The following is a 57,671-nucleotide window of genomic DNA, read 5'->3' on the forward strand; positions in this document are numbered from 1 at the left end:
CACTTCTTAAGGGCAAGGGACCATATGGCCCAAACCTTTTCAGGGCCATCCCCGTTTTCTAAAAGGTTGTTGATCTTAGCCTCTTCTAGATTGTTAACATCTTCAAAAGAGTTATAACGATTTACCTGATTAATTGTCATTTACAGTGATACCCAAAACAGGATTCCCACAGCTTAAAAACATGATACCCACTAACCGTTAATTTTACCCCCGAAAAGCGCCGCGGATATAGATCGCAAGTTCTTCTGCCAGGGCTTTGTTCGGGCCGTCGGCGAGGTACATGTTTATGCTGCATCGGGGGAGCGTCGGCAGTTCGCCGCGGTGGTCGATTTCTTCGATGCCGGGGTCGGTGAAGGTTGGGAGTTCAGGGCGCACCGCGAAGTCTGCGGCAACGGCGACCGAGGTGGAATCTTCGCTGTCGGTATCAACCGCGTCCAGCCAGGGAATCCCCGCCTGTTCCAGTGCCTCAATCATGGATCGCCGAAAGGCACAGCCGCGTACCATGGCAACGGGCAACGGGCGGGCCATCCATGCATGGCCATTGACCGCCCCGGTCCATAACAGGGGCTGCACGGCCAAAAGCTCTGCATTTTCGGGCAGTTTTTGATCCTTGTTATATACCTCTGTCGTCAGGATCAAATCCTGTTGACCGTGTTCTATTTCAGCAGCCAGATCGATTGATCCCGCGGTTTTCAACTTGACCTGCACGCGGGGGAAGTCCCGGTTGAACTGTTTGAGGACATGTGGAATATGCGGCCTGATCACGTCACCCGGCACGCCAAGGCAGATACTGCCCTCATACTTCGGGGCCGTTAATCTGCCCCAGATTTCATCGTTCAGGTCCAGCATGGACCGGGCGTAGCCAAGCAACTGGTCGCCCTCAGCCGTTGGCCGGATGCCACGCCCGCTGTTACGATCCAGCAAGGGCAGACCAACACTTTCTTCCAGCCGTTTGATTTGCATGCTGATGGTCGATTGCGTCATATGCAGCTTGTTCGCCGCTGCTGTCATGCCGCCTGTCTCGCTGACAGTAATAAAGCTGCGCAATGTGCCGAGGTCAAAATTTCTCAATCTACTGACTTTCTTTTATTGGTCCTGCCTTCTATTAGGCCTGTCTTCTATTAGTCATGCCCCTAAAAACAGAGCTATCAATTTTTGTGATGATATTAATCAAAACTATTCACTTCCATAATAATAAATCCATGACAATATATCAATAACATTGATCGCAACGGTCGAAACCATCACATTCTGCAATGGAGGATGAAATGCTAAAACAACCATGTCATACCTTGAACGCATGTCACACTGTGGGCACAAACGGCGCTTGCGGGGCTTCTTTTTCTCGGGACCACAAAATTTTTGCCTCCTCGACAAAAGAAGCGACAACATTCTTTTCCCGCGTCTTGGGCCTAATTATAAAAGCCTTTGAAATTCGCGAAGAACGCCGCACGCTGGCTGGTCTCAGCCTTGAACAGCGCGAAGATATCGGTGTCAATACAGAACAGGTTCATCAGGAAAGCCTGCGTGCCTATTGGGATCTCCCCGCCAATCGCCTTAGTTAAGTCTGGAAATGGGGTTAAGTCTGGAAATCGAAGCTAGCCGTGGAACCCGACAGGTCAGGCTTAATACCAGATCACATCCACACTTTTTAGCTGACAAACCTGCTGTTTGATAATGCTAAAACAAAACCCGATAGGATTAGTCCTATCGGGTTTTTCTTGAGAGATTACAGATCAACGCAGTTGATCAAAGAAGCTCTTCGACCTCTCCATCTTCGCTCGTGCCGCCTTTGAGCTTGGACGCCAATGATGCCTCGAGGAACATATCAATATCTCCGTTTAGCACAGCGCCCGAGTTGCTGGTCTCTGCCCCTGTGCGGAGATCTTTCACCATCTGATAGGGCTGCAAGACGTAAGATCTGATCTGTCGTCCCCATCCGATCTCGGTTTTTGAATCGGCTTCGGCCTGTGCTGCTTCTTCCCGCTTTTGCATTTCGTGTTCGAACAAACGGGATTTCAACATGTTCATCGCGGTCGCGCGGTTTTTATGCTGCGAGCGGTCATTCTGACACTGCACAACGATACCTGTGGGTTCGTGGACGATACGGATCGCTGAATCGGTGGTGTTCACGTGCTGCCCCCCCGCGCCGGAAGCACGGAAAGTATCAACGCGGATATCCTTGTCGAGAATTTCGATGTCAAAGCTGTCATCAATCACCGGATAGACCCACGCAGAGCTAAAGGACGTATGACGACGGGCCTGTGAATCATAGGGCGAGATACGCACAAGACGGTGAACCCCGGCTTCGGTTTTCAGCCAGCCATAGGCATTATGGCCCTTGATCATGACCGTGGCCGACTTCAGGCCGGCTTCCTCACCGCTGCTTTCTTCCAGCCACTCAACTTTATAGCCATGCTGTTCTGCCCAGCGGGTGTACATGCGCAACAACATTTCGGCCCAGTCCTGTGCCTCTGTCCCGCCAGCCCCGGCATTGACCTGTAGATAACAGTCGTTGGCATCGGCTTCACCGGACAACAGACTTTCCAGCTGTTTTTTATCCGCCAGTTCCTTCAGGGCGAAAATCTGGTTCTCACCCTCGTCCACAGAATCCTGATCGCCTTCGTCCTCACCCATCTCGATCAGCAAGGTGGCTTCTTCCACGTCGCTTTCGATCTTGCGCACAGCCGCAATCGACTGTTCCAGATGCGTACGCTCTTTCATCAGCGTCTGGGCAAGCTGTTGATCATTCCAGAGTTCCGGGTCTTCGGCACGAACGTTCAGTTCGTCCAGTCGTCTAAGTGCGGCATCCCAGTCAAAGATGCCTCCTCAGCAACGTCAGCGACTGTTCAATATCGCTAATCGCCGCTTCGATCTCGGCGCGCATGCTTACACGGCCTCCTCGTCAGCTAAATTTAAAAAATTAGTAATTCGGTTTTTACCAGTTCCGTCTTCTACCCGTTTCAGGCGGGTTAATACAAGCCCTCGGTTGTCAATCCATCGGTTACAGACAAAAGCGGATTGTCATTCTCTTCCCCGTCACCCGAAAAATTCGGCGATGGAACGTTTTCCGGCTTGAAGGCTTCGACAATGACATTGCTGTCATTTACCCCGGCCAGACGGCCTGTTTCAGCATTAATTCTAACCAATCTGATACCCGCAGGCACCCGGAATGGTGTTGCCGGGGCATCCTTCAAAGCCTCTTCCATAAAGGATTTGAAAATTGGTGCGGCGGCACTCGCGCCCTGTTCTCGGGCCCCAAGTGTTTTGGGGGTATCAAAGCCCACATAGGCCCCCACGGCCAAATCCGGTGAAAAGCCCAGAAACCATGCATCAAAGCTTTTGTTGGTTGTTCCTGTCTTCCCGGCAAGTGGTTTGCCGATAGACTTGATTCGGCGCCCTGTTCCACGCTGGACAACGCCCTCTAGCATGGAAACAACCTGATATGCGGATGCCGGATCGACAATCTGTTCGCGCGTGTCCGGTAATGTGGGAACAGGCTGGTTCTTCCATTCGCCATCACTCACACAGGGCAAACAATTTCGCGAATCATGCCTGAAGACTGTTTTACCGCGCCGATCCTGAATGCGATCAACAAGTGTCGGTTCAATCCGCTTACCACCATTAACCAGCATGGCATAAGCCGTGGTCATCTGTAACAGAGATGTTTCCCCCGCCCCCAAGGACATTGACAATACGGGTTTCATATTGTTTTCAATACCAAATCGCCGTACATATTCGACGATTTTATCCATGCCAACATTTTGCGCCAGACGAACTGTCATCAGGTTTCGGGATTTTTCCAAACCTACCCGCATACGGGTCGGTCCGTAGAATTTTTTGGTGTAGTTACCCGGTTTCCACTTTCCAAGGCCCGCCCCTTGATCCAAGGCAAAGGGGGCATCCTGAATAAGTGTTGCAGGGGTATAACCATTATCAAGACCACTTAGATAGATAAAGGGCTTGATCGCAGAACCCGGCTGTCGAATTGCCTGTGTCGCACGGTTAAATGAACTGCGATCAAAGGAAAATCCGCCGGACATGGCCAAGATCCGGCCAGTATGCGGATCAATAGCAATAAGACCGCCATTCACATCCGGGATTTGTCGCAGGGCAAAGGTATTTTCGGGGTAGTCATTGCCTTTTGGTGTTTTTGTCACAGGCTCGACAAGAACAACATCCCCCAGTGACAACACATGCCCAGGTGTACTCGGTACACCGCCATAGCGCTGATTTTTAAGCCACTTACGTGCCCATTTCAGCTCACTCATGGGAATAGTGCCACGCGTACCATCCACAAGCCCAATCGCAACAGATTTTTTACCCACTTCCAAAACAGCCGCCAGCTTCCACGGATCAGCCCCTTTGGGTGTGGGGATTGCTTCCAGCTGTATTTTCCAACCGTCCGGGGATTCCGGATCATAGGTCGCAACAGGACCACGCCATCCATGACGGCGATCATATTCGATCAAGCCATCCCGTAAGCTCTTTTGGGCAATCTTTTGCAAGCGGGGTTGCAGCGTTGTTCGAACGGATAGCCCCCCTTCGTACAGCCCTTCTTCACCATAAAGATCAATTAGCTCACGGCGTACTTCTTCGGAAAAATAAGGGGCATCAACAACTTCGGTACGGTCCCGCTTAATTATCTCAAGCGGTGACTGCCAGGCTGTTTCCGCTTCGTCCTTGGTAATCTTGCCATTTTCCAGCATGCGCCCAATGACCCAATTACGCCGGGCAAGTGCCGCGTCATGACGCCGCACGGGATGGTAATTCGATGGTGCTTTTGGCAAGGCAGCCAGATAGGCAGCTTCTGCAATTGTCAGTTCATCAAGCGACTTGTTGAAATAGTTCAACGAAGCAGCTGCCACACCATAAGATCGGTAACCCAAGAAGATTTCGTTCAAATAGAGGTCAAGAATACGCTCTTTCTCAAAGGCATTTTCAATACGAAAGGTCAAAATGGCTTCTTTGATCTTGCGCTCGTAAGAAACTTCGTTGGTCAGCAAAAAGTTTTTTGCGACCTGTTGCGTAATCGTTGACGCACCGATCAAACGCTTGCCCGAGCCAATATTCTTGATATTGGTCATCATCGCCCGGGCAAGAGAGAGATAATTCAACCCGCCATGGGTATAAAAATCTTTATCTTCGGCAGAAAGGAAAGCATCTTTTACACGGGTCGGGATTGCCGTAATTGGTACATAGATACGCTTTTCCTTGGCGTATTCTTCCATCAAACGGCCGTCACCCGCGTGAACACGTGTTACGGTCGGCGGATCATAATCTTTAAGGTCGGTATGTTCCGGCAGGCCTTTGCCATATTCGTAAAAGGCATAGAGAACCACGCCCCCGCCAGCAATTGCCATCACAATTCCCAGACCAAACAAATAGCCCATTATCTTTAGAAACTTCACGCCTTAAATCCTAACCAGCATCAATGCAGTAATCTGCTAATCTGCCTCAAAACTATGACAACCATATGGCAAAAACAGGCAACAACCTGTCATACAAACGCCCCCTGTCCCGTTCAAAACAGGATGACACATGGGGTAAATTTCTTCCCGTTACTATAACAAAAAGCCACCAAATGCCAGTAATTGGGTGTTATAACTTTATTGGGTGTTATAACTTTCCAGCTTGCCGAAATATTGATCCACTGCACGGCCAATGGCGGTGACCAGTTTTAGTTTGTGATTCTCGCTTTGCAACAATCGTTCTTCCTGTCTGTTTGACATATAGCCCAGTTCGACCAAAACAGACGGAATTATGGGTGATTTAAGCACGGCAAAACCCGCTGAACGATGAGGGCGCCCCAACAGCTTGGCCTCGCGCCTCATCTCACCAACCAGCACATTCGCAAACTGCTTGCCCTGATTATTTGTTTCGCGCTGGGCCAGATCGATCAAGATTTTACTGACATCAGCAGACTGTTCGCTCAGATCAAAGCCAATAATAATATCAGCCTTATTCTCTTTCGCCGCCAGGGCTTCGGCCTCTTTATCCGATCCCTTTTCAGACAGGCTATAGACCGAAAAGCCTCGAACCCGGCTGGAAGGATGTTTGTTTGCATGAAGGGAAATGAAAAGATCTCCATTCGCCTTTTGCGCAATGCCTACCCTTTGCCGAAGTGCCAGGGATGTATCAGTTTCCCGTGTCATAACAACCTGATAACGCCCCTTACTTTCGAGAACTTTTTTCAGGCTTTTTGCATAGCTCAGGGCCAGTTTCTTTTCCTGTATTCCCGACACACCAATAGCACCGGGATCAACACCGCCATGCCCCGCATCTATCACAATGACTTTTCTGGCTTTTTCTGGCTTCTTTGGGGCGGTCAGCGATGGCGCGATTGGTGTTGCCGCAACCTGTGTCTCTTTCTTTAACGGGGTCGCGGATGTCAGCTGACGTTTCTGTTCCCCCGAAGACTTATAGGCCTCAGCTGTAATGCGTTTGATATCCACAACCAACCGATGTTTGTGACCATCCTTTGGCGGCAGCAAAAAAGCAGAAGTAATGGTAACAGGATATCGTGCGTCCAGAACAACACGACTGATATTTGGTTCAAAAAGACCGAACCGGAGCGCCTGTACCGCCCCGGTTGCTCTGGGAACCTTGTTTTTAGGAACCTTCCAGTTCAACTTTGGCAGGTCAATAACAATGCGATAGGGATCCGGAAGTGTGAAGATTCGATAGGCTGGTTCTTCGGATAATTCCATCACAAATCGGGTTTTATCCGGGTGCTTTCCGATTCGAATGGCATCCAGATCAGAACTCTGGGCACTCACCGTTATGAAAAGAGCAACCAAGGTCAGGATAAATCCCACCAGTCCGGTACAGCTAAAAAACCTAACGTTCATGCGCTCTTTATCTCAAAAATCACTGTTTAATACCAAGCTATTTTCGGTTTAATCTAAGTATGTTACTCGAAAAACATACTCAAAACAGACCCCTAATATCACGTAATTTTAAAATGAATCCAAAAAAGTGAAATTACCTTCTAGCACAGAGGGAACGGTCCTGCTAATCTACAGACAGAAAATTCTACGCTGATAGTGGGAAATACCCAACTTACAGCGTGTACTGATGCCTCAGGAGGCTCTGTTAGCCAGAAGCTGCAGATTTCGGTCTTTATAAAAGACGCCCTGAGAAGCAAGTACAACAAGCCAAACTGATGGGGCAAGGTTTTACAAAACAACTACCCCCTCAACACTTTTTAACTTAATCGAATCGTTTCATTTTTATGAACGATTCCCAAGCGAGAGCGTTCCCGTTCGAAACTACGGCTACGCAGGATAAAGAAACGGTAATGAACGCTCTTGATCATATAAATTCATCGACACTGATGTTCCGTGCGCCGCCTTTGTTATGGCTTACCAAAGGCGCAGGCCGCACGCTGGAGTTACTCACGTATGGCAAAACGTATGCTAATCGATGCCACCCACCCGGAAGAAGTCCGGGTTGTGGTGCACAACGAAAACAAACTTGAAGATTTCGATTTTGAAACCCAATCCAAGAAACAACTAAAAGGAAATATCTACCTCGCTCGCGTAACCCGTGTTGAACCTTCTCTCCAAGCTGCATTCGTAGAATACGGCGGGAACAGGCATGGTTTTCTTCCCTTCAGTGAAATCCACCCGGATTACTACCGCGTTCCGGTTGCTGATCGCGAGAGCATTATGGAAGAAGAAGCCATTGTCGAACCTTTGGAAGAGGAAGAAAACACTGCGCCACCTGCAGAGGAAGATACACCCGATGTTTCTTCAGATTCCCTTGAAAGCGTAGAAAAGCAGCAAGACGATACCATTGAGGAAATCGCCGGGGAAACCTCTGTCGATAGTATCAATGAAGATGAGTCTGACTTTGAGGCCAAAACAAAGTCACGCGTAAACCTTATGAAACGCTACAAAATTCAAGAGGTTATCAAACGCCGACAGGTTATCTTGGTACAGGTTGCAAAGGAAGAGCGCGGCAACAAGGGCGCGGCCCTAACAACCTATCTGTCACTTGCGGGTCGTTATTCTGTTCTGATGCCCAACACCAACAAAGGTGGCGGGATCAGTCGCAAGATCAGCAACCCCAATGATCGTAAACGTCTGAAAGACATTCTATCTGACCTCAAAATTCCCGAAGGGATCGCCGTTATCGTTCGTACAGCGGGCAGCCAGCGTACGAAAATGGAAATCAAGCGGGATTATGAGTATCTGATCCGTCTTTGGAATGAAATTCGCGAGAACACCCTTAAGTCGGAAGCTCCGAGCCTGATTTACGAAGAAGCAAATCTGATCAAAAGGGCAATGCGCGATCTCTATACCAGCGACATGGAAGAGATCTTGGTCGAAGGTGAACGCGGCTACAAAATGGCAAAAAGCTGTATGCGGTCGCTCATGCCAAGTCACGCCAAAAAGGTTAAACACTACAAAGGCATGCAGGTGCCGCTGTATCACCGCTTTCAGGTTGAAACACAGATTGATGCCATGCACAACCCGATTGTGCAGCTTAAATCTGGCGGGTATCTTGTCATCAATCCGACCGAAGCGTTGGTTGCTGTCGATGTTAACTCTGGCCGCGCCACAAAAGAACGTCACATTGAAGAAACAGCCTTCAAAACCAACCAGGAAGCCGCCGATGAAGTGGCACGCCAGGTTCGCCTGCGTGATTTGGCTGGATTGTTGGTCATTGATTTCATCGATATGGATGACCCCAAACATAACCGCGAAGTTGAACGCCGTCTGAAAGATGCGATGCAGGCAGACCGTGCACGTATCCAACTGGGACGGATCAGCCCCTTTGGTCTGCTGGAAATGTCTCGTCAACGTTTGCGCCCAAGCATTGTTGAAAACTCGACAGTGACTTGCCCACACTGCGACGGGATTGGAACAGTCAGAACCACTGAATCTGCCGCCCTTCATGCATTGCGTGCTCTCGAAGAAGACGGCATCCGTAAAGGCAGCGGCAAGATTGCTCTTTATGTACCCACCGAGGTAGCTCTCTATATCCTTAACCAAAAACGTTCACGTCTGATTGACATTGAACAGCGTTACAACTTTACCGTCGATATCAATGCAGATGACGGCATCGTTATTCCGAACTTCCGGCTAGAGCGACTGGTCGCTAATAACGATGGCCCTGTTAATGAAATCATGCCGCTAGAGCCGGTGAAATCTGCACAGGTGAAATCGACAAAAAGACTTGATGAGGAACGGGCAGAACGAAATGACCGTAACGACAGACAAGATAGCGACCCGAAACGTCGCCGTCGTCGCCGTCGCCGGAAAGACCGTTCCGAGTTTCCGGACGCAAGTAGCGATGAGAACGTAAACGCATCTTTGGATGATGCTCAATCCAACGATGACGACCAGGATGTTTCCCGTTCAGAGGACGGATACGATGATGATGGTCGTACCCGTAAACGCCGTCGTCGCGGCAAACGCGGTGGCCGTAGAAGAACCAGACGGCCCGAGGGTGAAGAAGAACAGTTGGATGGGACTGATTCTCAGGAAAACCAGGCGGTTTCTGATGCTGATAACAGTCAAGATTCAGAAAACCAGTCTGACGTGAACGCTGAATCAGCAAACGAAGTTGCTGCGTCTGAAGGCACGACATCTACGGAAAGCAAATCATCAGATGACGAGAAACCCAAACGTCGACGGGGACCTCGGCGCAGAAAATCGGCATCTGCCGATGCTCCTACAGAGGAAAGCTCGCCACAAGATGCTGTAACATCAGCAGCTGGCGAAGTATCCACGGATGTTCAAGCCACTGGTACTGACGAAAGCGCTTCTTCGGATGAAACCCAAGCAGCTTCTGATGATGAAGAGAAGCCGAAAAAACCGCGTCGGGCACCGCGTAAACGGGCGACAACCAACAGACGCCCTCGCAAAAAGGCTGAAGAAGCTGAAGCATCAACAGATACCGCATCAGAAACAACCGCTGCTGAAACAGAAACTGTTGCAGCCACGGCTGCTAAATCTGATGAGGTAACTGAAGAAGCACCAAAAGCGAAACCGCGTACCCGTGCCAAAACCGCAAGCAAAACAGGTCGCCCCGTAGGACGCCCCAGAAAGAAAGCTGCGACGGCAACTGAAACGACAGCCGAAAAGAAGACGTCATCATCTTCTTCGGAAGTCAAAAATATTCCGATTGAAACCCCGACTTCCAAGCCGGAAACAAAATCAGAGCCAAAAGCAGCAGAAGCAAAACCTGTGGCAGAAGTCGCGGTAAAAAGTGCCCCTGCAAAAGTGGAAACTTCGGCCCCAGCCCCACAGGCCCAACAACCTGCTGGCCCCAAGAAAAAAGGCTGGTGGAGCAGAATAACAGGTAACTAACCCGTTATTTACACAATAAAAAAAGCCCCAGACAAAATTGTTTCAAGATTGTCTGGGGCTTTTTTATCTGTTTTTTCTTCTTTATCTGTTTTTTCAGGCTTTTACCTAGATCATCACAACAAACTTATCGCCAACTTTTCAACCGCTTTACAGCTTCAAGCATTGTTTGTTCGGTTCCCGCAAAGGAAAACCGCATAAAGTGGCTTCCGTTAAAAGGGTCAAAGTCAACGCCCGGTGTTGCTGCGATACCTGTTTCATTAAGAAGACGCGCGCAAAACGACTGGCTGTCGTTCGTGCGCTTGCTAATATCCGCATAGATATAAAATCCGCCATCAGCAGGCGCGAGATTATCAAACCCGACACCGGGCAACTCGTTAAGCAAGATATCCCGATTACGGGCATACTGCGCCACATAGCTCTCCAGCACATCATAACACTTGAAGACTGCCGCACCTGCAATTTGGGACAGTGTGGGCGGGGATATAAAGAAATTCTGGGCAAGACATTCTTCGGCGCGCAACATATCTTCGGGTAAAATCATCCACCCAAGACGCCACCCTGTCATAGAGAAATACTTGGAAAAAGAATTGATGATAAACGCATCATCCGTAAATTTCAGGGCCGTTGATGCCTGTGTACCATAGCTAATCCCGTGATATATCTCATCAGAAATCAAGCGAATTTCTTGCGAAGCACAGTAATCAATGATTTCCTTAAATGCCTTTTCACTCAGCATTGTACCCGCCGGATTAGACGGACTTGCAATAATAACGCCGTCCAGTTTACCCTGCGCAGCCAATAGTTCGGCCGTGGGCTGAAAACGTTCCTTGGGTCCGACCTCGATCAACACAGGTTCAATGTCCAGCGCGACAAGGATATTTCGATATGCCGGATACCCCGGCGCGACCAAGGCAACCCGGTCACCTGGATTGAATGCTGCAAGGAAGGATAACAGAAATCCCGCCGAAGATCCGGTCGTAACCATGACCCGTGCAGGATCAACCTTTTGTTTATACAGATGCATATAATGATCTGCGATACCCTGACGCAATTCAGGTATCCCCATTGCATCCGTATAACCAATCATTTCAGTATCCAGGGCTGATTTAACAGCCTCTAGAACGTAGTCAGGTGCAGGTGTGGCTGGTTGCCCCAAAGAGAGATGAAGAATATCTTCACCCGCCGCGGCACGTTCATTCGCCGCCCGTAAAACATCCATCACGATAAAGGGGGGAATATCCCCCCTGTTCGAAAGTTTTAACGCCATCTTGTGGTCCTATCGTGCCAAGCGGCTCAACCCATATCCGCGCGTGTCTGCTGCAGAACTACAGGTTTCCGGGTTAAATTTTAAGCTTTTTGCACAATGGCTGGAATTAACTCGCCCAAATTCTGGGGCTGGCCTTGCGTCGTGCCCTTTGCTTTTAAGACTCTCGACAATGTCACTTGGGCTATTTTTCTCATAAAACACCACATCAGGCTTACCACTGTGGTGTAAGCGCGCTGAAGATTCAGCCTCTTTTAATCCCACATCAGCCAACAAGGTATCTGCCATGATCTTTCCCAAGGCAGAGGCACTGACGGCCCCACCAGCGGATGTTCCGGCATACCGTGAAAAAGTGGTTGGATCATTTGCGACAACAACACTGACAACTGTATCCAGCCCATCCGCAGCAGAGCGCGGTGGTGCGGGTAAAACAACGCCCATGTCCTGAAGCATACGGCCAGAACCGAACAAGCCGTTCAACGTAAAGCTACAGGCTATAGCATTGTTGTATTTATCAATGACAGAAAAACCAGCAGCATAGGGGTTGCCAGATGCTGTTCGCGGTTGAATAGGCAGTGCAGATACTGGCGTTGATTTGCCACCATTATAGCTTTCAAATACATTTTCCAGCGCCTCTTCACTAAGTGTTGCCTCTACAGGAATCTGTCCCGAAGCGACGCCACCGCGAACGACATGTGCTCTTTTCAAAGCCTCAACAAACATGTGTGCTCTTTCACTCTGGGTGGCATCTGCATAGTTACCGTTCACGTGCAACTGCCCCAGCAAGTTTGCCGTGACAAGGGCACTGCCAGTATAATCGCCAGAGAAATAAGCCAGATCATCTTTAACCTGTACGGTTAATGGCTCTTCAAAGACAGGCAGGTAATTTCGAATCTCATCACTGGTCAGGGGTAATCCTGCGTTAGTTGAAGCCTCGGCATAACGGCGGGTCAATCCGCCAGCATATAGATAGCCAGCTCCTTGGGCTCTTAATCCCCCCAAAAGCCCTGATAATTCGGCCTGCACCAATTTATCGCCTTCGCGGGGCAGCTTGCCATCTTCGCGGGCAAACTTGCTCAAAAGCTCTGCATTAACACCAAGGCGTTGATTTGCCAGCGCTAGATCATAAGCAAAAGAACGGCTTACCGGATTGCCAAAGCGTGCCAGATTCTCACCATAGGCGACAAGCTGTTGCCAACGTACGGCACCATATTTAGCGTGCAATGCCGCCATAACACGGGGGGCCTTGGGAACAACACCGCCCGATGCAGAAGATTTCGGCAGAAAATTCAACGCAACAGCTTTGTTTTCTTCCTTGTCATAATAAGAACACGCCCCACCAGCGGCGATTCCCACACGCGAAGGCATCGTAACAGCCATAGTGAAAAACATGGCAACAGCAGTATCGGCCGCCGTCGCGCCATTGCCCAACAGTTCACGCCCAACCTGTGCGGCCCTGGGTTCATCAGCCGAGACAACACCAGCAAAACCTTCGACAACCTGAAGATTTCCTTTTGCAGTTTCATCCGCCGTTTCACAAGCTGAGAGTAGCATTCCCCCCAAACATGCTGTTAGGATAGCGGAATGAAATTTTGTTTTACCGAAAAAGGTGTCTTGCATTACTGACGCTTTGCCCCCAATTGACTATACGAATTCTTATAAATTTGTGAGAACTGACCGTTGAATGAACGACCAGCCCGCCTGATTTTACGCATCATTGCTTTTATTGCCACTGTTACTTTTGCCTTTCCGGCAAAAGCACAGGGATTAAACCTGATCCGCGACGCCGAAACAGAACATGCTCTGAGAGTTTATTCCACCCCAATCTTCCAAGCTGCCGGTATAAGCCCGCAAAGTGTAAGTATTTTCATCGTAAATGACAAAACCCTTAATGCCTTTGTGACATCTGGTAACAGGATGTTTATCAATACCGGCCTGTTAATCAAGGCCAAAACACCTTCGGAGGTCATTGGCGTTATTGCCCATGAAACGGGACACCTTGCGGGGGGGCACGTCGCTTTTCGTGGTGAAAACGTTGACAAGGCCCTGGTTACAACCTTTGCCAGTTACCTGCTTGGTGTCGGGGCAGCACTGGCGACGGGCAAGGGCGAAGCCGCCGGCGTGATTATCGGTGCGGGGCAATCCTTGGCTCTCAGAAATTTCCTGAGCTATACCCGCCAACAGGAATCTGCTGCAGATCAGGCGGCGGTGAAGTATCTACGCGCTACAGAACAATCCGCCAAGGGCCTTCGCGATTTCATGGGCGTGCTTAGAGGACAAGAGGTCCTGTTAAGCCAGAATCAGGATCCATATTTGCGCAGTCACCCCCTGTCGCAACAAAGGTACAATTTTCTGGATAATGAAGTTCTGAAATCACCATATTCAGATAAAACCGATTCGCCAGAAATCATACAGTTACATAAAAGAATTGTTGCCAAACTCGTCGGATTTTTGGATTCATCAGCAAAAGTTCTGCGCAAATATCCACCAGAAGATATGTCCCAGGAAGGACGGTATGCCCGTGCCATTTCCTATTATCGTTCAACAGACATAGATAACGCCCTTCGCGAGCTGGACAGCCTGTTGGCCGATTATCCGAACGACCCCTATTTTCTGGAACTCAAGGGACAAATTTTGTTTGAATTTGCCCGTGGTAAAGAAGCTGCCCCCTATCTGCAGAAGGCCGTTGAATTGGCCCCAGATGCCGCGCCAATAAAAACCTTGTACGTTCGGGTTCTGGTTGAAGAAAACAGCCCCGAAAAAGACACGATTGCCCTTGAACATATCCAAACTATTCTTGCTCAGGAACCAAACAATCCTGGTGTCTGGCGACAAGCCGCAATCATTTATGGTCGCCGTGGAGATAAGGGAATGACAACGCTTGCCCTGGCAGAGGCAGCCTATGGTCGGGGCAAATATGCCGAAGCTGTTATCCAGTCCGGTCGAGCACGTGAACTGCTACCAAAGGGATCACCGGCATGGTTGCGTGCGTCGGATTTGAACAGTGCAGCCGACCGCAAAGAAAAAAAACGTAAAAACAAATAATCCAGCGAAAACATCCACGCGTTCAAACATAAACTTTATCGGTTCACGGTAAAGTTCTTTGCATGTTTGAGCAGATTTCATCATTATCGCCAAACTATATTGTCATTAAGAAAAGTCGAAACCAATGTTCCTAAGCAAAAAATATCGTGCGCCGCTCAATTTGACAAACATCCGCAAATCATTGTTGGCTGGCGGCATTGCCCTATCCACAACAGTTGCTCTTGGAACAATTGGTCACGCACAGGACGCCAAAGATAATGCAACGATTTTCCCATTGAAAACGGAAGAGCAGACAAAGGCATTTGAAAAGGCAGTAAAAGAATACCTATTGGAAAACCCGGAAGTCATTATTGACTCCCTTACCCGCTATCAAGAGCTTCAGGCCCAACGAGAAGAAGAACAAAAACAGCTCGCCATAACCAGTAATGTTGAAGATCTTCACAATTCCCCAACATCCCCCGTCATCGGGAACCCGGATGGTGATGTGGTTCTGGTTGAATTCTTTGATTACCGTTGCCCCTATTGCCACAAAGCTGCCGCTGTTGTTAAGCAGCTGGTCGAAGATGACCCCAATCTAAAAGTTGTCATGAAGGAATTTCCGATCCTGAGTCCGGAATCCATGATTGCAGCCCGCGCAGCTCTGGCCGCGATGAGACAGGGTAAATACGATGCCTATCACTTTGCCTTGATGGACAATGCATCCGACCTTTCCCAAGACAGACTTTTTGCTTTGGCCGAAGATCTGGACCTGGATTTGGACCAGTTTAAAGAAGACATGAAAGCCGAAGAAGTTGGGCAAGAAATACTCAGCACGCGTGCCTTAGCCCAACGCGTTGGCGCAAACGGCACCCCCGCTTTCATCGTTGGCACCACAAGCGTTCCGCCCAATACAACCCTTGAAGAATTCAAAGCGATCATAGAGAGCATCAGGGCAAAAAAGGCAAGCTAATCCACGCAGAAACAGTATGCGTTATGGCTCGGCGAACTATCACGGGTGCCACTCGGCATAAAGCCCTGGAAACCATGCAGGATTTTGTCGTCCCTTTTGCTCATGATGCAATCTCGTGGATAGAAAAAAAGCGACAAGTTTCGACGCATTTGATTGCACGATCAGCACTGCTATGTTAGGCCTAATCAATTCATTTAACTGAAATGAATGGTGCATACCTTTGCCGTCAGTGTTGCTTTTGAACGGGCCCAATCTGAATTTATTGGGTACCCGTGAACCAGAAATTTATGGTTCTGAAACCTTAGAAGACCTTAATACGCTTTGTCACAAACGTGCCAAGGCTCTTGGGCTTTCTTTGGTGTGCAAGCAATCCAACTGGGAAGGCCAGCTTATTGACTGGGTTCACGAAGCACGGGAATTGCACGAAGGTATCATCATCAATCCGGGTGCACTTACCCATACATCAATCGGGTTGCTCGATGCTTTGAAAGGCGTTGATTTACCTGTTATTGAGGTACATATATCCAACATTCATCGTCGTGAAAGCTTTCGACATCAATCCTATGTATCACAAGCTGCCCTTGGGGTAATTTGTGGCTTGGGGCGTCAAGGCTATCTTTTGGCTATGGATGCGATGGCTAACGTTTTAAACAGCGAACAAGATTTATAATGTCTAAACTTGAAGTAAATGAGAAGGTTATCCGTACCCTCGCCGGCTTGCTGGATGAAACGGACCTGAGCGAAATCGAATACGAAGCAGACGGTCACCGTATCCGCCTTGTCAGAGGCGGAACCGTTGTTCATGCCGCTGCACCGGCAGCTGTAGCACCAGTTGCGGCCCCTGCCGCTGCACCCGCAGCAAGCGATGCCGGTGGTGTTCCAGCAAACGCCATCACGTCACCAATGGTTGGTACAGCCTATCTCGCCGGAGAACCCGGGGCGCCAACTTTTGTGAAAGTAGGGGACACTGTGTCAGAGGGACAAACGCTTCTTATCCTCGAAGCGATGAAAGTTATGAACCCGCTGCCAAGCCCGAAATCAGGCGTCGTTAAACAGATCCTCGTCAGTGACGGTCAGCCAATTGAATTTGGTGAACCACTGATGGTTATTGAATAATAGCTGACACAAGAAGGCTTCATGTTCAAAAAGATCCTCATTGCCAATCGCGGTGAAATTGCCCTTAGAATTCTTCGGGCTTGCCGCGATATGGGCATCGAAACCGTTGCAGTCCATTCCACAATAGATTCCGACGCAATGCACGTTCGCCTTGCTGATGAGTCCGTTTGTATTGGCCCGGCACCAAGTAAAGACAGTTACCTTAACATCCCAGCCATCCTTTCGGCTGCGACCATGACAGGTGCTGATGCGATTCACCCCGGCGTCGGCTTTCTTTCAGAAAACGCTGACTTTGCCGAAATGGTCGAAGAGCACGGCTTTACCTTCATTGGCCCCTCACCGGAACATATTCGGATTATGGGGGATAAGGTCGCTGCAAAAGAAACAGCGATCAAGCTTGGCATTCCAGTTGTTCCCGGGTCTGACGGTGCACTGGAAAGTGCCGAAGACGGCATTCGCATTGCCAACGAAATCGGCTATCCCGTTCTGATCAAGGCACGTTCCGGCGGTGGTGGCCGCGGTATGAAGGTCGCCAACAACGATGACGAACTTCGCGACGGTTTCCGACTGGCTCGCAACGAGGCAAAAGCCGCTTTTGGCGATGATGTCGTCTATATGGAAAAATATCTGGGTACTCCCCGGCATATTGAAATCCAGCTCTTAGGTGACGGACAAGGTGGTGCAATCCACGTTGGTGAGCGCGATTGCTCGCTTCAACGGCGTCACCAAAAGGTGTTGGAAGAAGCTCCGTCCCCGATGCTGACCGAAGAAGAGCGAAATCGCATTGGTAAAATCTCTGCTGATGCAATGCTTGGCTTTGGGTATAAAAGTGCTGGTACGATCGAATATCTTTATGAAAACGGTGAATTCTATTTCATTGAAATGAACACCCGTATTCAGGTCGAGCATACAATTTCCGAAGCCATTAGCGGCATTGATCTTATGCGTGAGATGATCCGCGTTGCTGCTGGTGAAAAGCTAAGCCACACCCAGGACGAAGTTGTCCTGAACGGACATGCAATTGAGTGTCGGATCAATGCAGAACACCCCTTTAATTTCATGCCCTCACCAGGTCAAATCAAAGGTTATCACGCCCCGGGCGGGCTTGGCATTCGGGTAGATGCGGCGATCTATGCCGGATACAAAATCCCGCCGACCTATGATAGCATGATTGCCAAGCTAATTGTTCATGGCGATGATCGCGCTGATTGTATCATGAAAACAAGACGTGCCCTGCAAGAGTACGTTATTGATGGCGTGAACACGTCAATTCCACTGCATATGGAATTGGTAAACAATGAAGAATTCCAATCTGGTGTTTACGATATCCACTGGTTGGAAAAGTTTGTTGATAGCTTGAATAAAGGGTAAAATTGGACAGGCATTCCCCGAATTAAGTGTTTAAGCATAATTTTCAGGGCATAGGTGTTCATGGAGATCACGGCAGATCTACTCTTAAAAGCATACACCATTGGGGTATTCCCAATGGCAGAAAGTCACGATTCTCTGGATCTGCATTGGATAGATCCAGAGAACCGTGGCATACTTCCTCTGGATAAAATTCATATCTCTCGCTCTTTGCGAAAGACATTGAAAAAAAAACCCTTTGAAATTCGTTGCAATACGGCCTTCGCGGATGTTCTGGAAATGTGTTCTGCGACAACGTCACAGCGCCCGGACACCTGGATTAATCCCCTAATAAAAAAAATATACACTCAACTTCATGAACGGGGATTTGCGCATTCCGTTGAATGCTGGCTTGATGGCAAGCTCGTTGGCGGTCTTTATGGTGTCTCTCTGGGTGGCGCTTTCTTTGGTGAAAGTATGTTTTCCCGCCGTAGCGATGCCAGCAAGGTGGCCCTTATTCATCTGGCTGCACGCCTTGTGAAAGGCAATTATACCCTGCTTGACACACAATTTACCACCGAACATCTAAGCCAGTTCGGAACGATTGAAATAGATCGGGAAATTTACAAGAAGTGCCTGTTTGAGGCCATGCAAGCGCCAGCCCGCTTTCCACTGGAACTTTCAGAAAACGAACTGTCAGATTTCATCGAAAGCTGTAAGGGAAATCGCCCAACCCTGTATATAGAAGATTAAATATACAGGATTAATATAGAGGCCGATTAAGCAAACCCGCATGCCAGTAAAGGCGGGGCGTAGTAAAGCCGGGGCGCAGTAAACTCAAGACTTAACCTTCACTCTCGAAAACCATGTACACCCCTGTACTCAAGGGAAAAAGCTCTATACCCGGACTATTCTCAGAAGTTCTTATTCGTCGGGCGCTTCTTCTGTTTTCTCCGTCTCTTCTTCCACAGCTTCCTTTTTGACCTCTTGAGCAGCCTGTGCTTCGTCCAAAGAAATACAGTTCACAACCCAGATGTCATAAACAGGGTGTTCCATTGCCGACACAGCCGGGGATGACGCAAACATCCACCCCGTAAACATCCGTGTGGTTTCAATGTTTTCTTTATGATCGTCGATTTCCAAAAAAGAAGCTGATTCCGGCATGTCCTCTGGGCGATTTTTTCGGCACTCTCTTGCCGTAATCTCTAGCGAACCAAAACGAACCGCCTGATTCACAGGAACATACAGTTCTGATACCCGTGCCGTTATCTTGTTCAGCCCCTGCAAAACAGCAACCTCATAAGAAGCCATATCAGCCTTGGCAGGTGAAACGCCCAAAGCAATAAAAATTGCAGCTATTGTTCCAGAAAATATCCCGGTAAAGGTTGCCTTAGCTGACAAAGATGCAGGTCGAACCTTTGTTATTTTTTTTGCAATCTCTAACAAGCCTTACACTTTCCTCTATTGACCGGTTAGTGCTTTTTTGAAGCATAGGGATTAACCAGATCGTCAACAATTGCCCTTAGAACTTCCCGAAGCTGGTTTTCATCGCCCCCCATAAGAACAGCGTCTTCCAACGCGTCTTGAGAAAGTTCCCTGATTTCTTCGAGATTTTCATTCAAGACTTTGATCTTTTCAAGGCAGGAAAGAGGCTCTCCATCGGGTTGGCGCCAGACGGTTGCCGACTTACCCTTCTTTGTCATGCTGAAATCCCCTCGCTGAAATCCCTTCAAGGTATCTCTTTATGATTGCAGATTACCCTTCTGGACGTTGACTTAGTTGTTATCAACCGAAGAGAAAACAAAGCGGCCAAGCAAGTCCATCAGGTTCACAGACCCCTGAGTATCATCGATAGAGCCACCCGCTTCGATATATTCATCTTCACCGCCTGGTTCAAGGCTGACAAAGTTGCCCCCCAACAGGCTATCCGACAGGATACGTGCAGAGGTGCCTTTGGGTAACTTGACATCTTCGTCAATCAAAAGTGTTACGACTGCAAAGTAAGTGTCTTTATCCAGTTCCTGACGCAGAACTGTCCCCACTTTTACCCCCGCAATTTCGACATCTGTGCCAGAGACCAGACCATTGGCATTATCGAATTCGGCAACAACCTCGTACCCAGCAGAAGAACCACCGGAATTGTTGCTGAAGGCATAGAAGCCAAAGGAAACAGCAACAAGCAGAACAAGCCCGCCAATAATCGTTTCAACAATACTTCTATTCATCAAGCTCACCTACGGGGGAAAGTTACGTTAAAGGAGAAAACAGGGAGCACACTAATCGGATCCCTGTTTTAAAGTGATTAAAGTTTATTCTGGCTGCCAGGCATCATAATCACCAGATACCCGCGGACGGTCGCCCGCTTTGAGCATACTACCTTGTGGACGATAGGCTTCGGCGGTACCTGTTTTATTCGGCTGATGCTCTTGCTGCCAATCATGTTTGGCATAGCCGCCCTCTGGCGGTAGCTCGTCCGTTGTATGATGGATCCAGGCGTGCCAGTCAGCAGAAACACGGCTGGCTTCTGGCTCACCATTGTAAATCACCCAACGGCGTTCAGACCGCAGGCTATTTTTATGCACCTCACTGCCACCCTTGGTGCGATAGAACTTGTTGCCGTCCTGATCTTGTCCAACCAACTCACCTTTGAGCCAAGTGAACAGACGAGTTCCAAGAGGAGTTCCAGCCATATCTCTTCCTTAATTGAATTGGGTTCACACCCTATTCTTATATATCTGTCTTATGAACAGTAGCTTAAGGTCACTGTTCTTTCGCTTATAATAAGCCCCATCATCATAATGTTACTTATCTTTCTGCGCTGAATATTACACTGCAACCCCTGTCAGTCCAGTCCAAAGGGCGCAAAAATGACGTAATTTTTACCCAGCTATGCCTCTTGGTCATCTTTTGGGACGACTGTAAGCCCATCAGGATCACAGATTGCTTTCCAATCACCCTCTTCGACTTGATACCCTTCATCTGCAATATCCTGGTTTCGTGCAATCTGATCAGCGGGGTTAAACAACCGTGCAGGCACAGATGAAACGCCAGCTTCCAGCGCTTTGATCATATCCGGATAAAGCTGAGGCAGATCCAAAACCAACAAGGTACAGCCCGGTACCTGCTTTTCTGTTTTGGTTAGGGCACTAACAACCAGTTCACCGATATTCCCCGGTGTAATACCTTGCACAAATGCATCATGGCTAACCGGAAGGCCATATAGTTCAATATAAAGATCTTCATCTTCACCCGGCACGCCGACAATACCGCGGCTATTACCATAAAGCTCGGTCAAAATCTGTCCTTCATCAGACACAGGATCAACAACAAAAGTTGCAAAACAGGCCAGACCTTCCTCTGTGGTCCCCTCAACCAGTTGTCCTAACCCCACGAGGTCACAGACGTTAGAAATAACCGCAAGCCCCATTCCCTTTTCGCGGGCGGTTTGGGTTGCTTTTTCGATAGCCTGGATTCCTGCGACGGCCAATGATTGTCCGTTAGCATCCAAAAATGAAGCATTATTTTTCTCGGATAACAGCGCGATCTTTGTCATATCCGTTTGGCTATAAGCGGATTTATTTTTAGCCAAAAAGCGAATGCCGCATCGATGAAGTCGCTCTGCCCACTCTACCATTGCAGCGGCACGATCCAGTGTGATTTCCTGTGCACCTCTGGCTTCCAGACAGTCTTCGAGCCTGTCGCGAAAATCTGATAAACTAACTCTCATTCAGTTGTCTTTCATCACGGTCGTTGGACCTTATTGATACCCTGTTTTTTTCTTAGCTCTAAATAACATAGCGCATCAAACGATACACGCCCCTATGTCAGGTTTTCAAAAAGCTACCCCCAAAATACGCTCTAAAGTTTTTATTTAGCTGATTTGACTTTCCATAAAGACGTTTCCCTGACCTAATTACTCCAGACTTAATCAGCATAGAAACACGCCATTGACCAAAAACATAAAATCATGGCCCTCTAGATACAACACAGATTAAAGGCACAGATCTCTGACCTGACACCTTGATAAACACCAACACCGCCAGAAGAGTACTGTCGTGAGCAACATCCCAACAAAAAAACCTTCCCTCTTCGGGATTGCCACTGGTCTTACAGGCGGGACGTCGTTTGGATTAATCACACCCATTTTCCCCCTTGCATATTCAATTGGGGTAACTGCAAGCAGTGCAACGATCATTCGTTTTATCCTGGGCAGCTTGATCATGGGTGCCATATTGCTGGCTTGCAGGACAACATTTTTTGTGCCCAAAAATAAAATCATCCCACTGTGCATAATGGGGTTTCTGATCTTCAGCGTCACGGTCTGCTATCTATCTGCTGTCATTTATATCCCCGTCAGCTTGGCGGCGATCCTGTTTTATACCTATCCGGTAATCGTCACAGTTATTGACCCGTTATTACGTCGACGACTACCCAACCTCATACAGCTGGGGCTTTCCCTTCTTGCATTTACCGGAATTACGGTCGCCCTAGGGCCGAACATCAATGATCTGGATTGGCGTGGGGTCTTCTTTGTTATTGGCGCATCACTATCTATATCGGGCACTTTGATTGTCAGCAGATCTGTCGTGACCCACGTCCCCAACCTGACGATTGTCTTTTACGTTAACATCGTCGCCACCGTTTTGACCTGTCTGTATTTGTTTGTCGATGGCAATATCAGTCTACCGTCAGCATGGACAAATCTTTCTCTTGGCTGGTCATTGTCCATTGCGATTGCGCTACTCTATCTGGTGGCGACCTTGGGGCAAATCGCAACGGTCAATTTTGTTGGACCGTCCCGTACGGCCATGCTGTTTAATGTCGAACCTGTTGTCTCGATTGTTGCCGCAGTTCTTGTTTTAAACGAGACACTAAATCCGTCCCAAATTATCGGATCACTTTTTGTCTTGGCCGCTGTTGCCATTTCCTGTTACCGCCCGGTCAAGGTTCCCGCGGCTTAAGCATCCACTTGTCACGATCATCCATAAACACGATCATCTCTTGGGGCACGGCCCATCTTTTGGGGTACTGTTTATCTTACCTAAAGTTATTCACGTAAATTTTATGTTATTACAACCTATTGGCATTAGGTATAAAATTAGAATTCCAATCACTTGCTTATACATCCGACAGGCAATTTCCATGAAAATGTAATCTTATATTTTTCTTTCACAGACACGAATCGGTAACAAAAAACTGGTAGTATTTACTCCAAATTATCTTATCCAGATTCGAAACGGTCCGAGATATTTTTTACACATATTTAAATAAATAAAATTGTATTTTAGATACACTTCAAAGAGTTTGATTTTCCCGCCACTTTTCAGCCACAATGAATTTTCTCCTCTACTCATCAACAGATTTATCCACAGGCTTGCGCCAAACCTTTGACACAAAAAATTGTGTGTCAATACGCAAAATACGGGTGACGACAACCAAATATTGTGGTTAAATCAATTCAGATCAACAAAATGTGCTTTTACTCGCAGAAACCCGCAGAGTCCTAGACTTGTGGGCAACGCGATACGAGTGAGCTTCGGGACAGGATATCAACACCTCTATCTTCGGGGCTTTGTCAACTAGTATTGTTATATTAAAAGGGGATACGGCATGCGCATCGCACGTCGCTTTACGGAAACCGGGAAAGACGTCTACGACGCAATTGAATTTCGCTACACAACCAGTGAAATCAAAAATCCGGATGGCTCTATAGTCTTCCAGGCCAAGGACATTGAAGTTCCGGCCAGTTGGAGCCAGGTGGCTTGTGATATCATTGCCCAGAAATACTTCCGCAAACGCGGTATCCCCCAGAAACTAAAAAGAATAGAAGAAAACTCTGTCCCGTCATGGTTGTGGCGTTCAGAGGCTGATCATGATGCAATGTCTGATATCCCCGAAGACGAACGCATCATTGGCGAAACATCGGCCAAGCAGGTTTTTGATCGTCTGGCAGGCACCTGGACCTACTGGGGCTGGAAAGGCGGCTATTTCGATAGTGAAGAAGACGCCCGCACCTATTTTGATGAAATGCGCTATATGCTAACCAATCAAATGACGGCGCCGAACTCTCCACAGTGGTTCAACACCGGTCTGCATTGGGCCTATGGTATTGATGGTCCCGGACAGGGTCACCACTATGTCGATTACAAAACCGGCAAGCTGACCAAATCAAAATCTTCCTACGAGCATCCACAGCCACATGCCTGTTTCATCCAGTCTGTTGATGATGATCTCGTGAACGAAAACGGCATCATGGACCTGTGGGTTCGCGAAGCACGCCTGTTTAAATACGGCTCCGGTACAGGCACGAACTTCTCTCGTGTTCGTGGTGCAGCAGAACCCCTTTCTGGTGGCGGGAAATCTTCCGGCCTGATGAGCTTCCTTAAAATCGGCGACCGAGCAGCCGGCGCAATTAAATCCGGCGGAACAACCCGTCGTGCAGCCAAGATGGTCACGGTTGATCTGGACCACCCGGATATCGAGGAATACATCAACTGGAAAGTTGTTGAAGAACAAAAGGTTGCCGCACTGGTTGCCGGGTCAAAAATTTGCCAAACACACCTGACAAAAATCATGGCAGCGTGCAATACAGATCAACTCTCTGGCAAAGACCGGGTTGATCCGCGCAAGAACACCACACTGAAAGCAGCGATCAAAACCGCCCGCAGTCACGAAGTTCCCATGAGCTACGTACAGCGTGTCCTTCAGTTCGCGGAACAGGGTTTCACAAACATTGAATTTGAAACCTACAATACAGACTGGGATTCAGATGCCTATCTGACAGTATCCGGCCAGAATTCCAACAACTCTGTGCGTGTTGCCAACGGTTTCTTCCAGACACTTGAAGAAGACGGCGACTGGGATTTGATTCGCCGTTCAGACGGAAAGGTCCATAAAACAGTCAAGGCCCGTGATCTCTGGGATCAGATTTCGCATGCGGCCTGGGCCTGTGCTGATCCCGGCATCCAGTATGACACCACGATTAACGAGTGGCATACCTGCCCCAAATCTGGGCGCATTAACGGCTCCAACCCATGTTCTGAATACATGTTCCTGGATGATACAGCCTGTAACCTGGCGTCCATGAACCTGATGACCTTCCTGCGCGAAGACGGCAGCTTTGATATCGACGCTTATATTCACACAACGCGTCTATGGACTATTGCCCTTGAAATCTCTGTGCTTATGGCGCAGTTCCCGTCCAAGGCAATCGCCCAGTACTCTTACGAGTTCCGTACGCTGGGTCTCGGCTTTGCGAACATCGGCGGTATGTTGATGTCCACGGGCGTTTCCTACGATTCCGACGAAGGTCGCGCCATCTGTGCGACACTCAGTGCGATCATGACCGGTACAGCCTATGCCACATCGGCTGAAATGGCGGGCGAGCTCGGCGCGTTCAAACGCTATGACCTCAACAAAAAAGACATGCTGCGCGTGATGCGTAACCACCGTCGTGCGGCCTATGGCGAAGAAGCTGGTTATGAAGAGCTCGAAGTTCTGCCCGTGCCAATCGTCGCCAAAGACTGCCCGGATCAGAACATGGTCGAAGCCGCGAAAGCCGCTTGGGATCAGGCCTTGGAACTTGGAGAAAAGCACGGCTACCGTAATGCGCAGACCACAGTGATTGCCCCGACAGGGACAATCGGCCTTGTGATGGATTGTGACACCACAGGTATCGAGCCTGACTTCGCCCTTGTGAAGTTCAAAAAACTTGCGGGTGGTGGCTATTTCAAAATCATCAACCGCACAGTTCCCGGTGCTCTGAAGAACCTGGGCTACAGCGAAGACCAGATTAACGACATCATCAAGTTTGCTGTTGGTCACGGTACATTGAAAGATGCACCGGGCGTCAATCACGAAACCCTGAAAGTCAAAGGCTTTACCGACGAAGCAATCGAAGCGGTCGAAGCTGGTCTTGGCAGTGCCTTTGACATCAAGTTCATTTTCAACAAATGGACTCTTGGGGACGACCTTTGCAAAAATGTATTGGGCTTCAAGGATGAACAGCTTAACGACATGAACTTTGACATGCTTGTTGAGCTTGGCTTCAGCCGCAAAGACATTGATGCTGCAAACATCTATTGCACAGGCTCCATGACTCTCGAAGGGGCGCCGCACCTGAAAGACGAGCACCTTCCGATCTTTGATTGTGCAAACCCTTGCGGTAAAACCGGCAAGCGTTTCCTTTCTGCGGAAAGTCACATCCGTATGATGGCGGCATCTCAGCCGTTTATTTCCGGTGCGATTTCCAAAACAATCAACATGCCGGCAAATGCCGTTATTGACGATTGTAAAGACGCTTACATGCTGTCATGGAAACTTGGCCTGAAAGCCAATGCCCTGTACCGCGACGGATCCAAACTGTCACAACCTCTTTCTTCCGGTGTTCTTCTGGAACTCGACGAAGACGAGCAAGAGGCAATGGAAGAAGCATCCGCGTCAAAACGTGTCGAGATTGTTGCCGAGCGCATCATCGAACGCGTTATCGAGAAGACGGTTACCGAGCGTAAAAAGCTTCCTTCACGCCGTAAGGGCTATACACAAAAAGCCATCGTAGGCGGTCACAAGGTTTATCTGCGTACAGGTGAGTACGAAGATGGTGCCCTGGGTGAAATCTTTGTCGATATGCACAAAGAAGGCGCGGCCTTCCGCAGCTTGATGAACAACTTCGCCATCGCGATTTCCATCGGCCTGCAATACGGTGTTCCGTTGGAAGAGTATGTCGAGGCCTATACCTTCACCCGTTTTGAGCCATCAGGCATGGTCGAAGGCAACGACGTTATCAAGATGGCAACATCCATTCTTGATTACCTCTTCCGTGAGTTGGCCGTTTCCTATCTTGGCCGTAATGACCTCGCCCATGTGGAACCCGCGGATATCACACCGGACACCCTGGGCAAAGGCGACGGTGAGAGCACCCCGCCAAAACCGGAAGATGCCGTTGCTGAAACCGTACGCCGTGTTGCCTCCACCGGGTATGTTCGTAACAAGCTGGTTGTTGTGAACGGTGGTCGCCCAACCGAAGAACTTGTGGCTTCTGCGGCAACAGCCGAAGCAACTCAGGAAGTTGCGGCCCCAATGCCGACAGAAACGGTGGTTGAGACAACCACAACAAAAGCAACTAATCCACGCATGGAAAAAGTTCGCGAAGCCCGTATGAAAGGCTACGAAGGCGATTCATGCCCCGAGTGTGGAAACTTTACCCTTGTCCGTAACGGTACCTGCCTGAAATGCGATACCTGCGGCGGAACAACTGGTTGCTCCTAAGAGAGCATTTTTTCAGTCATCGTGGTGAAACACCGTGAGGGATGACTGATAGAGCAGCGGTGAGCGCGACAGGATCCAGATCTCTCTTGTCGCTTCCCGCTTCTTCGCAGCAAAAAGGGTGGCCTCGGCCACCCTTTTTGTATATTCACAAGCTTAATAATACAGGTATTATCTCTTATATTTCTTGAAATTCTCTGCTTGCTCAAAAATCTCTTTATAAACTTCATCCCGATCAATTGGCGGGTAATCATGATTCGCGAGTAAAATCACAAGATCCACTTTCAATTCAGCTTTAATATCGTCCCGTTTGTACCAATCCGTATATCTGGACTTATCATCCACGACTTTCTTCACCTCTTTAGACAAGGTAATAAGTTTATCATTGGGATATTCAAAATCATATTTAATCGCGAGTGCCATCAAAATATCGTAGAAGGCTTTCTCTTCGAAATCGATACCCATTTCCGTGAAAGAGTCTTTTTCCTCCATGAGCTCCCAATACAGATCAATAATCTCATCTGTGAATTCTTCAAGCACTTCGCTGCGCAAAACATCAGCTTCATCGCGTTCGTTGTATTTCTCGACCAATGACTGAAACTTTTTGCTGAAATCAATACCCTTGGCCTTATTAACTTTCTTGAATTCATCAATGGCTTTCGCCAAGAGCTTTTGCAGTAGTTTGATTTTCGTGTTGGGCAACTTGATCTTTTCGATCTTGGCGAGATATTCGTCAGAGAAAATATCAATCTCGCTTTCTGCGTCATTCCCAAGCTTGAAGATTTCTTCCACGCCATCGCTTCGCAAAGCTTCCGCGATCATTTCCCTGACCCGTGCATTCATTTGTGCTGCATCAGGGGCATCCCCCTTGGTCAATTTGAAGACAATGGATCGAACAGCCATATAGAAATGAATGTGATCACGTTCTTCTTCGCTCAGCCGATCACTGCCGACACAAATGTCATAAGCCGCTTTCAGGCGTTTCACCATATTCATGAAACGGATTTCAATCTTCTTGGTGACTTGAACAAACTCAGCGGCCAAGTTAAGGCAATGTAGTTGCTCGACTGGCGACCCTTTGAAATACGGCGTTGAGTCAAATTTGTGGAACAGTTTTGCAAGCAAATCCAAATGATCTTTAACAACAATCAAGGATTGAGCCACGTCCTCCATGTTGCCTTGATCCGCCTTTGAATATTGCGCCATCGCCATATTCATCTGTTTCTTGATACCTATATAATCGACAACAAGCCCCTTATCCTTGCCTTCAAACTTGCGATTGACCCGCGAAATGGTCTGTATAAGATTATGCTTTTGAATGGGTTTATCGATATAGATTGTATCCAGGAATGGCACATCAAAACCGGTCAGCCACATATCGACGACAATAGCGATTTTGAAATTCGACTTGGCGTTTTTGAATTGGGTATCCAGCGTCTTGCGATATTCCTTTGTCCCAAGTGCATCATACAATTCTTTAGGATCGTCTTTCCCGCGAGTCATGACCATCTTGACCCGCTCCATAGGCAAGATTTCTTTCTTTTCCTTGTCGGTCAGCTCAGCGCCATCTTCGGCAACTTTCACTTCCGCCCATTCAGGGCGTAGCGCGATCAGCTCCTTGTAAAAATCATAGGCAATTTCCCGTTTGCTACTTACAAACATCGCCTTACCTTTAAGAGACGAACCTTCTTCCACTCTTTTCTCGTAATGAGCCACAAAATCAACCGCCAGCGCCTTTAGTCGGTCTGGATCGCCCAAAATCGCACTCATATGGGCAGAGGCTTTTTTGCTCTCTTCTATCTGGTAGTCACTGGCCCCTGCATTGGCACATTCATCGTAATAATTTTCGATTTCCTGTAACTTGCTATTGTCCAAAATGACTTTGGCAGCGCGCCCTTCATAGACAATGCGCACCGTAATTTCATCCTTAACAGATTCTGTCATGGTGTAGCTGTCAACAACCTCACCAAACACATCCAGCGTTGCGTCAATCGGCGTTCCGGTAAATCCGACATAGGTAGCATTGGGCAGGCTGTCATGCAGGTATTTTGCAAAGCCGAAGGTGCGTTTGACACCTTCGTCGGTCACTTTGACTTTTTGATCCAGGTTGACCTGACTTCGATGCGCTTCATCCGAAATACAAATCACATTATTCCGTTCGGTCAGCAGCTGCGTATCTTCAGTAAACTTATGGATCGTGGTCAAAAAGACCCCGCCGCTTGTGCGATCACATAAATATTCCCGTAGTTCCTGACGGCTCTCAACGCTGATAATACTCTCATCACCAACGTAACCTTTGGCATTGGTGAACTGACGGGAAAGCTGGTCATCTAAGTCTGTTCGGTCGGTAATCAAGACAATTGTCGGGCTGGCAAAATCGACGCTGCGCATCAACAGGCGGGACAGGAACAGCATGGTAAAACTTTTACCGCAGCCTGTTGTACCGAAATAGGTGCCGCCTTTACCATCACCCTCTGGGCGGCGGTGCTCCATAATGTTGGCATAGAGCTTTCTTGCGGCATAGTATTGCGGATAGCGGCACAGGATTTTTTCCTGTTTGGCACCGCTGTCCGGCATATAAATGAAATTATGGATAATGTCACAAAGCCGTGTCTGATCAAACATGCCTTTGATCATGGTAATCAGGCTATCAATGCCGTCTTTCTCAATATTCTCGTCACCGGTAACTTTACGCCACGCATAGAAAAACTCGTATGGCGCAAAGAAGCTACCAGCCTTGTTGTTTACACCATCCGAAATGGCACAAAAGGCATTGTATTTGAATAACTCAGGTATATCGCGTTTGTAGCGAGTTGTAAGCTGAACATAGGCGTCATGCAACGTGGCTTCATTCTCTCGCACAGCGCTTTTGAATTCAAATGCCACCAACGGAAGACCGTTGACATAGAGGATACCGTCAGGAATACGCTTTTCGTATCCCGTAATTTCCATTTGATTGACGATTTTGAAAGTGTTTTTGCTGACATCGCCATAATTCAGCAAATGAATATGCAGGTCTTTTTGGGTGCGGTCTTCACGTTTCAACGTAAAACCATCTTGCACCATCTTCATGATCTTCTTGTTGGTGTCGTAAAGATCAGAAGAAGGAAACGTCTTCAAACGGCGAATGATGCCATCAATTTCTTCGTCGGTGATTGCGTCATCAGCGTATTGCTGCCGCAAGAAACCACGTAGATCATCTTCCAGCAGAACTTCTTCTGGGTCACGTGAAATGGCATCTCCCTTCACGTGAGGATATCCTTGCCCTCCCAATAGATCGATAATTGCTTGCTCAAGCGTTGCTTCATCAAATTTGATCATGCTGCCTCCTTTCTCAGAGACAGCTTTGCCATTAACAAATCAAGCGCTTCTAATAATTTTGTATTTTCAAGGTTAGCTATATCAATGGTTTTGAATACTTCGTTGAAGATTGACGCAAGCGCTTCTCTTTGATCGTTAGGAGGCAGAAAAATACCAAAAGAGAACAAATGATCAAGTGTCACACTCGCTTGGTTTGCACTTCCTTGGGCACCCGAAATAACATGGCTAGAAAACGTCTTATTGGATAAAGAGAAATAGAGATAAGATTGCAAAAACTCATTTTTTGCTCTTAGTCTAACAGCGTTTTGATTCAGCAGTGCATCGTTTGCAGCAATAGGCACACTTATCACTTTGCCTACAATTGAATCTGGATTGTTAGGCCAAGAACCCACTGTCGAAATGACGATGTCTCTAGTTTTTATTGAAAAATCTATATATGCATTTGCCAAACCTTCATCCATAAAGTTAACATCAGACATATCGATGGAATTTTTAGTGAAATTTGAAACACGTACAATTGGCTTGCCTAATTCTCGGTATAAGTCGGACTTAAACGCATAACCTTTTTTGTAATTTATTTGCTGTCCTAAACTTTCCAGTTCCCATTCTGTCGGAATATCTTTATCCAGCTCGTCGCTGTATCTAAATCTTCCACCACTCGATTTGTAGGGCTTGCCCTCAAGTTCAGGCTTGCCAATGGTACTGGCATATTCGGCAGAGATAGGGAATTCGAAATCAACGAACCAATGTTTGTATAGAGCCTGTGCCGTTTCTTCCAACTTAGCGCATAGCTGTTCGTTCAGTTTGATCCGATTAACAATCACATTGTATTCACGCACAATTTCTCGCTGGATTTCAATATCGGGAATGGGCAGTTCCACCCCGCACATTTCTTCCCAGCCAAAAATCTCGCGCACACTGCCATGAGACATATATCGGGCATATCGATCAAACTCCGGACGTCTGAACCACATCATCAAATATTCCGGGTCCAGTTCTTCACGGTCATTGACCTCAAAAACAGTGTAAACGTTGGAAACGATTGCTGCATCCAGATGATCAAGCATTGCCAGTCCAATCTTGTCACCGCGACGCGAAGTGTCCGGAACGTAAGTAAATTGACCACGCTTCACCACTTTGTACCTGCTGAAGTCTGTCCCAACAGTGTTTGCGACAGATTTGATGAACATCTTCTGGGTAGAAACACCAAGGAGGTTATCTTCCCGCCCTTCGACATTCCGGATATCAACTTCCCGGATATATGATCCAAGTCTCTTATAGCTTGATTTCATAACCAAGCTCCTTAAACACATCCAAAAGGTCCGACTTAGACTCCTCTTCAGCCTTTAGAAGCTCAGAAAATTCTTGCTGTAAATCAGCCATCTTTGCGTCAAAATCGATATTTTCGTCTCGGTTCACAAACTCAATATACTTGCTCGGGACCAGAGAATACCCCTTCTTCGCTACCTCATCTTTATGAGCGGAATAACAGTATTCAGGGATATTTTGATATTCTTCCGAAGCCAACGTTTGCTGCCAAGTGTGGAAGGTGTTCGCGATCTTACCGATGATTTCTTCATCAAATTGAATGTATTTTTTTTCGAGCGGGATGCCTTCCTGGCGCAAATCCATAAACAGAATTTCGTCTTGTCGATCCCGATAATAGCGGGCCAAATCACCATGCTTGACATCGTGTGCTTTCTTATTCTTGTTCAGAATCCATAAGGTCACACTAATATCAGTTGTAAAAAACATGCTGCGCGGAAGAATGATTACCGCTTCGACCAGATTGTTCTCAACCATGCGTCGGCGAATGGCTTTTTCACCCCCATCACCTGAAAGCGCGCCATTGGCCAGAATAAAGCCAGCGACACCGTTCTCTGACAGTTTGGACACCATATGCAGAATCCAGCCATAGTTGGCATTGCTGGTTGGTGGTGTTGTATATCCGGCCCAACGTGGATCGTCAGTTAGCTCATCATCGGCACGCCAATCCTTCAAATTGAAGGGCGGGTTTGCCATGATGTAATCGGCTTTGAGGTCTTGATGTTGGTCTTTTGAAAAAGTGTCATCTGCCACCGCGCCCAAATTGGCTGAAATGCCGCGAATGGCGAGGTTCATCTTTGCTAGTTTGTAGGTCGCGTTGGTTTGTTCCTGACCGTAAATCGACACATCCTTGGTATTGCCCCGATGCTGTGTGATGAATTTCATCGACTGGACAAACATGCCTCCTGATCCACAACAGGGGTCATAAATCTTACCGTTATAGGGTTCGATCAACTCGGCAATCAGTTTGACAATAGATTTAGGGGTATAGAACTCCCCCTTCTTCTTGCCTTCTGACAGGGCGAACTTACCAAGGAAGTATTCGTAAACGCGACCTACAAGGTCTTGTTCTTTGTCAGCCTGTGTCTGGATATTATCAATCGTATCAATCAGGGCTGACAAACTGCTTTGTTTCAGGCCAAGGCCGGATAAATAGTTATCCGGCAAGGCACCCTTCAGGGCTTTGTTGTTCTTTTCGATCTGATAAAGAGCCGTATCAATCTTAATGGCAATGTCATCTTGTTTGGCGTTGGCTTGAATAAAGCTCCAACGGGACGTTTCTGGCAGATAGAAGACATTCTTCATGGTGTAGGCTTCCACCATATCCACCATCATGTCCTTGCCTTCATCCAGCAGCTCCTGTTTACGCTCTTCAAACATATCGCTGACGAACTTCAGAAAAATCAGGGAAAGCACTACATGCTTATATTCAGAAGGCTCTACCCCGCCCCTCAATTTGTTGGCTGAGTCCCATAGTGTTTCTTCAAAACTTTTTTGTTTTTTGGTAGCAACTTTTTTTACCATTTTTATTTTTGCGCTTTCTTAAACACTGCTTTCAAAAAAATCTTCGTCGACTTTCTTCAGATACAAAACTTCTTCTTCTCGACAACCTACATTATGCCGGATCATCAGCTTTGATAACCTTAGTCCATCGACCAAGACAATGCGTATGTTTAGCCTTTCCGCTGTTTCAATTGCTGACTTACTAAAAGAAGAAGTAGTAAAAAAGATCCCTTTCTGTGCGCCCTTTAAATTCAAAGCACCAAAGAAATCACGCATCGCACCCGAACCAATATTGTTTCCCTCTTTATAGCGTTTGGCTTGGACATAAAGTTGATCAACACCAAGTGGATCCTGATCTATTACACCATCGATACCATCATCGCCACTTTTGCCCAGTGTACGTCCAGCATCTTCGATTGAACCGCCATACCCCATACTTAAAAGTAGATCGATGATAAGCTGTTCAAAAAAATCTGGAGAAGATTTGCGAACGCGATCTAACAAATCAGCCGCCAAAGCATCGTTAATCGCTCTGTGCGCGATGCTCAGATTTTCATCAGGCGTTCGTTCTTCATTCGTGTTTCCTTCTTTCAACCGCTCCTCTTTATCAGTTTTTGAGTTTTTCTTGGCAGTTTGAAATTCTCGAAAAGCTTGAAACTGAAGTAGAAAATCTTTGTCAATTTCTTTTGGCTTTTGTTTCAAAACCTCTAACCCCGCATCAGTAATGTTTATCTGTGAACGCGATGGGTAAGCAATTAATCCGGCCTGTTTAAGATATGTCTTTGCCCAAGAGACCCGGTTCTGAAATAAAGGCATTTGCCCACTTGGCACCAACGTGCTTACTTCATCATCACTTAAAGCAAAATAACTAGCGAGTTTAGTTACAATTTCTTTCGTTGAAATTTCCCCACCCAAACAAAACTTTAACAATGGCAACATGATTTGCTGGTAATTTGGTATCATTAATGCCCCTCTACACATGCGAACTTAGCAAATCAGAACGATTGGCTTTGAACTCGCCCCCTTGAAGCCGTTGATATTATGTCGCTTTTAAAATACGGTTGTAAAACAAATTCGAGATTAGGTTGTAGAACCAATCAATATAAATAACTTGATCGCTTTACATACCGAGTCACAGTTTATGATGACTTAGCTATTTTTCCTTTAAACCTGTTGGTTCTGTATTCCCATTACCAGATTCGCAAAAATCAGTAGGACATAAACGACACAATGTTCCTCAAATGCGATAGCTGAATTTAAAAATCCTGTTTTTTGGCGCTCTTTTGCGAACTTTGCTTGCGTCTGAAAGCCAGAGAGATAAAATTCGCGCAGTTTTTAAAGTTGGCAATGGCAGACCATAAATAATCTATGGAAGCACCATAGAACTGTTTGCTCTTGTAAAGGCTTGGGAACACGTCCCCGGAACACGAAACAAGATCCCTGTGAAGGGGACGCGTTCTTAAAAGATAACGTTAAAACGAATAAGGATAGAGCCATGACTGGTACAGTTGATGCCCGTTTGAAAGAACTTGGAATTGAAGTCCCTCAGCCTGCAAAAGCAGTTGCAAACTATGTCGGTTACGTCACATCCGGCAACACTGTTTTTGTTTCAGGACAGATCACTGCCAAAGACGGCGAGATCCTCTACAAAGGTAAGCTCGGCGACAACATGTCTGTTGAAGAAGGTCAGGAAGCAGCCCGTCTTTGCGGTATCAACATCATTGCCCAGCTTTACGCAGCAACAGATGGCAACCTCGATCGCGTTAAGCGCATCGTTAAGCTTGGCGGTTTTGTGAACTCCACACCAGACTTCGTTGATCAGCCAAAGGTTATCAACGGTGTATCCGACCTGATGGTCGAAGTTTTCGGTGACAAAGGTGTTCATGCCCGCGCTGCGGTTTCGGCCCCAAGCCTGCCACTTGGCATTGCGGTTGAAGTCGATTGCGTTGCTGAAATTGACTAAGCCATTCTTTGTTGGCTGACAGCCCTTAGGGGATTTTATAGTCGACGGGTTATGACACCAAAAGGCAGGCGCCACAGCCTGCCTTTTTCTTATTTGGCTGGAAATAAAGCCGGATCTTGTATCCAGACCTTGTATCCATCAGCGGATCTTCCTATTTTTAGCGAACAGTATTTTCTTGTCCCGCCTTGATCTATCAGGTCCTGAATGAGCCAGTTGCGCGTTGAAGTTCACCCCGGCATAAACACGATACCCCCAGAAGCATGGGATCGCTGTGCCCGGAACGATGCGCCAGATAATAATCCCTTTATTTCCCATGCGTTCCTATCAGCATTGGAAGAAAGCGGTTCTGTCTGTGCCGAAACGGGGTGGCAACCTCAACACCTGACAATTATGGATAATGACGGGGTGATCATTGCCTGTGCGCCGCTCTATCTGAAAAGCCATTCCTATGGCGAATACGTCTTTGACTGGAGCTGGGCCAACGCCTATGAGCGTGCGGGGCGTACCTATTACCCCAAACTACAATCTGCGGTTCCCTTTAGCCCTGTAACGGGTAAACGCCTTCTTGTTGCCCCAACTTCCCCAGAAGCATCACCGGAAGAAACAAAAGAACTTCGCCTCGCCCTGATCAACGCCATGTTGCAAATTTTGCAACAGTACGAGGCTTCGTCCCTGCACCTGACCTTTACCACAGAACAGGAATGGCACGAACTTAAAGCCGCCGGATTGCTCGCCCGCACCGGAATGCAATACCACTGGGAAAATAACGACTATCAAAGCTTTGACGATTTCCTTGCTGCCTTGTCTTCGCGTAAACGCAAAGCAATCAAAAAGGAACGTCGTGACGCACACAGCCACGGTCTGGAGATAAAAACCTTAACAGGTGACGATCTGACCCCGGAAATCTGTGACCAGTTCTATCAACTCTATCTCAGCACAGTCGATAAGAAATACGCGCACGATTATCTCAATCGTGATTTCTTTCAGCTTCTGGGATCAAAACTCGGCAAAAAAGTTATCCTGAGCACCGCGTGGGATCATTCATACGCCAGTCCAGTGATGGTGGCTGGTGCGCTCAATCTGGTGGGCGGCGACACGCTCTATGGCCGGAACTGGGGGTCCCACGGTCATTACCCAAACCTGCATTTCGAGCTGTGTTACTATCAGGCAATCGACTATGCCATCACTCATAAACTCAAGCGAGTTGAAGCCGGGGCGCAGGGAGAGCATAAAATTCAGCGTGGATACCTTCCGACCAAAACTTACAGCCTTCACGGCATATCCGACCCCAATTTCCGCGATGCTATTGCGCGTTTTCTGCAAAGTGAAAATCCCGCTGTTGACCGCGAGATCGACATGCTCCGCGAACTCGGCCCCTTTAAAAAGTAACATCGTCACAAAGTAATATCATTACGCGCCAAACGTCAGGCACCTTACCTGTCGATAATAATTGATTATTCAGCGTGCCATATAACGGTAATGCCCGGTCATCTTATAATCAAACAGCATATCTTCGATTTGCGGCCCGGCACCGATATTATGCACCACCAGTGGCATGCCCTCTGCTGATTTCTGGTCACTGATGATGCCTATGTGTGGCAGTGATCCGCTTTTGTTCAAATTCCATGTCACCAGATCACCCGGTAAATAGTCAGCCGGATTTTTGGACAGGGGCAGCGATTGACCGTGTCGGGTAAAGAAAACCCGCAAGTTTGGCACCCGACGATGGTCAATATTTCGATCCGTTGACTTCAATCCCCATATCTTTGGATAGCTGGCAAAGTTGGCCCGCATGTCTTCGTGCACCAGTTTTTGCAGATCAATCCCCAGCGCCCGGTAACTGCGAATAACAACATCCGTGCACACACCAATGTTGGCGGGCACATCCCCACCGGGATAGGCAATTGAATGGTAACTGCCGTCATAAACAACATTCTGTGTTGTCCGCACCAGAGCAGCCTCGGCAAGCTTTTGCCCCGTTATGCTTTCAGCCCAGACAGGGACAGAAAAAAACAACGCTGCACCAATATGTACTGCCGAAAAGACTCCCCGCTTCATCATCAAATTCCCCTGCAAATTCGCCAGCAAATTGTCCGCGATTAATATCAACAAGAACGAGCATTGCAGTGAGTTTTGCTTAAACTGTGGCAAGTTTGTGCCATCTCTCGTTGGATTGCCTCAATCAGTTCAAAAAATTAGCTTAAACCCCTCCTATCCTCCCCTCATCATTTAATCCGCACTTATTTCACAATCGCATCTCTTTAGGGTGCCCACTCAACACATTTCCTTTAAGGGGGAGGAAAAATGATCGACTTTACGACCGTACTGGTCATTCTGGCCGTCGTCCTGTTTTTAGGCGTTTGTGCCATTGTCGGGCTTGTCTGCCTGCGCTGGCTCTATGGCCGCTATGCACAACAGGCTTCCGGCCTAACAGGAGATCTCAGCGGCAAGATCGCCAATAGTAACCCGCTGATGATCAAGGCTGTTATCATCGGTTTTCTGACATTGATGATGCTTATTCCCACTGCCCTGGTTCACGATCTGATGCAGGAAAGGCACAGCCTCTATCGTTCGGTTCTTCATGAAACGGATCAGGAATGGGGACAGGAACAGACACTGGCTGCACCTATTCTCGTTGTTCCCTACACAACAGAAACCCGGGTGACTGACAGCAATGGGAAAGACAGAATCATCGCGGGTCAGGATAAGCTTGTCGTTCTGCCCGATCAACTCAGGCTCGACAGCGATCTTACCCATGATTTCAGAGAACGATCTATTTATAAAAGCCTGGTTTATACCGCAGATATAAAAGGCTCAGCCAGCTTTAGACTGGACCCTCCGCCGATTAAAAACCTGCAGAAAATCCATTATGATCAGGCCTATATTGCCATTGCCCTGACAGATAACAGCGGCATAGGCTCTTCACCAGCGGTTCGTGTAAACGGCAAAAAGCTGGAACTCATGCCCGGAACGGGCCTGCGCGCACCCTATCTGGTCAGTGGTTTTTCCGCCAAACTTGACCCCACGCAAGACCTTGCCGATTTTTCAGTGCAGTTTGATACGACCCTGCGGGGCAGCCGTAATATCCGTGCTATCCCGCTGGGTATGAATACGGAGATCAACATTTCAGCAGACTGGCCCCACCCAAGCTTTCGACAGTTTCTTCCCAAAAGCCGCGATATTACAAATGACAGCTTTAGCGCCACTTGGGAAGTCAGCCATCTGTCCCGTAACTATCCTCAGGTTTTCCGGGATTCTGACGACATAAATCTGGGTGAAATCATTGCCGAAGCCCAGCTTTTTGAACCCGTCTCTCATTATGGCACGTCTATCCGTGCTGCTAAATACGGGATTATGTTTGTCGCCTTGACCTATCTCATGCTGCTGGTCTTTGAGTTCACCCGCGGGGTCAGATTGCACCTAGTGCAGTATCTCTTGGTGGGGGTATCGCTCTCGGTCTTTTACCTCCTGCTTCTGACCTTGTCCGAACATATCAGCTTTAGCCTGTCTTATACTCTTGCAGCATCTGTAACCGTGTTCTCTATTGCCAGCTATATCACCGCAGCGACCAAAGCGCATAGCAACAATGGTCTGGCCAACGGCCTAGCCATCGGTGTTCTTCTCTCAGCGCTCTATGGTTTCCTTTATTCTATCTTGCAGATGGAAGACTATGCCCTGACCATGGGCAGCGGCTTGCTCTTAACTGTTCTTCTGGTGATGATGTATATGACCCGGAACCTGAATAAGATCTTAACCAATAAAACAGATCCACGCACTAATACTGACCACGAAATCATGAAAACATAACTTTGATTTCAGGAGAGGAAAATTACCCCCTCTCCCTATATAAAAGCGTGGATATATTTCCAAGATCACCAACAAAAAAGGCCCCGCAAATGCAGGGCCTTTTTCATGACAGAGACTTCTAAGCTTTTTGCTTGCGTCTTGATTTTTTCGGTCCGGATTTTTTCTCTTCAGGGAAACTGAAACTGGGTTTGTTATCCTTGATATCAATGCGGACAACGCCACCACGGGTCAGCTTGCCAAACAGAAGTTCTTCGGCCAGCGGCTTTTTGATCTCGTTCTGGATAACACGGGCCAAAGGTCGCGCCCCATAAAGCGGATCATAACCTTCTGTTGCCAGCCACTTCTTGGCTTTTGGTGACAGCTCAAAAGTAACCTGACGGTCAGCAAGCTGGGTTTCCAGCTCCATAATGAACTTGTCGACCACCTTGGCCATAACCACAGGGGAAAGGTTTTTAAAGGGAATAATGGCATCCAGACGGTTTCTGAATTCAGGCGTAAAGATCTTGTTCACAGCCTCTTCATCATCCCCGATGCGCACTTCTCGACCGAAACCAATCGCGGGCTTTGCCATATCCGCTGCACCAGCGTTAGAGGTCATGATCAGGATCACGTTCCGGAAATCAATGGTCTTGCCATTGTTATCGGTCAAACGACCGTTATCCATCACCTGCAACAGGATATTGAAAATATCCGGATGCGCCTTTTCAATTTCATCCAGCAGTAAAATACAATGTGGTGTTTTATCAATCGCATCGGTCAGCAAACCGCCCTGATCAAAGCCCACATAGCCCGGCGGTGCCCCGATCAGACGGGAAACTGCATGACGTTCCATGTACTCGGACATATCAAAACGGGTAAGCTCTACCCCCAGTGAATGGGATAGCTGTTTCGCCACCTCTGTCTTACCGACACCTGTTGGCCCCGTGAAGAGGTAACAACCGATTGGCTTTTCCGGTGTCCGCAAGCCGGCACGAGCCAGCTTGATTGCAGACGCAAGCGATGTAATGACCTGATCCTGTCCGTAAACCATGGTCTTGAGATCGCGCTCAAGATTCTTAAGAACAGACTTGTCATCCTTGGAAACCGATTTCGGCGGGATACGGGCAATCTTGGCAACAACAGCCTCAACGTCTTTCACGCCCAGTGATTTCTTGCGCTTGTCTTCGGGTAGCAGCATCTGTGATGCGCCAACCTCGTCAATCACATCAATGGCTTTGTCCGGTAACTTCCGATCACCAATATAGCGTGCGGAAAGCTCCACCGCTGTACGCAAGGCTTCGTTGGAATACTTCACTGCGTGATGCTCTTCGTAATAAGGTTTCAGCCCACGCAGAATCTTGACCGCATCTTCAATTGACGGCTCTGCCACGTCGATCTTCTGGAAACGACGGACCAAGGCACGATCTTTTTCAAAGTGATTGCGGTATTCTTTGTAGGTTGTGGACCCGATACAGCTCAATTCACCATTTTGTAGTGCAGGCTTCAACAGGTTCGATGCATCCATCGACCCGCCAGAAGTTGCCCCGGCACCAATAACAGTATGGATTTCGTCAATAAAGAGAACGGCGCCGTCCATGGCCTCAATTTCCTTGACCACGCCCTTTAGACGTTCTTCAAAATCACCGCGATAGCGTGTACCCGCCAATAGAGATCCCATGTCGAGGGCAAAGATCTTGGTCTCCTTGAGAACTTCGGGGACTTCGCCCTCAACAATCTTTTTGGCCAACCCTTCTGCAATGGCCGTTTTACCAACGCCCGGATCACCAACATACAATGGATTGTTTTTTGTTCGACGACACAGAACCTGAATTGTGCGCTCCAGTTCCTGCTCACGCCCGACCAGCAGATCGATTTTCCCGTCTTTGGCCTTCTGGTTCAGATCAACACAATAGGCATCAATGGCCTCGCGTCCTTTGGCCGCGGTGCTTTCGCCATCTTCCATAAGGTCGTCCGTCCCGTGAATGGTTCGGGTTTCTTCCAGACCTTCGACCTTTGTAATTCCGTGACTGATATAGTTTACAGCGTCCAATCTGCTCATTTCCTGCTCTTGCAAGAAAAAGACAGCATGGCTTTCACGTTCCGAGAACATGGCAACCAGGACATTGGCACCCGTAACTTCTTCACGACCGGATGATTGCACATGTATTGCAGCTCGTTGCAAAACCCGCTGAAAACCCGCCGTTGGTTTGGCATCACCCAGATGAATAGTCGTCAGATTCGAGAGATCGTTATCGATGTAATCCAGCAGATCTTCGCGAAGTGTTTCAATTTCCACACCGCAAGCTCTAAAGACTGAAATGCCATCCTGATCTTCTGTAAGCGACAGCAACAGATGCTCTAGCGTGGCGTATTCATGCCGACGCTCATTGGCATAGGCCAAGGCTCTGTGCAGTGTCTGTTCCAGATTGTTTGATAGCATTGCCATAAATTAACTTCCCTTCACAACCATCGTGATCAGATCGTTTGAGCTGACTTACCAGCGCCTCGTTGTGTAAACATCATAGGCTTACAAAACAGCGAGGCCCCAATACCCTAATATCAACCCAATCTCTTTGACCATTGTTACAAACTATACCTAGGGAGAGTATGTTCGCTCAACAAGGCGTCGGATAAATAACAATTCCTTTATCGCCCGTAATCATGGCCAAAATAGGTACGTTTTCCCGAAAGTATATATTTTATCAGGGCGTTACCTAAATCGTACAAAATTATTGTAGAGGAAAAAAAAAGAAGAAAGGGTAAAAATATAGAGAGAAATCTGATTTTTTTTAAATTTTAGATAAATGGGGGCGAATTGCCCCCGCATAATAAGACAAAATGGCTTGTTATTCTTTTTCGCCAGTTATTCTTTTTCAATGGTACATTGCAACGGATGCTGATTTTTGCGGGCAAAATCGACAACCTGCGTTGCTTTTGTCTCGGCAACGTCATAGCTGAACACACCACAGACACCGACACCTTTTTGATGTACCTGAAGCATTATACGCGTGGCGTCATCCTGACTTTTGCCAAAAAACTGCGTCAGGACATGAATAACAAATTCCATCGGCGTATAATCATCATTCAGCAACAAAACTTTATACATCGACGGACGTTTGGTTTTCTCGCGTGGTTTTACGAGAATGTCATCTGACGTGCCAAAATCATCATCACGCTCTTTTCCACTCATAGAGAAACTACCTAATCATTCCTGGTCTTCTAAAGATACCTGCCAGACAACATCACTATATCGCCACAAGATATCTACAGCTTTACTTTACATTGATAAACAGGCGTCCGAGTTCATCCAACAATCGGTTCAACTTATCATATAGAGCAGTCAAACCTGATATTGAAGACACAACCCGCTCGCTAACAGCATTATATTATAAGGTGCCCGTAATCTCTCTTCAAGATGTGGCCTCGATGATCAAGGGACTTTTTAGACAAAAAGCCCTGCATAATGCAGGGCTTTCGACGTAACTTGCAGATAAAAGTGTGCGTTTTTTATTTACGCAGCAGCTTTTGTCATTTTCTCAACAGCTTCTGAAACCTGCTTGCGAACTGGCTCAACAGCGTCAGTTGTCAGCTTAGTTGTCAGCGTTGTCAGCTCATTGCTGTTCTTTACCATGGCATCAAAAGATTCACGCGCAAAGTTAGACTGGATATCAGTCACTTCGTTAAAGTCTTTTGCACCAAGAAAAGCTTCGGCAACAGCAAAGTTCTTTTTCATGGCATCCTGTGCCATTCCCATGAACATTGAGTTCAGCTTTTGATAACCTTCAGAAATGCTGTTGCCTGACTTTGCAGCCAGTTCAGCGTTTTCTTTACTCAATTCAGCGGCGCTTTCGCACTGCTTATAAAGAGTATCCATAACTTTTTCTGCCTGAGCTTGAGAAAAAGAAAAAGCTTGCTCATAGCCTTTAGCAGCAGCGTCCATACTTGATTTCATCATATTCTCCACGGTATCAGTTCCGTTAATGACAGTATCTTTAACAGTATTTTTAGCGTTAGCCTGTGTAGCTTTCGCCTTACTTTCAGTCGTATCTGCCAACTTTTTCTTAGTTGTTGTCACCTTAGTCTCCTAGGATCAGTTCGTTTCCACGGCGTCCCGCCTGCATTTACCACTTAGTGGTAACAATTAAGGCTTCCTTCGCTCTTAACTCAGGGCGGAACCTTCATCCTCCCCAACCGACAACTCACTCATGCTGCAATGCAACATACCTATTAACATACACATTTAATTTGAGATTTCAAGGACAATGCTGCAATGCAACAAACACATAACGCTATTGCAACCAAAATGACACACAACAACCCACGCGAAAGTAACGCCAACACATCACATCCCGATAGCTGTATTCGTGTTGCTGCAAGGGCATCAACAGACATAACTATAAGAAATTATTAAGATTATTTAGCTTGTGGCATTGTTATGACATCCCTGTTCGACCCTCGATCATACCCCGAATGGCGTATGACCTTCCCTATCAGTTCTTCATATAATTTCCGGGCTTTACTCATGAAACCCTGAATTTTTGTGTGCGGTTTTTGAGTTAAATGGGAAAATAGAGAGGAAGCAAGATGGGTGCACCACAAGGACTCGAAGGACGATTTTACTTTTTTGAAAGGGATATATACTCCCTTTCCGAAGCCAAAAAATTATGCGATGAACAGGGATATGCGGAAGCAACCTTTACGGCAAGATCCCTGAATTATGGTGAAGGTACTGGCTGGGAGCCAACATCATTCAGTGATTTTCTTGGCAATGATATCGACAGCCTTTCCACCTGGGCCCCCAATCAAAACCTCGATCATTTTATGGTATCCCTGACCGGATACGTTTACCTTGATGCGGGCACATACAATTTTTCAGCCTACACTGATGATGGCTTTGAATTAAAAATTGGCGGACAGGTTATCACTTCCTTTGAAGACCTTCGTGCACCCGGGCGAAGTGAAGGACAAGGCAGCTTTGAAAGCGGTCTCTATGAAATAGAGATCACCTACTTCGATAACCGCGGCGGCAGTTTGTTACAAATAGACGCCCAGAAAGATGGAACAACTGAAAATATCTTTGACGGCAATGCTTTTTACAAAGTCCCCGAACAGTATTTCGGTGATGAAAATCTGGAAGAAAAAACAGATGAACAGGGGCGTTCCTACCTGACAAAAGCGCCGGATACCATACCGGTACTCGCCGCCGATACAGCCACGGTTAATGAAGATGGCAGCGTTATCATTGATGTCCTGTCCAATGATTATGATGCTGATGGTGATCAACTCTATCTTTCCTATGCCTATCAGGCTGAGCATGGCGAAGTTACGACGAATGACGATGGAACAATAACTTACAGACCCGATGCCGATTTCAATGGTCAGGACACCTTTCTCTACAAAGTTGTTGATGAAGACGGTAACTTTGTCCGCCAAAGCGTCACAGTAAATGTTAACCCGATAAATGATGCACCTGAGCTTTCGGCAGAAATCTCCGTGGATGAACTCGCAGAAGGTCAGAATCTTGAAATTAATCTGGCAAGCTACTTCAGTGACAGAGATAACGATCAACTAAGCTTTACAGTAACTGGTGCTTCCTTTGCAAATATCGAAGGAAATATCCTTCGCCTAGCTCCCGTTACGGGACACGAAGGTGATTACACAATCACCATTCAAGCACGTGACCCAAGTGGCGAGATAGCAGAAACCAACGTAAGTTTTCATGTAACGCCACAAACGGCCGAAGACACAGTTCCGGTACTAATTCCTGACCACGCAGAAGTCATAGAAGATACCTCTGTTATCATTGATCCACTGGCTAACGACAATGATGCCGACGGCGATACGCTCTCTCTCATACAAGTTTTTCCTGCAGAGAACGGGACCGTTTCTATCAACCCGGATGGAACGGTTACCTATACACCAGACGATAACTTTAACGGTGTTGATACCTTTCGCTATCAAGTACAGGACGAAGATGGCAACATTCTCGAACAGGATGTTTCCCTGACTGTTACGCCTGTCAATGACGCACCAGTACTTACAGACACTATCCATGTTCCAAACCTTGAAGCTGGCAACGATATTCTCATTGATCTTTCGTCCAGTTTCACAGACCCGGATGGCGATATCCTGACCTTTAACGTTGAAGGCGCTGATTTTGCCTCCATAGAAGGCTCGAACTTGCGTCTTTCCCCCGCACAGGGACAGGAAGGGCAGCATGACATCGTTATCACGGCAACAGACAATAGCGGTGCACATATCACAACCTCTGTCGAATTTGATGTTACAGAAGATCCTGTCGATCCTGACCCGGATCCCGATCTTGCTGAAGGACTGCAACACCCCTCTGTCGCCATGAACCTGTCTGCTGTTCGGGATTGGGGGTCAAACCTCCCCTTCCTGGATTTAATGAAACAAGCAAGAGAGTGGGTTGTCACCGAAGAAGGCAGCTGGTGGGGCGGCATAGATATGCAGGAAGTACGGGATGCCGGTCTGGAAGACACCCATGGCTGGATAACCGAAATGCCTGATGGAGCCTGGCGCCTGACGTCAATTGTCATGGATGTAAAGGCATCAGAACACAATCCGGAAGTTACAGCAGGTGAATACACTCTACGCTACGAAGGGGAAGGAGAAATCAATCTTCAGGGACATGGTTTAACTGTTCTATCCCGGCAGGACGGGGAAATCACCTTTGAACTTTCCGGCGATCAGCATTCAATTACCGTCCACGTTGATGGGACAGATCCCAATCAAACCGGTGATTACATCAAAAACATTTCGGTCGTAAAAAGTGACTATCTGGAGCTGTACGAAACTGGAGAAATTTTCAATCCGCAATGGCTGGATCTGGTTGAAGACTTCCGCGTCCTCCGCTTTATGGAATGGATGAATACCAACGGGTCTGTAGTCAAAGAGCTGTCAGACCAACCTCAAGTTGATGACCTTGCCTGGAACCGCGATGCCGGTGTACCACTGGAAGTGATGGTTGAACTCGCCAACCAGACCGGGACAGACCCATGGTTCACAATCCCGTTCCATGCTACAGATGAATACATCCGGGAATTTGCAGCCTATGTAAAAGAAAATCTGGACCCCTCGTTGAAAGCCTATGTGGAATATTCCAATGAAGTATGGAACTACGGCTACGGTTTTTCTCAAACCGAAGATGCCAACGTTCTTGGCCGTGAACTCTTTGGAACAACATTCGGTGATCATCCCCACCGGGAATATTATGGATACAGATCTGCACAGGTTCAGGATATTTTCCGCGATGCTTTTGGCGATACAGCAGATGAACAGTTGATCAGCGTTCTTGCCACACAAACCCGTAATGACGACTGGCCTCTGTACACAGCTGTACGCGGTGCAGAAGTTTACGCTGAATCTGTTGGTAAATCTGTATCAGAACTGTTCGATGAAGTTTCGACAACCTGGTATTTTGGTGGAGGCTTCGGGTCACCCGCAGCTCACGGCGGTTTCGCCGAACAGGTCATAGACTGGATATCAACATTCGGTGAAGCACGTGCCAAAGACATGATCTTTGAACAGCTTTCAGGGACAGCACAGCACGTAGATATGACCGGGCAACCCGACTGGGCCTCCCCCCCGACAATAGAAACCGCTTTGGATTATATTCGTGTACAGGCTGAATTTGCCCAGCAATATGGCTGGACCGTGAATTCCTATGAAGGCGGATCACACATGGTCGGCACAACATTGGATGTTATGGATGCTCTATCAGAGTTTTTCCAAGAATTACATGTGGACCCAAGAATGGGGGATCTCTATGCCCAAGTTTACGAAGGGTGGCTAGATATTGAAGGCACAACCCTTTTTAACCAGTTCCAGGAAGTCGGCGTGCACAGTAATTGGGGAAGTTTCTCTGCGTTACAGGACCTTCTTGATAATTCCCCACGCTGGGATGCCTTGAAAGAGTTTAACGAAGAAGCTCCGGATTGGGCGCAAAGAGCAGAAGGAACCTTTGATCATGGTGTCCGTATCTTTGGTACAGAAGCGGCCGAGACATTGACAGGCACAGTCGAAGAAGACTTCTTAATCGCAGGCGATGGTAACGATATTCTGTTGGGCGGTGCTGGGAATGACGGTTTACACGGCGGAGATGGCGACGACATCCTGATCAGCGGCGATGGTTCAGATACTGTTCTCGGCGGCAGCGGTGCTGACCGCTTTACCTTCAATGCTTTGGATCAAGGTCAGGATGTAATCAGAGATTTTAATCTTGCCGAAGGCGATATCCTCGATATCTCTGACCTGCTTACCTTGGACAACGATGACAACATTATCCTTGAAAACTATATCAGGTTGGACGAAGTCGAGGGCGATACAGTGTTGATGATCAACAGCACGGGAAATCAAGGCACAGAATATCAGACTGTCGCCCGGTTAGAAGGTATCACAGAATTGGGCAGTATTGATGATCTGGTGCAAAATGAAGTTATTCTGATAACCGACTAATACATTGGCACAAGTCACCTGATTTAAGGCTAAAACAGCAACAGGCGGGTTAGTACCCCGCCTGTTGCTGTTTATATTAAACTAAAAACCAGTCACAAGACCATTGTCATCAACTTCAAGATCGAAGTGCTTTAACTTTTCAGCTTTGGATTGATGCATCCGTGCGGCATTTTTCGTACCGACGTCACGAACGGGATTAGGTTCTATGCCTGTTTCATCATGTTTTAGCAAAAAAGGCATGAAGGCCAAGTGTTCAAAACCTTCGGGTGTTCTTTTCCAGCCGTTGTAAACAAAAGCACCATCATAACAGAGCGCAGACACCCAATAGAAGTCATCGGACCGTAGTCGATTCCCTTTAGTATGGGGATCTCCTGCTTTTGATTTTTTCAAAAGCATTTCCAGTTCCTGGACTTCTGCGGTAGAGAGCATTTTGGTAGCTTTCTCCCAGCCAAACTGTGCCAAAGGATCAGAAACCGAGATCTTGGATCCTCTAAGTCCATGACCTTCCTGAACTCTCGAGATCATCTCGGCCGCGCCTCCCGGCTTACCTTTTATTTCGTAACTGCGAATCTGTTCATCATAAACAGCATTATACACCAACCGATATTCGGTAATCCCCGGCGCACAACGGGCACGAATATCATCCCCGCCAACGTAACTGAACCAAGTTGCTTTTTGAGTGTAAGGCTTGTCGATATTCCCTTGATAAGCACAGCCCACAGCAAGAAACAGTGGCGAAAATACCTGTGGGACGAATTTAGCTAGACGCATTTTATCCTCAATATGTAAAATTAACCAATTTTCCGCCATTTTTGCCTTTTATTAACATTGGCATTGTATCTTTACACATTCTCAAGATAAATATGTCATCCTAATGGCAACTAGACAGAAGAATCTATTTTATGTAGAATCCTTCTGTTTTAAATGGTTAGTAGACGTATTTAAGTTATAACATTCGATAGATCATCTAAGATTTATCTACAAGCCCATTTAAAAGGGGGGAATTAATGAACCTAGGACTGAAGCTCATTTCCACTATGCTTCTGACCCTGTTCGTGCTTATGGCACCGGCACAGGCCAAGTATGCATCCCTTGTGATTGATGCACATACTGGCGAAGTTCTTTATAGTAGAAACGCAGACACGCGTAACTATCCCGCCTCCTTGACCAAGATGATGACGCTTTACATGGCATTTGATGCCTTGGAAAAGGGTAAATTGACCATGAAGCAAAAGTTGCCTGTATCAAAACGGGCCGCTGGAATGGCTCCGTCAAAACTTGGTTTGCGATACAAAAGCACGATTTCGACCAAAGACGTGATCATGGCTTTGGTCACAAAATCCGCCAATGATGCGGCTGTTGTTATGGCCGAAGCCATCGGTGGCAAAGAAACGACCTTTGCCAGAATGATGACAAAGAAAGCACATTCTCTTGGCATGACGCGTACCACATTCCGCAATGCTTCGGGTCTGCCAAACCGTGGCCAGTTAAGTACCGCCCGCGATATGGCAAAACTGGCCATTGCCTTGAAACGTGACTTTCCGCAGTATTATCACCTGTTCTCAACCCAAAGCTATAAGTACAAAAACAGGTCCTATCGAAACCACAACAAGTTACTGGCCAGCTATCAGGGCACAGACGGTATCAAAACGGGGTACACACGTGCCTCTGGCTTTAACCTTGTGGCATCAGTTGTCCGCAATGACCGCCGACTGATTGGCGTTGTTTTTGGGGGCAAGACCGGGCGTTCTCGCGACCGCCATATGAAAGAAATTCTGGATAAAAGTTTCAAACGTGTCGGCATTACACAGGTTGCAAAACTACCCGTTGCACCAAAACGTAACCCACGTCGTGAAAGCGTTTTTGTATCTGCAACACCACAACCCAAAGCCCGTCCAATTCTAACTGCTTCGGCCAACGTGGCGCTTCCCGGTCAGATTGCTCCCAATCAGGTTGCGGCTGTTCAACCAGCTAACAGTGTGGCCCAGGAAAATCCGGACTGGGGTATTCAAGTTGGTGCATTCAGAAACTATGAGCCTGCAAAAATGGCAGCAGATCAAGCCTTGGCCCAGATCAAATCAACCCCAACAAGCACACAAGTACATATTCAACAGGTGGATAAGGCAGAAGGCTCACTCTACAGAGCACGCCTGAAAGGACTTGATGAAGTCGCCGCGCGTAATGCCTGTCGTGAACTTAAACAACAACGCATGTCATGTGTCGCTGTTCCACCCGGGTTATTCTAAGCGACCTTAAATTTTTCTTGTCTTGTCACCCATCGTCACCCCTCGTGACTAAGACAAATCCAAATGACAAAAAAGCTGGCACAATTCATTTTGTGTCAGCTTTTTTTTGGGGTCAGCTTTTTTTTGGGCCGGCTTTTTTCGGAGGGTATCAATGCAATTTACTGCAACGGTTGAGCCTTTTAAATGCAGGCGACAACTTCTTTATAAAGCAGGTCGAATAGCCTTAGTTCGGTAAAACAACATCACTTTTCGATAGCTGTTCCGCAAGCTGAGCCTGTAGCCGCCCCAATCCCTCTTCGGTGGATGCTTCACAGCGCGCAACCAAAACAGCCTGGGTATTCGACGCACGTAACAACCACCATCCATCAGCGGTATTCACCCGAACCCCGTCAACAGAAACCACATCTGCGTTATCTTCAGCCAATCGCGCAGCAACTTCATCCACAACGGCAAACTTACGGGTATCGTCACATTCGAACCGCATTTCAGGGGTATTAACCGCTTTGGGGAGAGATTTTCTGAATTCCGCCAGCGACAGACCTTCGGTTTCCAGGATATTTAAAACTCGTACAGCTGCATACAGTGCATCGTCATAGCCATAATAGCGATCAGCAAAGAAAAGATGTGCCGACATTTCACCAGCAAAAGGTGCCTTAAGCTCAATCATCTTTGATTTAATATGGGAATGACCTGTTTTCCACATAACAGGCTTACCACCTGCTTTTTCAATCTCGTCAAAAAGAACCTGACTTGCTTTGACATCGGCGATTATAGTTGCCCCCGGAAGGTCTTTCAAAACACCTTTGGCAAGGAAAAGCATAATCTGGTCCCCCCAAAGAATTTCACCTTCGGAATCAACCAAGCCAATGCGATCGCCATCGCCATCAAAAGCAATACCCAGATCAGCATTATTTGCAGAAATCCCCCGTTGCAAATCAACAAGGTTTTCCGGAACCGTTGGATCGGGATGGTGATTTGGAAACGTGCCATCAATTTCTGCAAACAACAGCTCATGTTGTCCTGGCAGCTGTGATGTCAGTGCCGTCATCGCTTCACCAGCGGCACCATTGCCCGCATCCCAAACAACTTTCAGATTGCTGTGTTGAAATTGAACTTCTCCAAGAAGTCGGCCAATGTAGGCATCAAAGATAGGGTGTTCGATATAATCCCCATCCCCTTCTTCAAAATTCCCCGATTTTGCGACGCGGTCTATTTCTTTGATTTGCTCGCCAAAAAAGGCCTGTTTATTCTGGACCAACTTAAACCCGTTATGATTCCCCGGATTATGAGAACCCGTAATCATAATGCCACCATCAACTGGCAGTGTATAGGCCGCGAAATACAGCATAGGTGTCGGCCCCCGCCCCACACCATAGACCGTCACCCCAGATGCTCTCAAGCCCTGTGTCAGCGCATCCGCCAACCCCGGCGAAGACGTTCTGCCATCATATCCGACAGCAACTTTGTCACCACCAGCTCTACGGATAATTGTTCCAAAAGCCCGGCCAATTGCCGTTGCATCATCAGCAGAAAGGGTTTCACCGATGATACCTCTGATATCATATTCACGGATGATAGTCGGATCAAAATTATACAAGGCGATCTCGTCAGGTTAAGAGTTTTAAAACGTTTGATTTATTCAACAGAAAATGCAGAAAGGGGGCGACCAATACAAAGATAGTCAAAACCCGCTTCTTTCATTTCATCCGGGTTATATATATTTCTCAGATCAATCATAACCGGTGATGACAACAGTCCTTTAACCCGTTCCAGATCAAGCCGACGGAATTCATTCCATTCTGTTACAATAACCAGAGCATCCGCATCCTTCATGATTTCATAGGCGTTTTCACCATAATCAACATCAGATAACAGTTCCGCCGCTTCGGCCATGCCTTCGGGATCATAAGCACTGATCTGCGCCCCGTTCGCCTGCAGATGTGGAATAATATCCAGGCTGGGCGAATCTCTCATGTCATCAGTATTCGGCTTGAATGTGAGCCCCAGAATAGCAATTTTTTTACCGTCAACAGAACCGCCACACTGGGCAATAATCTTTTCAGCCATTTGACGCTTGCGCGCACTGTTATAGGAAATAACATCTTCTACCAAACTGACGGGTGCCCCATATTCCCGCGCGGTATAGGCAAGAGCCTGTGTATCTTTTGGAAAGCAAGACCCGCCATACCCCGGACCAGCATGCAGAAACTTGCGCCCGATCCGACCATCAAGACCAATACCTTTGGCAACCTGATGCACATCAGCACCGACCTTTTCACACAGATCAGCCATCTGATTGATAAAGGAAATTTTTGTCGCAAGGAAAGCATTGCCCGCATATTTGATTAGCTCGGATGTTTCCAGTTTGGTAAAGAGAATAGGCGTTTCAATCAGATACAACGGACGATAAAGCTCCGACATAACCTCTTGCGCCCGTTTCGTTTCAGCACCGATCACAACCCTATCGGGACGCATAAAATCATTGATAGCGGCCCCTTCACGCAAAAACTCAGGGTTCGAAACCACATCAAAATCCGCATCCGGTCGTGCTTCGCGAATAATGCGCTCAACAGCACGCCCCGTTCCAACAGGCACCGTGGATTTTGTTATAATAACCTTGTAACCATCAATAACTTCGGCAATTTCTTTTGCAGCCTGATAAACATAGGACAGATCAGCCTGTCCATCATTTTCCCCTGGGGGCGTACCGACGGCAATAAAAATAGCATCGGCATCTTTGGCAGCAGCGGCAAGATCAGTCGAAAAGGTCAAACGTCCCGCTTCGGCATTGTTTTTGACAAGCGTCTCAAGGCCCGGTTCAAAAATTGGAATCACACCATTTTCCAGGCCTTCGATTTTGCTTTCATCTTTATCGACACAAACAACATCTGTTCCAAATTCGGAAAAACAGGTTCCAGATACCAAGCCGACATAACCGGTACCAATCATTGCAATACGCATTACTTACTCCTTAGAATGCCCGAAACAAGGCACCTGTCATCATCTTTATTTTGTGTATTTTTTTAGAATGTCACGCATACGGCCGCCAAGATCTTTGCGTTCCAGGGCAAAAGCAATGGTTGCTTCCAGAAACCCGGCCTTGCTGCCGCAATCAAATCTGGTCCCATCAAATCGTAAACCGTGAAAATCAACATTCTCCAACGTGGCCGCCAGGGCGTCCGTAAGCTGGATTTCACCACCAGCCCCGCGCTCTTTTTTATCCAGTTCCCTAAAGACAGACGGGTCTAATACATAACGCCCGATAATAGAAAGGGTAGAAGGCGCATCTTCAGGTGCTGGTTTTTCAATAAGGCTTTTCGCCTTGGCCAGAGGACCCTTTTCCGACACAACATCCAGAATACCATAACGATTGGTCTGTTCTCTGGGTACATCCATAACGGCAACCAAGTGTCCGCCTGTATCCTGATAGTTATCAATCATCTGTTTCAGACACGGGGTGCCAGCCTGGATCAAGTCATCGGCAAGCAAGACAGCAAATGGTTCGTCCCCGATGGCATTTCGAGCGCACCAGACCGCATGCCCTAACCCCAAAGGCTCTTGTTGGCGCATATAGGTTACACTGCCAGCTTCGAGAAGTAGGCTGGTCAGATCTTTAAGTTCTTTTTCTTTACCACGACTTTCCAGAACGGATTCCAGTTCATATTCGCGATCAAAGTGATTTTCGATGGCTGTTTTTCCACGCCCTGTCACGAAAATAAATTCTTCAATTCCGGCAGCTTTAGCCTCTTCGACCGCATATTGGATCAACGGCTTGTCAACAACGGGCAACATTTCTTTTGGCATTGCTTTTGTTGCCGGTAGAAATCGGGTTCCCAGTCCCCCGACAGGGAAAATCGCTTTTCGAACGGGTCGGCGCATAGAAGCCGCACTCCTTAAATAAATTTAGAATTAGTTATGTCTTTGCCATAGTAAAGATGGAAACTCAACCAGAGCCCTTCAAAAGAATTTCTTTGGCCTGATTGACCTGCGTTGCAAGATAAGTGCTCCCACCATGATCTGGATGTAACTTCTGCATCAATTTCCTGTGTGCCTGCCGAATTTCATCCGGTGAGGGATTCCCCTCTAACCCCAGAATTTCCAGAGCTTTCTTTCGATCCATATGGCCCATATGATTTTTTGCCTCGTTATCTTTTGAGCCATAATCCGCATCATCACGCTGCTGCGCACTTTCGTCTTCATTACCCGCCCACTTCTCACCAAATCGTCTTGACGCATATGCTGACAACAACTCTGCAGACTTGATTTCCTCGGCACTATAATGCCGATACAGGTCTTCAAGCTGATCAAGGTTCAATTCAGACAACCAGCATCCTTTGTGGTCACCAGCCAGAATCAATCCGTCCATTTCACCACTGTCATGATCCAGCTTCATTTTCAGAAACGTTGTCACCACTTCAGAGCTTTGCCCCGCAGTACCACCCCTCGCCGCCTTTAAACGCGAAAACAGTGCCCGCGTACGCAAAAGCATCGGAAGAAGTAAAGGTATCGCCGCGAGCACCATGAATATTCGCCCAGTGAAAAGCAAAAATAGGGCGATAAAGAGACCAATTATGGCAAGGATAATTTTAATGGTTTTCAGAACTGTTGCCGGGTTGGCCCGACTGTACCAGCGGGCCAAAAACATTGTTCCGACAAATAACCCTATGCCAAGAATAAAATAGGCAATCACGTTTAAAAGCTCCGCTGATCTCTATTGTGTTGTTTTGCTCATTCGGGAATTTGAGCGAGTAATTTAGCCGTCATTGATTTGTTCTTGTTTTTGATCGAATAATCGGCCAGTGCTTTTCGCCCACCAACAGCAAAAACGGCAACGGCAGCCAATAAATCTTTCAACTGTTGCGCGGCACCTTCATCAAAAGGACAATAGGCACCACCGGACAACCTTGCAAATTGCCTGAAAGCCGTTGCAACAATACTGTCGTGTCCTTCGTGGAACATAAAACATGGAAGACCGTGCAGCCCCAGCTGCCCTGCCAGATGACCAAGGGTGTCAATATCCTCTTCCATTGCATCCCCGACAAAAACCAACGCATTCACTTTTTGTTTGTTGGTTTCTTTAACGGCACGTTTGAAAACCTTTTCGATTTGCGTGCTACCGGCCAAGCACTGAACAGATGTCATTAGCCGGGTCAAATGCCCGGTATCACTTACCCAGGTAGAGGCTTTGCATTCTCCAAACCCGCGATAAAAAATCAGCTGAATTTCCAGATCGCCGACACGCCCTGCCTCTTCAAACATCATTGCTTGAATATGACAGGCCTGATCCCAGGTCATCTGCCTGCTTGCCGTTGCATCCAACGCGAAAATCAGACGCCCCTTTGCCGTTGTCGTTTTCGGAAGACGCGCAAGCCTGTCCAGGAAACGATCCACCTCTTTATCAGTGGATTTTTCCGTCGGGGAAGTCTGTCTTCCTGATATAACTGGCTTTTTTCCTGGCAAATAAAATTCCACTACCACATCTGAGAACAGAACGAAGGAACGTTTCGTACTATATAGTTATCTTCTCTCAAATTCATAGACTTGAACGTCTCCTTGATTGCACGACAACAATCTTGACTACCTTTATGTTTCCTGTCGGAACGATCCCGAGATCCTTTACAGCCTATGCGTCCCTTTGGGGGAGCTCCTTATCCAGACCGATTGCACTTAACAATGATCTTACTTCCTGGCGCGCAGCAACATGACTCATGCTCATTGTTACGCCAGTTCCTTTTTCATCTAAATCAAGCAAGGTAAGACCCTTGGGAAAGAGTTCTCTGAAGATCACCCGTTCTCCAAAACCAGACGCCAGCCTGAATTGCAGGCGTTTAGCCAAATGTTCCAGCAAAACACCCATATCTCTTTTGTTCTTTGCATCGATATGGGAAAGCCTGTTCCGCATCACCACCCAGTCGATCGGTTTTTTCCGCTGAACAGCCCGTTGTTGCCGTTGTTCCCAAACCATTTGGCTATAGGTACTTGGGGTCAATTTCAACTCATCGTTTTGGACTTCGACTTTCGCCAACATATCCATATCGAGAAAGCTGTCATTCAAGGGAGTGACCAGAATATCGGCATAGCTGTGGCCAAGGCGTGAAAGATAGTTATCACTACCCGGAGTATCAAAAACAATGAAATCCAGTTTCCAAAGTTCGGTCATCGCCTTTTCCAGGTTTTCGCGATCTTCCGTTTCACTTTCTTCTGTTGTTTTCGCTTGGGAACGATATACGCGCCTGTGTTCAGGCATGGGTATTAAGCTGTCTGATTTTTCGGCGAAGTTCGATCTGTTCTCTAGATAGCGGGACAAGGTCCCCTGTCTCGCATCCAGATCAATTGTCCCCACGCTGTACCCTTCTTTAAGAAGGGAAACAACCAGATGCATTGTCGTTGTGGATTTACCCGATCCGCCCTTTTCATTGCCGATCACCACAATTTTGGGACGATGTTGCGCGTTCTGCTCAGTCATAAAAAAGTATCTAATTTAAAATAATAACCCTAACAGACTATATGCCTTTTAAGTGCTTATAAAGCCACAAAGAATATACAACTTCAGTTTGTTTGTAATTTTCAGGGCCGATGGTCCCCATGAACAATCTTATAAACCTGATTTTTTTATTTGCGATTTTTTGCTTGCGATTTTTCAAGCAAGAGGCAAAAGCTGTCGTCCACACATACTTTTCAAGGCAAAACAATGCGTGCACCAACACTTTGGGATTTTCTTTTACTAACATCCTTGGCTGCCATCTGGGGCTCTGCTTTTCTGGCGATCAAAATCACAGTCGAAGACATTCCCCCCGCGACCATCGCGGCAGGACGATTGTTGGTCGCGAGTATTGTTATCTATGCCTATATGCGATCTCGGTCACTTCATTTACCAACTGACCCGAAATTCTGGCATCAAATAATTCTGATAAGCTTTTTCAGTATGGCGGCCCCTTTTGCCATGATTAGTTGGGCCGAACAATACATAAGCTCGGGCCTTACCGCCATCCTGATGGCAACAGGCCCGTTGATCGCCCTCATCCTGTCCCACTTCTTCAGCACTGATGACCGCTTTACCCTGTTCAAATTCTTGGGTGTGCTTGTTGGTTTCGCGGGTGTCCTTGTTGTGCTCGGCCTCGATAGCTTCTCAGGGATTGGTGATAACTTTTACGCCCAGATCATCACAATGCTTGCGGCTATGTGTTATGCCTGTTCAGGGATTTTGGTACGAAGAATAAAAGAGAAATCGAACACGGTGGTAACGGCTTCTATCCTGATATCCGCAACCGCCCTGATCTTGCCCGTCAGCCTTATATTCGAAGCACCTTGGGTCGCAATTGCATCCAGTGAAAGCAATTCTATTTTTGCCCTTCTATATCTGGGACTTATCCCGACGGCACTCGCGTTTATTCTCAGGTTCTACCTGATCAGGGAGGTTGGTGTCACCTTTGCGTCTTATGTCGGTTATCTCGTTCCATTTTTTGGTGTTTTATGGGGCGCGTTATTTTTGGGGGAACGCTTACCATCGACAACGATAATAGGCTTGTTGCTTATTCTGTCTGGAATTGCGGTCAGCAGGATGCACTTTAAAAAATATCAAGAAGATATATAAGCTTTTTGAGGCCATAAAAAAATGCTGGGAACAACATGTGCCCCAGCATTTTACCATCAATACAACATTGTATCAGTAGGATATGATATTAAACCCTAAGCACTTTGAATTTCCCTAAGGAAGTTCTGCACCTGAGAATTCAAACGATCC

44 protein-coding genes (2 of these 44 running past the window's edge) are annotated in these 57,671 nt (G+C 47.4%); 16 read left to right on the forward strand and 28 right to left on the reverse strand.

What is annotated here, in order from left to right:
* On the reverse strand, nt 1–140 hold the 5' end (the start) of the coding sequence (locus WH95_RS03210) for a HEAT repeat domain-containing protein (protein ID WP_046502794.1). 973 nt of this gene lie to the left of the window's left edge; only the first 140 of its 1,113 coding nucleotides appear in the window; its start codon is at nt 138–140; its stop codon lies off the left edge, out of view.
* A gap of 64 nt (nt 141–204) precedes the next feature.
* Complete coding sequence (locus WH95_RS03215; protein ID WP_046502797.1) at nt 205–1,071, reverse strand: LysR family transcriptional regulator; 867 nt, start codon at nt 1,069–1,071, stop codon at nt 205–207.
* 197 nt (nt 1,072–1,268) lie between these two features.
* Between WH95_RS03215 and WH95_RS03220 the strand changes: the two genes are divergently transcribed.
* On the forward strand, nt 1,269–1,565 hold the full coding sequence (locus tag WH95_RS03220) for a hypothetical protein (RefSeq protein ID WP_046502800.1): 297 nt from the start codon (nt 1,269–1,271) through the stop codon (nt 1,563–1,565).
* A gap of 184 nt (nt 1,566–1,749) precedes the next feature.
* Here WH95_RS03220 and prfB read toward each other — a convergent pair.
* The 3 genes from prfB to WH95_RS03235 all read right to left on the reverse strand — a co-directional run bounded on the left by prfB (nt 1,750) and on the right by WH95_RS03235 (nt 6,851).
* Nucleotides 1,750–2,887, reverse strand: a protein-coding gene (gene prfB, locus WH95_RS03225) for a peptide chain release factor 2 (RefSeq protein WP_113771973.1) whose coding sequence is annotated in 2 segments (ribosomal slippage) — nt 1,750–2,817 and nt 2,819–2,887 — 1,137 coding nt in all. Because the reading frame shifts where the segments join, the coding sequence is not laid out codon by codon here.
* Between the two features lie 85 nt (nt 2,888–2,972).
* Complete coding sequence (locus WH95_RS03230; RefSeq protein WP_082113957.1) at nt 2,973–5,393, reverse strand: penicillin-binding protein 1A; 2,421 nt, start codon at nt 5,391–5,393, stop codon at nt 2,973–2,975.
* Between the two features lie 216 nt (nt 5,394–5,609).
* Complete coding sequence (locus WH95_RS03235; protein ID WP_052741753.1) at nt 5,610–6,851, reverse strand: N-acetylmuramoyl-L-alanine amidase; 1,242 nt, start codon at nt 6,849–6,851, stop codon at nt 5,610–5,612.
* Between the two features lie 552 nt (nt 6,852–7,403).
* On the opposite strand from WH95_RS03235, the gene WH95_RS03240 reads away from it, so the two are divergent.
* On the forward strand, nt 7,404–10,319 hold the full coding sequence (locus tag WH95_RS03240; RefSeq protein ID WP_046502804.1) for a ribonuclease E/G: 2,916 nt from the start codon (nt 7,404–7,406) through the stop codon (nt 10,317–10,319).
* Nucleotides 10,320–10,443: 124 nt separating this feature from the next.
* Here WH95_RS03240 and WH95_RS03245 read toward each other — a convergent pair whose 3' ends face one another.
* Both WH95_RS03245 and WH95_RS20390 read right to left on the reverse strand, forming a co-directional pair.
* Nucleotides 10,444–11,586 carry a pyridoxal phosphate-dependent aminotransferase gene (locus WH95_RS03245; protein ID WP_046502806.1) on the reverse strand — a complete coding sequence of 381 codons (1,143 nt, stop codon included), beginning with the start codon at nt 11,584–11,586 and terminating at the stop codon, nt 10,444–10,446.
* A gap of 9 nt (nt 11,587–11,595) precedes the next feature.
* The gene (locus WH95_RS20390; RefSeq protein WP_162199372.1) at nt 11,596–13,137 is read right to left on the reverse strand and encodes a gamma-glutamyltransferase; all 1,542 of its coding nucleotides are present in this window, start codon (nt 13,135–13,137) and stop codon (nt 11,596–11,598) included.
* Nucleotides 13,138–13,263: 126 nt separating this feature from the next.
* Between WH95_RS20390 and WH95_RS03255 the strand changes: the two genes are divergently transcribed.
* The 6 genes from WH95_RS03255 to aat all read left to right on the forward strand — a co-directional run bounded on the left by WH95_RS03255 (nt 13,264) and on the right by aat (nt 18,793).
* Nucleotides 13,264–14,628, forward strand: coding sequence for a M48 family metalloprotease (locus tag WH95_RS03255; protein ID WP_046502809.1), 1,365 nt, complete (start codon nt 13,264–13,266; stop codon nt 14,626–14,628).
* A gap of 124 nt (nt 14,629–14,752) precedes the next feature.
* A complete protein-coding gene (locus tag WH95_RS03260; protein WP_046502812.1) occupies nt 14,753–15,577 on the forward strand; it encodes a DsbA family protein in 825 nt (274 codons plus the stop codon).
* Between the two features lie 214 nt (nt 15,578–15,791).
* On the forward strand, nt 15,792–16,247 hold the full coding sequence (gene aroQ / locus WH95_RS03265) for a type II 3-dehydroquinate dehydratase (RefSeq protein WP_082113958.1): 456 nt from the start codon (nt 15,792–15,794) through the stop codon (nt 16,245–16,247).
* Complete coding sequence (gene accB, locus WH95_RS03270) at nt 16,247–16,693, forward strand: acetyl-CoA carboxylase biotin carboxyl carrier protein (RefSeq protein WP_046502817.1); 447 nt, start codon at nt 16,247–16,249, stop codon at nt 16,691–16,693. Before aroQ ends, accB begins: the two co-directional genes overlap by 1 nt.
* A gap of 21 nt (nt 16,694–16,714) precedes the next feature.
* The gene (accC, locus tag WH95_RS03275; protein ID WP_046502819.1) at nt 16,715–18,064 is read left to right on the forward strand and encodes an acetyl-CoA carboxylase biotin carboxylase subunit; all 1,350 of its coding nucleotides are present in this window, start codon (nt 16,715–16,717) and stop codon (nt 18,062–18,064) included.
* A 60-nt stretch (nt 18,065–18,124) separates the two neighbouring features.
* Nucleotides 18,125–18,793, forward strand: a complete 669-nt coding sequence (gene aat / locus WH95_RS03280; protein WP_046502821.1) for a leucyl/phenylalanyl-tRNA--protein transferase — start codon at nt 18,125–18,127, stop codon at nt 18,791–18,793.
* Nucleotides 18,794–18,964: 171 nt separating this feature from the next.
* Here aat and WH95_RS03285 read toward each other — a convergent pair whose 3' ends face one another.
* The 5 genes from WH95_RS03285 to WH95_RS03305 all read right to left on the reverse strand — a co-directional run bounded on the left by WH95_RS03285 (nt 18,965) and on the right by WH95_RS03305 (nt 21,767).
* On the reverse strand, nt 18,965–19,486 hold the full coding sequence (locus tag WH95_RS03285; protein WP_245622931.1) for a DUF2155 domain-containing protein: 522 nt from the start codon (nt 19,484–19,486) through the stop codon (nt 18,965–18,967).
* A gap of 26 nt (nt 19,487–19,512) precedes the next feature.
* Complete coding sequence (locus WH95_RS03290; protein WP_046502823.1) at nt 19,513–19,743, reverse strand: hypothetical protein; 231 nt, start codon at nt 19,741–19,743, stop codon at nt 19,513–19,515.
* A 72-nt stretch (nt 19,744–19,815) separates the two neighbouring features.
* Nucleotides 19,816–20,265, reverse strand: coding sequence for an outer membrane lipid asymmetry maintenance protein MlaD (gene mlaD, locus WH95_RS03295; protein ID WP_046502826.1), 450 nt, complete (start codon nt 20,263–20,265; stop codon nt 19,816–19,818).
* Nucleotides 20,266–20,349: 84 nt separating this feature from the next.
* Entirely contained in the window at nt 20,350–20,730 is a 381-nt protein-coding gene (locus WH95_RS03300) for an NADH:ubiquinone oxidoreductase subunit NDUFA12 (protein ID WP_046502828.1), read from the reverse strand.
* A gap of 197 nt (nt 20,731–20,927) precedes the next feature.
* Entirely contained in the window at nt 20,928–21,767 is an 840-nt protein-coding gene (locus WH95_RS03305) for a hypothetical protein (protein ID WP_046502831.1), read from the reverse strand.
* Nucleotides 21,768–22,095: 328 nt separating this feature from the next.
* Here WH95_RS03305 and WH95_RS03310 point away from each other — a divergent pair, with 328 nt between their 5' ends.
* Together WH95_RS03310 and WH95_RS03315 are read left to right on the forward strand one after the other, a co-directional pair.
* A complete protein-coding gene (locus tag WH95_RS03310; RefSeq protein WP_046502834.1) occupies nt 22,096–23,001 on the forward strand; it encodes a DMT family transporter in 906 nt (301 codons plus the stop codon).
* A gap of 649 nt (nt 23,002–23,650) precedes the next feature.
* A complete protein-coding gene (locus WH95_RS03315; RefSeq protein WP_046502837.1) occupies nt 23,651–27,307 on the forward strand; it encodes a vitamin B12-dependent ribonucleotide reductase in 3,657 nt (1,218 codons plus the stop codon).
* A gap of 168 nt (nt 27,308–27,475) precedes the next feature.
* Here WH95_RS03315 and WH95_RS03320 read toward each other — a convergent pair whose 3' ends face one another.
* From WH95_RS03320 to WH95_RS03335, 4 genes are read right to left on the reverse strand one after another with little or no spacing between them, the layout of a single operon-like run.
* Nucleotides 27,476–30,625 carry a type I restriction endonuclease subunit R gene (locus WH95_RS03320; RefSeq protein WP_204247688.1) on the reverse strand — a complete coding sequence of 1,050 codons (3,150 nt, stop codon included), beginning with the start codon at nt 30,623–30,625 and terminating at the stop codon, nt 27,476–27,478.
* The gene (locus tag WH95_RS20875; protein ID WP_082113959.1) at nt 30,622–31,917 is read right to left on the reverse strand and encodes a restriction endonuclease subunit S; all 1,296 of its coding nucleotides are present in this window, start codon (nt 31,915–31,917) and stop codon (nt 30,622–30,624) included. Before WH95_RS20875 ends, WH95_RS03320 begins: the two co-directional genes overlap by 4 nt.
* Nucleotides 31,901–33,475: a type I restriction-modification system subunit M gene (locus tag WH95_RS03330; RefSeq protein ID WP_046502840.1), complete on the reverse strand. Its 1,575-nt coding sequence runs from the start codon at nt 33,473–33,475 to the stop codon at nt 31,901–31,903. Before WH95_RS03330 ends, WH95_RS20875 begins: the two co-directional genes overlap by 17 nt.
* Nucleotides 33,476–33,493: 18 nt before the next feature.
* Nucleotides 33,494–34,417, reverse strand: coding sequence for a restriction endonuclease (locus WH95_RS03335; protein WP_046502843.1), 924 nt, complete (start codon nt 34,415–34,417; stop codon nt 33,494–33,496).
* 532 nt (nt 34,418–34,949) lie between these two features.
* Here WH95_RS03335 and WH95_RS03340 point away from each other — a divergent pair.
* Together WH95_RS03340 and WH95_RS03345 are read left to right on the forward strand one after the other, a co-directional pair.
* Nucleotides 34,950–35,417 (forward strand): RidA family protein, encoded by a 468-nt coding sequence (locus WH95_RS03340; protein ID WP_046502845.1) that lies wholly within the window; start codon nt 34,950–34,952, stop codon nt 35,415–35,417.
* Between the two features lie 204 nt (nt 35,418–35,621).
* Nucleotides 35,622–36,806, forward strand: coding sequence for a GNAT family N-acetyltransferase (locus tag WH95_RS03345; RefSeq protein ID WP_046502848.1), 1,185 nt, complete (start codon nt 35,622–35,624; stop codon nt 36,804–36,806).
* A gap of 69 nt (nt 36,807–36,875) precedes the next feature.
* Here the strand turns inward: WH95_RS03345 and WH95_RS03350 are convergent, their stop codons facing one another.
* On the reverse strand, nt 36,876–37,478 hold the full coding sequence (locus WH95_RS03350) for a DUF1287 domain-containing protein (protein WP_113771975.1): 603 nt from the start codon (nt 37,476–37,478) through the stop codon (nt 36,876–36,878).
* A 243-nt stretch (nt 37,479–37,721) separates the two neighbouring features.
* Here WH95_RS03350 and creD point away from each other — a divergent pair, with 243 nt between their 5' ends.
* The gene (creD, locus tag WH95_RS03355) at nt 37,722–39,224 is read left to right on the forward strand and encodes a cell envelope integrity protein CreD (RefSeq protein WP_046502851.1); all 1,503 of its coding nucleotides are present in this window, start codon (nt 37,722–37,724) and stop codon (nt 39,222–39,224) included.
* 118 nt (nt 39,225–39,342) lie between these two features.
* Here the strand turns inward: creD and clpA are convergent, their stop codons facing one another.
* The 3 genes from clpA to WH95_RS03370 all read right to left on the reverse strand — a co-directional run bounded on the left by clpA (nt 39,343) and on the right by WH95_RS03370 (nt 43,278).
* Entirely contained in the window at nt 39,343–41,643 is a 2,301-nt protein-coding gene (gene clpA / locus WH95_RS03360) for an ATP-dependent Clp protease ATP-binding subunit ClpA (RefSeq protein ID WP_046503354.1), read from the reverse strand.
* A gap of 423 nt (nt 41,644–42,066) precedes the next feature.
* Nucleotides 42,067–42,393, reverse strand: coding sequence for an ATP-dependent Clp protease adapter ClpS (gene clpS, locus WH95_RS03365; RefSeq protein ID WP_046502853.1), 327 nt, complete (start codon nt 42,391–42,393; stop codon nt 42,067–42,069).
* Nucleotides 42,394–42,714: 321 nt separating this feature from the next.
* Nucleotides 42,715–43,278, reverse strand: coding sequence for a phasin family protein (locus tag WH95_RS03370; protein ID WP_046502855.1), 564 nt, complete (start codon nt 43,276–43,278; stop codon nt 42,715–42,717).
* 509 nt (nt 43,279–43,787) lie between these two features.
* Between WH95_RS03370 and WH95_RS03375 the strand changes: the two genes are divergently transcribed.
* The gene (locus tag WH95_RS03375) at nt 43,788–47,681 is read left to right on the forward strand and encodes an Ig-like domain-containing protein (RefSeq protein WP_046502858.1); all 3,894 of its coding nucleotides are present in this window, start codon (nt 43,788–43,790) and stop codon (nt 47,679–47,681) included.
* An 81-nt stretch (nt 47,682–47,762) separates the two neighbouring features.
* Here the strand turns inward: WH95_RS03375 and WH95_RS03380 are convergent, their stop codons facing one another.
* Nucleotides 47,763–48,452, reverse strand: a complete 690-nt coding sequence (locus WH95_RS03380) for a hypothetical protein (protein WP_157845875.1) — start codon at nt 48,450–48,452, stop codon at nt 47,763–47,765.
* Between the two features lie 236 nt (nt 48,453–48,688).
* Here WH95_RS03380 and WH95_RS03385 point away from each other — a divergent pair, with 236 nt between their 5' ends.
* Nucleotides 48,689–49,927, forward strand: coding sequence for a D-alanyl-D-alanine carboxypeptidase (locus tag WH95_RS03385; RefSeq protein ID WP_046502861.1), 1,239 nt, complete (start codon nt 48,689–48,691; stop codon nt 49,925–49,927).
* A gap of 223 nt (nt 49,928–50,150) precedes the next feature.
* On the opposite strand, the gene pgmG is transcribed toward WH95_RS03385, so the two are convergent.
* From pgmG to WH95_RS03415, 6 genes are all read right to left on the reverse strand, one after another.
* Complete coding sequence (gene pgmG, locus WH95_RS03390; RefSeq protein WP_218044438.1) at nt 50,151–51,530, reverse strand: phosphoglucomutase/phosphomannomutase PgmG; 1,380 nt, start codon at nt 51,528–51,530, stop codon at nt 50,151–50,153.
* 32 nt (nt 51,531–51,562) lie between these two features.
* A complete protein-coding gene (locus tag WH95_RS03395; protein WP_046502865.1) occupies nt 51,563–52,888 on the reverse strand; it encodes a UDP-glucose dehydrogenase family protein in 1,326 nt (441 codons plus the stop codon).
* Between the two features lie 45 nt (nt 52,889–52,933).
* Entirely contained in the window at nt 52,934–53,806 is an 873-nt protein-coding gene (gene galU / locus WH95_RS03400; RefSeq protein WP_046502868.1) for a UTP--glucose-1-phosphate uridylyltransferase GalU, read from the reverse strand.
* 64 nt (nt 53,807–53,870) lie between these two features.
* Complete coding sequence (locus tag WH95_RS03405) at nt 53,871–54,617, reverse strand: DnaJ domain-containing protein (RefSeq protein ID WP_052741755.1); 747 nt, start codon at nt 54,615–54,617, stop codon at nt 53,871–53,873.
* Nucleotides 54,618–54,655: 38 nt separating this feature from the next.
* Entirely contained in the window at nt 54,656–55,387 is a 732-nt protein-coding gene (locus WH95_RS03410; RefSeq protein WP_245622932.1) for a VWA domain-containing protein, read from the reverse strand.
* A gap of 163 nt (nt 55,388–55,550) precedes the next feature.
* The gene (locus tag WH95_RS03415; RefSeq protein ID WP_046502870.1) at nt 55,551–56,393 is read right to left on the reverse strand and encodes a division plane positioning ATPase MipZ; all 843 of its coding nucleotides are present in this window, start codon (nt 56,391–56,393) and stop codon (nt 55,551–55,553) included.
* 225 nt (nt 56,394–56,618) lie between these two features.
* Between WH95_RS03415 and WH95_RS03420 the strand changes: the two genes are divergently transcribed.
* Complete coding sequence (locus WH95_RS03420) at nt 56,619–57,521, forward strand: DMT family transporter (protein WP_046502872.1); 903 nt, start codon at nt 56,619–56,621, stop codon at nt 57,519–57,521.
* Nucleotides 57,522–57,616: 95 nt separating this feature from the next.
* On the opposite strand, the gene WH95_RS21590 is transcribed toward WH95_RS03420, so the two are convergent.
* Nucleotides 57,617–57,671 carry the 3' portion of a methyl-accepting chemotaxis protein gene (locus WH95_RS21590; RefSeq protein ID WP_052741756.1) on the reverse strand. It continues 2,234 nt past the right edge of the window, so only the last 55 of its 2,289 coding nucleotides appear in the window; its start codon lies beyond the right edge, outside the window; it ends in the stop codon at nt 57,617–57,619.

It is taken from the genome of Kiloniella litopenaei, assembly GCF_000982415.1.
Classification (GTDB): Bacteria; Pseudomonadota; Alphaproteobacteria; order Kiloniellales; family Kiloniellaceae; genus Kiloniella; species Kiloniella litopenaei.

Excerpts from the sequence above, each read along its gene's own strand:
- WH95_RS03240 (WP_046502804.1), top strand. The coding sequence starts at position 7,404 with ATGGCAAAACGTATGCTAATCGATGCCACCCACCCGGAAGAAGTCCGG.
- WH95_RS03340 (WP_046502845.1), top strand. The coding sequence starts at position 34,950 with ATGACTGGTACAGTTGATGCCCGTTTGAAAGAACTTGGAATTGAAGTC.
- WH95_RS03320 (WP_204247688.1), bottom strand. The coding sequence starts at position 30,625 with ATGATCAAATTTGATGAAGCAACGCTTGAGCAAGCAATTATCGATCTA.
- WH95_RS03385 (WP_046502861.1), top strand. The coding sequence starts at position 48,689 with ATGAACCTAGGACTGAAGCTCATTTCCACTATGCTTCTGACCCTGTTC.
- WH95_RS03380 (WP_157845875.1), bottom strand. The coding sequence starts at position 48,452 with ATGCGTCTAGCTAAATTCGTCCCACAGGTATTTTCGCCACTGTTTCTT.
- clpA (WP_046503354.1), bottom strand. The coding sequence starts at position 41,643 with ATGCTATCAAACAATCTGGAACAGACACTGCACAGAGCCTTGGCCTAT.
- WH95_RS03315 (WP_046502837.1), top strand. The coding sequence starts at position 23,651 with ATGCGCATCGCACGTCGCTTTACGGAAACCGGGAAAGACGTCTACGAC.
- clpS (WP_046502853.1), bottom strand. The coding sequence starts at position 42,393 with ATGAGTGGAAAAGAGCGTGATGATGATTTTGGCACGTCAGATGACATT.
- galU (WP_046502868.1), bottom strand. The coding sequence starts at position 53,806 with ATGCGCCGACCCGTTCGAAAAGCGATTTTCCCTGTCGGGGGACTGGGA.
- accC (WP_046502819.1), top strand. The coding sequence starts at position 16,715 with ATGTTCAAAAAGATCCTCATTGCCAATCGCGGTGAAATTGCCCTTAGA.
- WH95_RS03415 (WP_046502870.1), bottom strand. The coding sequence starts at position 56,393 with ATGACTGAGCAGAACGCGCAACATCGTCCCAAAATTGTGGTGATCGGC.
- WH95_RS03330 (WP_046502840.1), bottom strand. The coding sequence starts at position 33,475 with ATGGTAAAAAAAGTTGCTACCAAAAAACAAAAAAGTTTTGAAGAAACA.
- mlaD (WP_046502826.1), bottom strand. The coding sequence starts at position 20,265 with ATGAATAGAAGTATTGTTGAAACGATTATTGGCGGGCTTGTTCTGCTT.
- WH95_RS03395 (WP_046502865.1), bottom strand. The coding sequence starts at position 52,888 with ATGCGTATTGCAATGATTGGTACCGGTTATGTCGGCTTGGTATCTGGA.
- WH95_RS03260 (WP_046502812.1), top strand. The coding sequence starts at position 14,753 with ATGTTCCTAAGCAAAAAATATCGTGCGCCGCTCAATTTGACAAACATC.
- WH95_RS03305 (WP_046502831.1), bottom strand. The coding sequence starts at position 21,767 with ATGAGAGTTAGTTTATCAGATTTTCGCGACAGGCTCGAAGACTGTCTG.
- WH95_RS03230 (WP_082113957.1), bottom strand. The coding sequence starts at position 5,393 with ATGGGCTATTTGTTTGGTCTGGGAATTGTGATGGCAATTGCTGGCGGG.
- WH95_RS03300 (WP_046502828.1), bottom strand. The coding sequence starts at position 20,730 with ATGGCTGGAACTCCTCTTGGAACTCGTCTGTTCACTTGGCTCAAAGGT.
- WH95_RS03220 (WP_046502800.1), top strand. The coding sequence starts at position 1,269 with ATGCTAAAACAACCATGTCATACCTTGAACGCATGTCACACTGTGGGC.
- WH95_RS03335 (WP_046502843.1), bottom strand. The coding sequence starts at position 34,417 with ATGATACCAAATTACCAGCAAATCATGTTGCCATTGTTAAAGTTTTGT.
- aat (WP_046502821.1), top strand. The coding sequence starts at position 18,125 with ATGGAGATCACGGCAGATCTACTCTTAAAAGCATACACCATTGGGGTA.
- WH95_RS20390 (WP_162199372.1), bottom strand. The coding sequence starts at position 13,137 with ATGCTACTCTCAGCTTGTGAAACGGCGGATGAAACTGCAAAAGGAAAT.
- WH95_RS03420 (WP_046502872.1), top strand. The coding sequence starts at position 56,619 with ATGCGTGCACCAACACTTTGGGATTTTCTTTTACTAACATCCTTGGCT.
- WH95_RS03245 (WP_046502806.1), bottom strand. The coding sequence starts at position 11,586 with ATGGCGTTAAAACTTTCGAACAGGGGGGATATTCCCCCCTTTATCGTG.
- accB (WP_046502817.1), top strand. The coding sequence starts at position 16,247 with ATGTCTAAACTTGAAGTAAATGAGAAGGTTATCCGTACCCTCGCCGGC.
- WH95_RS20875 (WP_082113959.1), bottom strand. The coding sequence starts at position 31,917 with ATGAAATCAAGCTATAAGAGACTTGGATCATATATCCGGGAAGTTGAT.
- creD (WP_046502851.1), top strand. The coding sequence starts at position 37,722 with ATGATCGACTTTACGACCGTACTGGTCATTCTGGCCGTCGTCCTGTTT.
- WH95_RS03375 (WP_046502858.1), top strand. The coding sequence starts at position 43,788 with ATGGGTGCACCACAAGGACTCGAAGGACGATTTTACTTTTTTGAAAGG.
- WH95_RS03350 (WP_113771975.1), bottom strand. The coding sequence starts at position 37,478 with ATGATGAAGCGGGGAGTCTTTTCGGCAGTACATATTGGTGCAGCGTTG.
- WH95_RS03290 (WP_046502823.1), bottom strand. The coding sequence starts at position 19,743 with ATGACAAAGAAGGGTAAGTCGGCAACCGTCTGGCGCCAACCCGATGGA.
- WH95_RS03345 (WP_046502848.1), top strand. The coding sequence starts at position 35,622 with ATGAGCCAGTTGCGCGTTGAAGTTCACCCCGGCATAAACACGATACCC.
- WH95_RS03235 (WP_052741753.1), bottom strand. The coding sequence starts at position 6,851 with ATGAACGTTAGGTTTTTTAGCTGTACCGGACTGGTGGGATTTATCCTG.